The organism is Sporomusa intestinalis (assembly GCF_055383785.1).
Genome location: NZ_AP042390.1, coordinates 1,993,602 through 2,051,272 on the forward strand (window position 1 = coordinate 1,993,602; position 57,671 = coordinate 2,051,272).

At 50.7% G+C, this 57,671-nt stretch carries 58 protein-coding genes and 5 tRNA genes (2 of these 63 cut by a window edge); 53 read left to right on the forward strand and 10 right to left on the reverse strand.

Features of this window, described 5'->3' with window-relative positions:
* Together ACZ481_RS08975 and ACZ481_RS08980 are read left to right on the forward strand one after the other, a co-directional pair.
* Positions 1-464: the 3' portion of an outer membrane beta-barrel protein gene (locus ACZ481_RS08975; RefSeq protein ID WP_464769806.1), read on the forward strand. Its footprint begins 187 nt before the window's first position; 464 of the gene's 651 nt are visible here — the last part of the coding sequence; the start codon falls outside the window, past its left edge; it ends in the stop codon at positions 462-464.
* A gap of 134 nt (positions 465-598) precedes the next feature.
* Positions 599-778, forward strand: a complete 180-nt coding sequence (locus tag ACZ481_RS08980) for a hypothetical protein (RefSeq protein ID WP_464769807.1) — start codon at positions 599-601, stop codon at positions 776-778.
* A gap of 84 nt (positions 779-862) precedes the next feature.
* Here the strand turns inward: ACZ481_RS08980 and ACZ481_RS08985 are convergent, their stop codons facing one another.
* The gene (locus ACZ481_RS08985; RefSeq protein ID WP_464769808.1) at positions 863-1,066 is read right to left on the reverse strand and encodes a hypothetical protein; all 204 of its coding nucleotides are present in this window, start codon (positions 1,064-1,066) and stop codon (positions 863-865) included.
* 328 nt (positions 1,067-1,394) lie between these two features.
* Here ACZ481_RS08985 and ACZ481_RS08990 point away from each other — a divergent pair, with 328 nt between their 5' ends.
* The 4 genes from ACZ481_RS08990 to pap all read left to right on the forward strand — a co-directional run bounded on the left by ACZ481_RS08990 (position 1,395) and on the right by pap (position 4,406).
* Positions 1,395-1,796, forward strand: coding sequence for a hypothetical protein (locus tag ACZ481_RS08990; RefSeq protein ID WP_464769809.1), 402 nt, complete (start codon positions 1,395-1,397; stop codon positions 1,794-1,796).
* 54 nt (positions 1,797-1,850) lie between these two features.
* Positions 1,851-2,090, forward strand: coding sequence for a hypothetical protein (locus tag ACZ481_RS08995; protein WP_464769810.1), 240 nt, complete (start codon positions 1,851-1,853; stop codon positions 2,088-2,090).
* 126 nt (positions 2,091-2,216) lie between these two features.
* A complete protein-coding gene (locus tag ACZ481_RS09000; RefSeq protein ID WP_464769811.1) occupies positions 2,217-2,615 on the forward strand; it encodes a FlxA-like family protein in 399 nt (132 codons plus the stop codon).
* 291 nt (positions 2,616-2,906) lie between these two features.
* Positions 2,907-4,406 (forward strand): polyphosphate:AMP phosphotransferase, encoded by a 1,500-nt coding sequence (gene pap / locus ACZ481_RS09005; RefSeq protein ID WP_464769812.1) that lies wholly within the window; start codon positions 2,907-2,909, stop codon positions 4,404-4,406.
* A gap of 40 nt (positions 4,407-4,446) precedes the next feature.
* On the opposite strand, the gene ACZ481_RS09010 is transcribed toward pap, so the two are convergent.
* Both ACZ481_RS09010 and ACZ481_RS09015 read right to left on the reverse strand, forming a co-directional pair.
* Positions 4,447-4,893: a hypothetical protein gene (locus ACZ481_RS09010; protein ID WP_464769813.1), complete on the reverse strand. Its 447-nt coding sequence runs from the start codon at positions 4,891-4,893 to the stop codon at positions 4,447-4,449.
* 8 nt (positions 4,894-4,901) lie between these two features.
* Positions 4,902-5,180 carry a hypothetical protein gene (locus ACZ481_RS09015; RefSeq protein WP_464769814.1) on the reverse strand — a complete coding sequence of 93 codons (279 nt, stop codon included), beginning with the start codon at positions 5,178-5,180 and terminating at the stop codon, positions 4,902-4,904.
* A gap of 190 nt (positions 5,181-5,370) precedes the next feature.
* On the opposite strand from ACZ481_RS09015, the gene ACZ481_RS09020 reads away from it, so the two are divergent.
* The 19 genes from ACZ481_RS09020 to ACZ481_RS09110 all read left to right on the forward strand — a co-directional run bounded on the left by ACZ481_RS09020 (position 5,371) and on the right by ACZ481_RS09110 (position 24,306).
* Positions 5,371-5,589: a hypothetical protein gene (locus ACZ481_RS09020; protein WP_464769815.1), complete on the forward strand. Its 219-nt coding sequence runs from the start codon at positions 5,371-5,373 to the stop codon at positions 5,587-5,589.
* Positions 5,590-5,939: 350 nt separating this feature from the next.
* Positions 5,940-7,334 carry a citrate lyase holo-[acyl-carrier protein] synthase gene (gene citX / locus ACZ481_RS09025; RefSeq protein WP_464769816.1) on the forward strand — a complete coding sequence of 465 codons (1,395 nt, stop codon included), beginning with the start codon at positions 5,940-5,942 and terminating at the stop codon, positions 7,332-7,334.
* A gap of 19 nt (positions 7,335-7,353) precedes the next feature.
* Positions 7,354-8,700, forward strand: coding sequence for a pyruvate carboxylase subunit B (locus ACZ481_RS09030; protein WP_464769817.1), 1,347 nt, complete (start codon positions 7,354-7,356; stop codon positions 8,698-8,700).
* A 172-nt stretch (positions 8,701-8,872) separates the two neighbouring features.
* Positions 8,873-10,492 carry an ABC-F family ATP-binding cassette domain-containing protein gene (locus ACZ481_RS09035; RefSeq protein WP_464769818.1) on the forward strand — a complete coding sequence of 540 codons (1,620 nt, stop codon included), beginning with the start codon at positions 8,873-8,875 and terminating at the stop codon, positions 10,490-10,492.
* A gap of 343 nt (positions 10,493-10,835) precedes the next feature.
* Complete coding sequence (locus tag ACZ481_RS09040) at positions 10,836-11,888, forward strand: GNAT family N-acetyltransferase (protein WP_464769819.1); 1,053 nt, start codon at positions 10,836-10,838, stop codon at positions 11,886-11,888.
* A 14-nt stretch (positions 11,889-11,902) separates the two neighbouring features.
* Positions 11,903-12,721: a bifunctional DNA-formamidopyrimidine glycosylase/DNA-(apurinic or apyrimidinic site) lyase gene (mutM, locus tag ACZ481_RS09045; RefSeq protein ID WP_464769820.1), complete on the forward strand. Its 819-nt coding sequence runs from the start codon at positions 11,903-11,905 to the stop codon at positions 12,719-12,721.
* Positions 12,722-12,756: 35 nt separating this feature from the next.
* Positions 12,757-13,485: a class II aldolase/adducin family protein gene (locus ACZ481_RS09050; protein ID WP_464769821.1), complete on the forward strand. Its 729-nt coding sequence runs from the start codon at positions 12,757-12,759 to the stop codon at positions 13,483-13,485.
* A 408-nt stretch (positions 13,486-13,893) separates the two neighbouring features.
* A complete protein-coding gene (locus tag ACZ481_RS09055; protein WP_464769822.1) occupies positions 13,894-14,133 on the forward strand; it encodes an ACT domain-containing protein in 240 nt (79 codons plus the stop codon).
* 6 nt (positions 14,134-14,139) lie between these two features.
* Positions 14,140-15,804, forward strand: coding sequence for a biosynthetic-type acetolactate synthase large subunit (gene ilvB, locus ACZ481_RS09060; protein WP_464769823.1), 1,665 nt, complete (start codon positions 14,140-14,142; stop codon positions 15,802-15,804).
* A 29-nt stretch (positions 15,805-15,833) separates the two neighbouring features.
* Complete coding sequence (locus ACZ481_RS09065) at positions 15,834-17,105, forward strand: ATP-binding protein (protein WP_464769824.1); 1,272 nt, start codon at positions 15,834-15,836, stop codon at positions 17,103-17,105.
* A gap of 203 nt (positions 17,106-17,308) precedes the next feature.
* Entirely contained in the window at positions 17,309-18,295 is a 987-nt protein-coding gene (gene galE / locus ACZ481_RS09070; RefSeq protein ID WP_464769825.1) for a UDP-glucose 4-epimerase GalE, read from the forward strand.
* Positions 18,296-18,459: 164 nt separating this feature from the next.
* On the forward strand, positions 18,460-19,119 hold the full coding sequence (locus tag ACZ481_RS09075) for a hypothetical protein (RefSeq protein WP_464769826.1): 660 nt from the start codon (positions 18,460-18,462) through the stop codon (positions 19,117-19,119).
* A gap of 100 nt (positions 19,120-19,219) precedes the next feature.
* Positions 19,220-21,724: an ATP-dependent helicase HrpB gene (hrpB, locus tag ACZ481_RS09080; RefSeq protein WP_464769827.1), complete on the forward strand. Its 2,505-nt coding sequence runs from the start codon at positions 19,220-19,222 to the stop codon at positions 21,722-21,724.
* Between the two features lie 147 nt (positions 21,725-21,871).
* Positions 21,872-21,947, forward strand: a tRNA-His gene (locus ACZ481_RS09085).
* A 16-nt stretch (positions 21,948-21,963) separates the two neighbouring features.
* Positions 21,964-22,039 (forward strand) — tRNA-Gln (locus ACZ481_RS09090).
* Positions 22,040-22,165: 126 nt separating this feature from the next.
* Positions 22,166-22,241, forward strand: a tRNA-Lys gene (locus tag ACZ481_RS09095).
* A gap of 69 nt (positions 22,242-22,310) precedes the next feature.
* Positions 22,311-22,395: transfer RNA gene (locus tag ACZ481_RS09100), tRNA-Leu, on the forward strand.
* Between the two features lie 818 nt (positions 22,396-23,213).
* Positions 23,214-23,642 carry a hypothetical protein gene (locus ACZ481_RS09105; protein WP_464769828.1) on the forward strand — a complete coding sequence of 143 codons (429 nt, stop codon included), beginning with the start codon at positions 23,214-23,216 and terminating at the stop codon, positions 23,640-23,642.
* A 118-nt stretch (positions 23,643-23,760) separates the two neighbouring features.
* On the forward strand, positions 23,761-24,306 hold the full coding sequence (locus ACZ481_RS09110; protein ID WP_464769829.1) for a CDP-alcohol phosphatidyltransferase family protein: 546 nt from the start codon (positions 23,761-23,763) through the stop codon (positions 24,304-24,306).
* A 202-nt stretch (positions 24,307-24,508) separates the two neighbouring features.
* Here the strand turns inward: ACZ481_RS09110 and ACZ481_RS09115 are convergent, their stop codons facing one another.
* The 4 genes from ACZ481_RS09115 to ACZ481_RS09130 all read right to left on the reverse strand — a co-directional run bounded on the left by ACZ481_RS09115 (position 24,509) and on the right by ACZ481_RS09130 (position 30,012).
* On the reverse strand, positions 24,509-24,952 hold the full coding sequence (locus ACZ481_RS09115; RefSeq protein ID WP_464769830.1) for a universal stress protein: 444 nt from the start codon (positions 24,950-24,952) through the stop codon (positions 24,509-24,511).
* Positions 24,953-25,022: 70 nt separating this feature from the next.
* The gene (locus ACZ481_RS09120) at positions 25,023-28,124 is read right to left on the reverse strand and encodes an efflux RND transporter permease subunit (RefSeq protein ID WP_464769831.1); all 3,102 of its coding nucleotides are present in this window, start codon (positions 28,122-28,124) and stop codon (positions 25,023-25,025) included.
* Entirely contained in the window at positions 28,121-29,242 is a 1,122-nt protein-coding gene (locus ACZ481_RS09125; protein ID WP_464769832.1) for an efflux RND transporter periplasmic adaptor subunit, read from the reverse strand. Before ACZ481_RS09125 ends, ACZ481_RS09120 begins: the two co-directional genes overlap by 4 nt.
* A gap of 143 nt (positions 29,243-29,385) precedes the next feature.
* On the reverse strand, positions 29,386-30,012 hold the full coding sequence (locus ACZ481_RS09130; protein ID WP_464769833.1) for a TetR/AcrR family transcriptional regulator: 627 nt from the start codon (positions 30,010-30,012) through the stop codon (positions 29,386-29,388).
* A gap of 247 nt (positions 30,013-30,259) precedes the next feature.
* On the opposite strand from ACZ481_RS09130, the gene ACZ481_RS09135 reads away from it, so the two are divergent.
* On the forward strand, positions 30,260-30,406 hold the full coding sequence (locus ACZ481_RS09135; RefSeq protein WP_464769834.1) for a hypothetical protein: 147 nt from the start codon (positions 30,260-30,262) through the stop codon (positions 30,404-30,406).
* A 46-nt stretch (positions 30,407-30,452) separates the two neighbouring features.
* Here the strand turns inward: ACZ481_RS09135 and ACZ481_RS09140 are convergent, their stop codons facing one another.
* On the reverse strand, positions 30,453-30,743 hold the full coding sequence (locus tag ACZ481_RS09140; protein WP_464769835.1) for a hypothetical protein: 291 nt from the start codon (positions 30,741-30,743) through the stop codon (positions 30,453-30,455).
* Between ACZ481_RS09140 and ACZ481_RS09145 the strand changes: the two genes are divergently transcribed.
* Entirely contained in the window at positions 30,732-31,316 is a 585-nt protein-coding gene (locus ACZ481_RS09145) for a DUF2238 domain-containing protein (RefSeq protein WP_464769836.1), read from the forward strand. The genes ACZ481_RS09140 and ACZ481_RS09145 overlap by 12 nt on opposite strands.
* A 65-nt stretch (positions 31,317-31,381) precedes the next feature.
* Here ACZ481_RS09145 and ACZ481_RS09150 read toward each other — a convergent pair whose 3' ends face one another.
* Together ACZ481_RS09150 and ACZ481_RS09155 are read right to left on the reverse strand one after the other, a co-directional pair.
* On the reverse strand, positions 31,382-31,783 hold the full coding sequence (locus tag ACZ481_RS09150) for a hypothetical protein (protein WP_464769837.1): 402 nt from the start codon (positions 31,781-31,783) through the stop codon (positions 31,382-31,384).
* Positions 31,783-33,021, reverse strand: a complete 1,239-nt coding sequence (locus ACZ481_RS09155; protein ID WP_464769838.1) for a radical SAM protein — start codon at positions 33,019-33,021, stop codon at positions 31,783-31,785. Before ACZ481_RS09155 ends, ACZ481_RS09150 begins: the two co-directional genes overlap by 1 nt.
* A gap of 160 nt (positions 33,022-33,181) precedes the next feature.
* Between ACZ481_RS09155 and ACZ481_RS09160 the strand changes: the two genes are divergently transcribed.
* The 26 genes from ACZ481_RS09160 to ACZ481_RS09285 form a co-directional block, all read left to right on the forward strand.
* Positions 33,182-33,256: transfer RNA gene (locus ACZ481_RS09160), tRNA-Gly, on the forward strand.
* A 247-nt stretch (positions 33,257-33,503) separates the two neighbouring features.
* The gene (gene tig / locus ACZ481_RS09165; protein ID WP_464769839.1) at positions 33,504-34,793 is read left to right on the forward strand and encodes a trigger factor; all 1,290 of its coding nucleotides are present in this window, start codon (positions 33,504-33,506) and stop codon (positions 34,791-34,793) included.
* A 37-nt stretch (positions 34,794-34,830) separates the two neighbouring features.
* Positions 34,831-35,436: an ATP-dependent Clp endopeptidase proteolytic subunit ClpP gene (clpP, locus tag ACZ481_RS09170; RefSeq protein WP_464769840.1), complete on the forward strand. Its 606-nt coding sequence runs from the start codon at positions 34,831-34,833 to the stop codon at positions 35,434-35,436.
* A 12-nt stretch (positions 35,437-35,448) separates the two neighbouring features.
* Complete coding sequence (clpX, locus tag ACZ481_RS09175) at positions 35,449-36,711, forward strand: ATP-dependent Clp protease ATP-binding subunit ClpX (protein WP_464769841.1); 1,263 nt, start codon at positions 35,449-35,451, stop codon at positions 36,709-36,711.
* A 145-nt stretch (positions 36,712-36,856) separates the two neighbouring features.
* On the forward strand, positions 36,857-38,551 hold the full coding sequence (gene lonB, locus ACZ481_RS09180; protein ID WP_464769842.1) for an ATP-dependent protease LonB: 1,695 nt from the start codon (positions 36,857-36,859) through the stop codon (positions 38,549-38,551).
* A 146-nt stretch (positions 38,552-38,697) separates the two neighbouring features.
* Positions 38,698-41,016 carry an endopeptidase La gene (lon, locus tag ACZ481_RS09185; protein ID WP_464769843.1) on the forward strand — a complete coding sequence of 773 codons (2,319 nt, stop codon included), beginning with the start codon at positions 38,698-38,700 and terminating at the stop codon, positions 41,014-41,016.
* Positions 41,013-41,651, forward strand: coding sequence for a ribosome biogenesis GTP-binding protein YihA/YsxC (yihA, locus tag ACZ481_RS09190; RefSeq protein ID WP_464769844.1), 639 nt, complete (start codon positions 41,013-41,015; stop codon positions 41,649-41,651). The genes lon and yihA overlap by 4 nt, the downstream gene beginning before the upstream one ends.
* A 170-nt stretch (positions 41,652-41,821) precedes the next feature.
* A complete protein-coding gene (gene ahbA / locus ACZ481_RS09195) occupies positions 41,822-42,271 on the forward strand; it encodes a siroheme decarboxylase subunit alpha (RefSeq protein WP_464769845.1) in 450 nt (149 codons plus the stop codon).
* 55 nt (positions 42,272-42,326) lie between these two features.
* Positions 42,327-42,824, forward strand: a complete 498-nt coding sequence (gene ahbB / locus ACZ481_RS09200; RefSeq protein WP_464769846.1) for a siroheme decarboxylase subunit beta — start codon at positions 42,327-42,329, stop codon at positions 42,822-42,824.
* Positions 42,817-43,725, forward strand: a complete 909-nt coding sequence (locus tag ACZ481_RS09205; RefSeq protein WP_464769847.1) for a phosphate butyryltransferase — start codon at positions 42,817-42,819, stop codon at positions 43,723-43,725. The genes ahbB and ACZ481_RS09205 overlap by 8 nt, the downstream gene beginning before the upstream one ends.
* Before the next feature lie 343 nt (positions 43,726-44,068).
* The gene (locus ACZ481_RS09210; protein ID WP_464769848.1) at positions 44,069-45,697 is read left to right on the forward strand and encodes an L-lactate permease; all 1,629 of its coding nucleotides are present in this window, start codon (positions 44,069-44,071) and stop codon (positions 45,695-45,697) included.
* A gap of 280 nt (positions 45,698-45,977) precedes the next feature.
* Complete coding sequence (locus ACZ481_RS09215) at positions 45,978-47,054, forward strand: ferredoxin oxidoreductase (protein WP_464769849.1); 1,077 nt, start codon at positions 45,978-45,980, stop codon at positions 47,052-47,054.
* 19 nt (positions 47,055-47,073) lie between these two features.
* The gene (locus ACZ481_RS09220; RefSeq protein ID WP_464769850.1) at positions 47,074-47,844 is read left to right on the forward strand and encodes a thiamine pyrophosphate-dependent enzyme; all 771 of its coding nucleotides are present in this window, start codon (positions 47,074-47,076) and stop codon (positions 47,842-47,844) included.
* A gap of 4 nt (positions 47,845-47,848) precedes the next feature.
* A complete protein-coding gene (locus tag ACZ481_RS09225) occupies positions 47,849-48,565 on the forward strand; it encodes a 2-oxoacid:acceptor oxidoreductase family protein (RefSeq protein WP_464769851.1) in 717 nt (238 codons plus the stop codon).
* 12 nt (positions 48,566-48,577) lie between these two features.
* Positions 48,578-48,826, forward strand: coding sequence for a 4Fe-4S binding protein (locus tag ACZ481_RS09230; protein WP_464769852.1), 249 nt, complete (start codon positions 48,578-48,580; stop codon positions 48,824-48,826).
* Between the two features lie 99 nt (positions 48,827-48,925).
* Positions 48,926-49,879 (forward strand): polyprenyl synthetase family protein, encoded by a 954-nt coding sequence (locus tag ACZ481_RS09235; RefSeq protein ID WP_464770603.1) that lies wholly within the window; start codon positions 48,926-48,928, stop codon positions 49,877-49,879.
* A gap of 22 nt (positions 49,880-49,901) precedes the next feature.
* A complete protein-coding gene (locus ACZ481_RS09240) occupies positions 49,902-50,684 on the forward strand; it encodes a FadR/GntR family transcriptional regulator (protein ID WP_464769853.1) in 783 nt (260 codons plus the stop codon).
* Between the two features lie 122 nt (positions 50,685-50,806).
* Positions 50,807-51,022, forward strand: coding sequence for a twin-arginine translocase TatA/TatE family subunit (locus ACZ481_RS09245; RefSeq protein ID WP_464769854.1), 216 nt, complete (start codon positions 50,807-50,809; stop codon positions 51,020-51,022).
* Entirely contained in the window at positions 51,022-51,855 is an 834-nt protein-coding gene (gene tatC / locus ACZ481_RS09250; protein WP_464769855.1) for a twin-arginine translocase subunit TatC, read from the forward strand. Before ACZ481_RS09245 ends, tatC begins: the two co-directional genes overlap by 1 nt.
* A 30-nt stretch (positions 51,856-51,885) precedes the next feature.
* Positions 51,886-53,346, forward strand: a complete 1,461-nt coding sequence (locus ACZ481_RS09255) for a menaquinone biosynthesis decarboxylase (RefSeq protein ID WP_464769856.1) — start codon at positions 51,886-51,888, stop codon at positions 53,344-53,346.
* Positions 53,339-54,190, forward strand: coding sequence for a UbiA-like polyprenyltransferase (locus ACZ481_RS09260; protein WP_464769857.1), 852 nt, complete (start codon positions 53,339-53,341; stop codon positions 54,188-54,190). Before ACZ481_RS09255 ends, ACZ481_RS09260 begins: the two co-directional genes overlap by 8 nt.
* A gap of 296 nt (positions 54,191-54,486) precedes the next feature.
* Positions 54,487-55,119 carry a cyclodeaminase/cyclohydrolase family protein gene (locus tag ACZ481_RS09265; RefSeq protein ID WP_464769858.1) on the forward strand — a complete coding sequence of 211 codons (633 nt, stop codon included), beginning with the start codon at positions 54,487-54,489 and terminating at the stop codon, positions 55,117-55,119.
* A 17-nt stretch (positions 55,120-55,136) separates the two neighbouring features.
* Complete coding sequence (locus ACZ481_RS09270) at positions 55,137-56,000, forward strand: bifunctional 5,10-methylenetetrahydrofolate dehydrogenase/5,10-methenyltetrahydrofolate cyclohydrolase (RefSeq protein WP_464769859.1); 864 nt, start codon at positions 55,137-55,139, stop codon at positions 55,998-56,000.
* A gap of 49 nt (positions 56,001-56,049) precedes the next feature.
* Entirely contained in the window at positions 56,050-56,697 is a 648-nt protein-coding gene (locus tag ACZ481_RS09275) for a DUF3786 domain-containing protein (protein ID WP_464769860.1), read from the forward strand.
* 102 nt (positions 56,698-56,799) lie between these two features.
* Entirely contained in the window at positions 56,800-57,564 is a 765-nt protein-coding gene (locus tag ACZ481_RS09280; protein WP_464769861.1) for an ATP-binding protein, read from the forward strand.
* A 79-nt stretch (positions 57,565-57,643) separates the two neighbouring features.
* A protein-coding gene (locus tag ACZ481_RS09285) for a formate--tetrahydrofolate ligase (RefSeq protein ID WP_464769862.1) crosses the window boundary here: on the forward strand, positions 57,644-57,671 show its 5' portion. It continues 1,646 nt past the right edge of the window; 28 of the gene's 1,674 nt are visible here — the first part of the coding sequence; the start codon lies at positions 57,644-57,646; its stop codon lies beyond the right edge, outside the window.

Sequence of the window (57,671 nt, forward strand, 5' to 3'; positions counted from 1 at the left end):
AGTATAAGTATGCGGATAATAAAAACAACAACTATTTAAAATTGCCGCCGCCAAGTAATGCTCATGCTCAGCTTAGCGCCTATGAAATGAATGTTTTGTATCAAATAAGACCGAATGTATCTGCCTATGCCGGTTGGGCAAGAGAAGCTGCAAAAATTAATTTAATGTATTATGCAGGTCCGGACTTAGGCAATATCATTTATCGTGAAAGAGAATCTCAAAGCAGCTTTCATCTAGGGCTAACCGGACAAACCAAAATTACTGAGAATCTGACAGGCTGGGCCTCGGCCGGTGCCGGCAGCAATATAATCGGCTATGAAGTCGGGTTAGGCTATCAGATCGCCAAAAATGCAGAATGCAATGTAATTTATCGTTATAATAAATATCAGGGCTTTGCTTTTAGCGGCGGCGATATTGACGTCAAAATCGAGGGTGTTGGTGCCGGCATTACTCTTACCTTCTAATAGTATCGATCTCCCGGCGGCTGGGGCGGCCGGGTTATGATTTTTCCGTCAGCCGAAAAAAGTTTATCTTGGTTTTCAGGATAAGAAGTGATATAATAATTTACATATTATGGAAAAGAGAGGCGGAAAAAGCTATGATGTTTGAGGAATTGGTGCTGCATATCAAAAATCAGTTAACTGCCAACGGGATTCGTTATGCCGTTCAAGACGGCGAAATCCGGTTTATGAATGCCGGTGATAAGGCCAGGGGCGAAGAAATTATGTTTGAATGCCTTCGCCATCTGCTTGACGAAAAAGCGACAATCTGTAACTAATAGCTTGAGTGGGCAGAAAAATACCGCTAAGGGGCGGCAGGCTATAAAAGCAGCAAGGGGTCACTTACCTGAACTGATTACAAGCTACACTTTAAAATCGACATGATCGCCAACCCCTGTCACCGGGGCTGTTTGCTGCTGCTTTGGTTCAGCGTGCTTTCGTTTTTTAACGCGGAACTTTTTCGGGGGTTTGGACTGGTCCTCGGCCTGGAAATCAAAGTAGTTAGCAACTACTTTGCGGACAGGCACAGTTCTTTTTATCGCTTGTACTGGTTCAACACGGTCCACAATACCACCTCCGCTTTACATTCTTTAGCCGTTGCCTGTTTCATTGGCCTTTTAAAGATATTATAACATTCGGCGTAGTATGCCCCAAGACTTTGCTGTCAGCAAGCTTGGTTTTTTTTTGTTTTGCCGGCAGCAAAACAGAGGAACCGCTTACTGCATTTTTGTGCAGAGACGGGGGTGATTGTACGTTGCGCTGTACCCTGCGGGCCGTTCCATAGGCGGTTTTTCTCTTCGCTGCTGTGCCGGCGATTGCCTCACCAAAGCCACTTGGTTTGCATATAATGAGATTATAGTAATTGCGTGATGCGAACAGTGAGGAGCGACATACATGCTGGCCTATGAAAAGTTTTCGCAGATTAAGCAGGCGATCGCCGCTGCCACAACCGGCACAACAATCACCTTAAGCAATGTGCTGAAAGCGGCAAAAAGCCTGGAACAATTTAAGATCGAGGCATTTCCGGCCGCTAGTATCGGCGGCGATATCGCCGGCGGGGTACCAAACAAGGCCATTGTGGATAAGTTTTTTGCATCAGGCCAACGCCTGCAACTGATATTTATTGAGAGACTGGGTATCGGCACCTATCACAAACAAAGAACAATTGCCTTACTGGATTTGACTGTCGAGCAGATAGATTCTGCTGAAATATACCTGATACCGGAATTGGCGATTGCTATCAGTGAATGGCGATATGAGGCTAAGGGGCAATGGTTTGTTGAGCGGCCCCTGTGACAATTTATCAGCGTTGACATAGTATATAATAAAGCAGGTAAAGGGGGGATTGTTATGGATCGTTGCCCAACTTGTGGGACTAGACTGTCACGCCAACTGATTATCGGTGTGGGAAAAGCCAGCTGGGGTGGCAATAAGTGGGGTACTTGGCATAAGCCTGGCTGGGGCGGCAACTGGGGTTGGCCTGGCTGGAACTGGAATAAATATGGCTGGGGTTATCCCGGCTGGGGCAAACCCTGGTACTGGCTACATGGCTGGAGATCTAACGAGTCTTATGAGCCGGACGATGATTAGTGTTTTTTTCAGGCTGTTGATCCCTAAGGGGTTGGCAGCTTATCTTTATGCCCGGTAATTTGCTTTGCTAAACATGGCAATACAACGGAGGGGGCCGCTTGTACCTTGCGGGGAGAGGGAAAGTATTTGTTTTTTCAAAGAGATTTCCAAGACTGTCCACCGATAATGAAAGCAGGAACAGTAATTTTAGGGGAAAAGGAGCAAATTAATATGGCGATAACATCTGTTGGACAGACCGGCAGCGGGCAAGTAAGTCAAAGCAGCAGCTACGATGAGGCGAAAAGCCTGGAACAAAAGAAGCAGGCCCTGCAAAAAGAAATTAATACAATCAATCAGGACCAAAAGACCACTGAAACCGATAAGCAAAAGAAGACCCAGGTAATTGAGGCCCAAATTCAAACAATTGAGGCCCAAATCCAGCAACTGAAGCAGAAAAAGACGGAAGCTCAAACCTCTGATTCGGGACAAAGCAGTACTGCTAGTAAACAGGAGCTTGTTCGTCAGCGCGTAGATATAGAGATATAATAGCATCTCTGAAAACATCCGGATTGTACATATAACCAATCCGGATGTTTTTCTGAGTTTATCCGGATGTACAATTACAAAATATGACTACAGATAAGCAAATTTTTTTTTTGCGGGCACAGGTGAATTTGGCCTGCACTAAAGGACTTGGCCTACGCCAAGTTTTCTAACAAGGAGGAGCCGGCGCCGGTATCCAAAAAAATCTGTGACTAGCCGCACAAATTTTGTTAAAATGAGAATAGTTGGTAATAAAGAAACAGGAGCCGGAGCAATGAACAGGAGGTCGCCGGTATGCTGGAAAAGGTGGATTTGCGGAAGAAGATTGCCAAGGCCGAATACAAGGAAATGATTGACCGGTTATGTGAGCGGCTGGGCGAATTGCAGCGCCAGGCCCGGGATTTGGGGGTTCCGGTTTTAATTCTGTTTGAAGGCTGGGACGCAGCCGGCAAAGGAACCCTGATTAATGAACTGATCTTATCGCTTGATCCCCGGGGCTTTAATGTCTATTCGATTGGCGAGCCCAATGAAGATGCTGCCAAGAGGCCTTATTTCTGGCGGTTCTGGAATAAAATCCCCCAGCGGGGGCGGTTTGTCATACTGGACAGAAGCTGGTATGCGCAAATTCTGGCTGACAGGGTGGCTAAAGGTTCTGCTGATTATGACGTGCAAGAGGCCTATCATGACAGCCAGGCTTTTGAACGGCAGCTGGCCGATGACGGGACATTAATTATTAAGCTGTTTTTGCATATTAGCGAACGGGAACAGCATAAGCGCCTGGTGCGGCTGGAACAAGACCCGGCTACTGCCTGGCGGGTTACCGCGACTGACTGGGAGCATCACCGGCAGTATCATGATTTTTTGCTGGCGACGGAAGAAATGATCCAGCGGACTGATGCGGACTGTGCCGCCTGGACAATTGTTGAAGCCCATGACCGGCGGTATGCAACCTTAAAGATTATTGGCACTGTCAGCGGGGCTTTGGAAAAACGGCTGGCAATGCTGGCAGCGGCGGCGACTGAACAGAAGGACAGACCACCGGGGCTGCCGCATTCTGCTTTGGTTTTGCCCAAAATATTTACCTCATCTATTCTTGACGGGGTTGATCTGACTAAAACCCTGAAGGACGGGGAATATGAAAGCTCTATGAAATTGTACCAAAGCCGGGTGCGGGAACTGGAACATATTATCTACAGCAAACGCCGGCCGGTGATTATTGTCTTTGAAGGCTGGGATGCTGCCGGCAAAGGCGGCGCTATCCGCCGCCTTACCCAAAATATGGATCCCCGCGGTTATACGGTTATTCCCACCAGTGCGCCAACGGCTGAAGAAAAAGCGCATCATTATTTGTGGCGCTTCTGGCGCAATGTTCCTAAAGCCGGCCATATTGCGATTTTTGACCGCAGTTGGTATGGGCGGGTTCTGGTTGAGCGGGTGGAAGGCTACTGCCTGGATAAAGAATGGCGGCGGGCTTACCGGGAGATTAATGAAATGGAGGCGCAATGGGTCGGTTTTGGTGCCGTCATGATAAAATTCTGGCTGCATATTGACAAAGACGAACAGCAGCGCCGCTTTGAAGACCGCCTGGCCAATCCGGGCAAGCAATGGAAAATCACCGGCGAGGACTGGCGCAACCGGGAAAAGTGGGAGCTATACGAGCAGGCTGTTGACGAAATGTTTTTCCGTACAAGTACTACCTATGCCCCCTGGACGCTGGTAGAAGCCAACTCCAAAGAATATGCCCGGAAAAAGGTTATGCAGACAGTAATAGAGGCTATTGAGAGCAAGCTCTAAGAAAAAGAAGACCGGGATGCAATCTGCATCCCGGCTACTGTCAGCGGCGCTGTTTATTATCACGGTTCTTGAACTTGTCCCATAAAAAGCGTCCGGCCATAAATACTGCGGCTAACAGGATAACGTTGAAAACCATCCCCATAAGGGCGGCAAACATGCCTGATTCACCAAAGCCAAACATGCCGCCCAGCATGCTGCCTAAGAGCATACCGCCGCCAAAAAGACCGGCGCTGCGGAGGAAGCCGCCGCCGGCTTGTTGTTGGGCCGACTGCGTATTGGGTTTGGCTGCTGCCGCCGGTGCTTTATCGCCATAACTCTGAGCCGGAGCCGAGGGCTTGTAGCCGCTGTTCGTATCAGTGGCCGGCGCCGCCTGCTTAGTTGCCGGTCTGGGGGCCGGTGCCGACCTTTTAGAGCCGCCGATGGCGGCAAAACTTACAGTAGTGAAAGCAAACATAAATAAAATGGTTAAGGCTAATAATTTTTTCATATTCAGTATTATTCCTCCCTATGGGTTTTAATATCTTCCGGAAAAGTGAAGATTTCAGCTAAGTTAGGCAGTTCACCGGCTAGATACCGGTCAATGTCATGGACATCAATATAAAATGTACAGGCTACTTCCAGATAGCCTTGTTCTCTGGCTTGGCTGAGGTCTCTGATGGCAATCAGACGTTCACGGAGCGCTGTGCAGTCCTGGGCTGACGCTGTTACGTTCAGGGTTGCCACGGGGATGCCGTACTCCCGGAGAACATCTTGCAAGCTCATTCTTTCTGACATTAATTAATCACGCACCTTGTTATATTTTGTCTTTGGAAGAGAGGGCTCGACACAATCAATGTAATATGAAACTGGAAAAAAGTCAAGATAAATCAAACTTTTTTCGCTCATAATTGCAGGATGACGGGCCGCAATAATCCTTGTATAATAAAGAAAAAAACTTAATTTTAGAGTTAGTGAGGTAAAGAATTTGCGTAAATTTGTTAAGGTTAATGAAACGGTCATCACCCCCCTTGAACAGCGGCGGGTCGATATACTGGGCAGCGAATGCCTGATTGATGTCCGCTTTATTGAGAATCATAGCGGCACAGGCCGCTGGCTTTATGAATATGAGGTAAGCGGTGAAGTCGGTAAAGTTGAGCGGTTCCTCAGCCGCTTAAGAGAGCTGGAAAGAAAACAGGATGAATAAAGGATCAGCAGTCTGTAGGCCGCGTTTACACGCAAAGGAGAAATACGGCAAACCCGGACGCACAGGCTTTGGTGCAGTTTAAAGACAAGGCATGTATAGTATTGTTTGATTTTTCGCTATTTATGAGGAAAACGAGGAAAACGGTAAAACTGCCACGGCTGCTTCCTGTTACCGCCGGCCTGGTCTGGCGAGGCCATAATGCTGTAGATCGTTTCTTATATACCGGATAAAACTGAACTTGCAATTGCTGTTGCGGACAAACCATTATAGAATAGACATAGGCAATTTCTATTTTGGGAAAAGTATGCTAAAATTGGGGAGAGAATCTCAGAGGAGGATGGGAGCAGGCCTTGAATCAAGTAACTTTAGAGGCTGTTCTGGCTGCTAAAGAACAACTGGCTTTCCTTCAGACAGAACTACGTTGCCGCTATCAAAGCCCGGTGGTAAGTGTTACCCTTAATATACCAGGAGCTGCCAAAACCACAGCGACGCTGGAAGAACTGCTGCGGACGGCGGTTGGCCGTTTCCGGGAGCTTGCCCGGGCCGGTGATTTTTCTATTGCGGAAGAGCGTTTTATTTATCCCCTGACCGGGCCGGCGGCTGTTCTGGCTGTCGGCGGGGCAGCAGATAAGATTAAACAGGCCTGTGTCGCCATTGAGGAAGCCGGTTTTCACGCAAGGCTATTGGATATGGATGTGTTTGACGCCGCCGGGGGGCTGATTACCCGCCGCAGTCTGGGCTACGGGGAACGCACTTGTTTTTTGTGCAATCAGCCAGCTGCGTTATGCCGGCGGTCAGGGCGGCATACCAGCCGGGAAATCGGTGAGCATGTTGCCCGGCGCTTACTGGCATTTACCGCTGCTGCTACCGATCCCTGGCCGGCAATTGTCTGGAACAGCGGGCGCTGGGCGGTGGAAGCCATGCTGATGGAAGCCGCCTGCACACCGGCTCCGGGGCTGGTGGACCGTGATAACGCCGGTGCTCACCGGGACATGGATTTTTTTAGTTTCCTCATGAGCAGCAGCGCGTTGGCCGGCAGTATGTTCCGGTGCGCAGCAGCCGGCTACCGGCACCGGGGAACGGCGGCAGAATTATTGCCTGTGCTGCGGCTGATCGGCCAGGAGGGCGAGCGGCAAATGCTGCAGGCCACCGGTGGGGTCAATACGCAAAAAGGACTGCTGTTTTTGCTTGGTATCCTTACGGCTGCCACTGCTTATCGCTCGCGGCAGTCCGCTGTTACTGCCGCTGAGCAGATTTTGGACACGGCAGCCGCGATAACGAGCGGGATTGTGGCCCGCGAACTGGTACCGCTGAAAACCGGACGAGCAGGGGCCAGCCTCACGGCCGGTGAAAAACTATATGTTACCTACGGCGTTACCGGCATTCGCGGGGAAATGGAAGCAGGCATGCCCAGTATCAGAACACAGGGCCTGCCGGTATTAAAGGCGGCATTAGGCCAGGGACTGTCAGTGAATGATGCTTTGGTACATACCCTGTTGAGTTTAATGTCAGTTGTCGAGGACACCACTATTTTACACCGCCATGACCCGGCGGTGTTAGGCGAGGTACAGCAGCAGGCCAGGTTGATTATCAAGAATGGCGGTATGCTGACAGCGCGCGGCCGAGCACAGACTGCCGCCCTTGATATGACATTTATTGAACGGAACGTCAGCCCCGGCGGTGGGGCCGATCTGCTGGCGGCTACCTATTTTCTGTATTTGGTTGAGAGCAATGTGGATAGATAGAGGGAAGGGAGCTAAAAAAATGAATAATAAGCCTGTAAAAATCGTGGAGACTGTACTGCGGGACGGCCATCAATCCCTGGCAGCCACCCGTATGCGGATTACCGACATGATTCCTATGCTGGAGCAGCTTGACGAGGCGGGTTTTCATGCGCTGGAGGCCTGGGGCGGGGCAACTTTTGACAGCTGTTTGCGTTTCCTGGGGGAAGACCCGTGGGAACGGCTCCGCACCCTGCGGCAATACCTGAAAAAGACGCCCATTCAAATGCTGCTGCGCGGGCAAAATGTTCTCGGCTATAACCATTATGCCGACGATGTTGTGCGGGAATTTGTCAATCGCGCCGTGGATAATGGCGTGCGGATTATCCGGAACTTCGACGCATTAAATGACGTTCGTAATCTGGAAGTGGCTATGCAGGCCTCTAAGGCCGCCGGTGCCCATGTGCAGGGCGCTTTTGTGTATACGATCAGCCCCTATCACAATCAGGAAAGCTTCATAAAAGTGGCGAAAGACCTGGTTGAGCTTGGCGCCGACTCTATCTGTATTAAAGATATGTCAGGCCTGCTGGCGCCCTATGCGGCCTATGAGCTGGTGAAAGCGCTTAAAGCCGAGATCACCATTCCCATACAACTGCATACCCACTATACCAGCGGTATGGCCTCCATGACCTATCTGAAGGCGATTGAGGCCGGGGTTGATATTATTGACTGTGCCTTGTCTCCCTTTGCCCTGGGCACTTCGCAGCCGGCTACGGAGGCGATTGTTGCCGCCTTGGAAGGTACTGCGCGCGATACGGGCATTAAGAAGGAAAACCTCTATCCCATTGCCGACCATTTCCGGGCTGTAAAAAAGGCGTTGTCCGGGGATTTTAATCTGAATACGGCTATAGATATCGATACCAAGGTGTTATCCTTCCAGATACCCGGCGGTATGCTGTCCAATCTTCTGAATCAGATGAAAGAACAGGGCATGGCTGATAAATATCCGGCATTGCTGGAAGAGATGCCCAAAGTACGGGCCGAGCTTGGCTACCCGCCGCTGGTTACGCCGACCAGCCAGATTACAGGCTCGATGTCGGCCTTCAATGTAATGCTGGGGCGTTATAAGGTCATTCCCAGGGAGGTTAAGGACCTTGTCCGGGGCAAGTACGGACGTACGCCGGCGCCGATAGACCCTGAATTCAGAAAAATGATCGTTGGCGATGAGCCTGTTATTACTTACCGCCCGGCTGATGACATTGCGCCGCAGATGGATGCCCTCCGGCAGGAACTGGCAGCGAAAGGGTACCCGAACGCAGCGACGGAAGATGTATTGTCTTACGCCCTGTTCCCGGAAGTCGCGCTGGATTATTTCAGCAAGCACCGGTAAAATCATAAGCGCAAGCCCGATAGGCAAATAGGGTTTAGCCGACTGATGCCGGGCTATACATGGATATTGAGGACTAAGCTTACCCTCTGGCGGGCTTAGTCTTTCTTTTTGGGCAATAATATGGTACAATTACACTTCGTAAGTAATATTTAGGAAAGATAGGTAATTAACGATGATTAGTACGAATAAGCTGACACTGCAATTTGGCAAGCGCGTTCTGTTTAAGGATGTCAATATAAAGTTTACCCCCGGCAACTGCTATGGTCTTATCGGCGCCAACGGCACCGGTAAATCGACTTTGCTCAAGGTATTGTCCGGTGAAATTGAGCCGACCACCGGCGAGGTCGCTATTACCCCGGGCGAACGGCTGGCAGTGCTTAAACAAAATCACTATGAATTTGATGAGTTCGAGGTTTTAAAAACCGTTATTATGGGGCATGGCCGTCTGTATGCCATTATGGAAGAAAAGGACAGCCTGTATGCCAAACCGGACTTTTCCGATGCAGACGGCATCCGGGTATCGGAACTGGAGTGCGAGTTCGCTGAATTGAACGGCTGGGATGCGGAAACCGAAGCCGCCAAGCTGTTAAACGGCCTGGGGATTACCGAAGACCTCCATCAGCTAAAAATGGGGGAAATCAGCGGCAACGAAAAAGTCAGGGTGCTGTTAGCGCAGGCGCTGTTTGGCAATCCTGACATTTTGCTGCTGGACGAACCGACAAACCACCTGGACATTGAGTCGATTGCCTGGCTGGAGGATTTTCTGGCTGATTTCCCGAACACTGTCATTGTTGTATCCCATGACCGGCATTTTTTAAACCAGGTATGCACCCATATTGCCGATATTGATTTCCAGAACATTCAACTCTATGTGGGCAATTATGATTTCTGGCTGGAATCCAGTCAGCTGGCCCTGCAGCTGGCCAAGGAAGCCAATAAGAAAAAAGAGGAAAAGATTAAAGACCTGCAAAATTTTATCCAGCGTTTCAGTGCTAATGCGTCTAAATCCAAACAGGCGACTTCCCGTAAAAAACTGCTGGAAAAAATTACGCTTGATGATATCAGGCCTTCCTCCCGCAAATATCCGTATGTGGCTTTTAAGCCTGACCGCGAGGCCGGGGCGCAATTGCTGACTGTCGAAAACATCAGCAAAAAAGTGGAAGGTGAACAGGTATTACATGATATCAGTTTCCTCGTAAACAAAGGGGATAAAATTGCCTTTGTCGGTCCGGCCGGGGCGGCTAAGACCTTGCTGTTCAAAATTTTAATGGGAGAAGTGGAGGCTGACAGCGGTTCTTTTAAATGGGGTGTCACAACAAGCCAGGCCTATTTCCCCAAGGACAACTCCCAGTATTTTGACGGTGTTGATCTGAATCTTGTCGACTGGCTGCGCCAGTTTTCCCGTGACCAGGAAGAATCCTTTATCCGGGGTTTTTTGGGGAGAATGCTGTTTTCCGGCGAGGAAAGCCAGAAAGAAGCCAGCGTCCTGTCCGGCGGGGAAAGAGTCCGGTGCATGTTGGCCAGAATGATGTTAAGCGGCGCTAATGTCTTGCTGCTGGATGAGCCGACAAATCACCTGGATTTAGAGTCAATCACCTCATTGAACAACGGGCTGACAAACTATGAGGGCACGCTGTTGTTTGTATCCCATGACCATCAGTTCATTCAGACCATTGCCAACCGTATCATTGAAATTACGCCTAACGGTATAGTTGACCGCACGATGACTTATGATGAGTATCTGGCAAATGCCGAGGTCAAGAAACTCCTGGCGGCCTTGTATGGCAAGTAACAGGCAGCGGCTGCCGGCATAATTGCGCCTCAGCCCCGGAATGAGGCGGTGTGGGAAAAAGAGGAAGGGGCTGTTGCGGCGATTCAGGAAGTCCCCGACGTATGGGGCGGCAAGGTTAAGAACAAGGCGATACATTAATAGTGGAAAAAGAGATTGTCCTACTATGGCTTGTGATGCGGAGTCAATGCTCATCCAAGCGGCAGTAAGCAGTCTCTTTTTTTTGCAGTCTTTTTTTTCCAGGCTCAGAACAGGATTTGCGGCCCGCGGGCTAGAATGCTGTAATAATAATAGAATCCTTAGAGGATACTATATAGTTGAATAAACTAATACAGGAGAATAGGACATGTCTGCTAACACCTTCGAGCATATGACAATTGAAAAGGTACAGCGACCGGATTTGGAGCAACTGGAACAATTATTTGCCAGTGCTTTTGGCGATGAGATTGATACCGGGCAGATTAGACGCCGCATTCACCGTACCAGGCAGTTTTACTATATTCTGCACCCCTTGAGCAAATTCTCAACCTGGATTAAAAATCATTTTAATATCTATGTGATAAAAACAGCAGGCCAGGTTATCGGGTTTATTCAGCTTTCCAGCCTTAACCCCACCCAGTTGCATGTCGACTATATCGCCTTCAGCAAACAGTACCGGGGGCTGGGGCTGGGCACCTGGGTGCTTACCAAGCTGCTGAAAGATGTGGCTGATGTCAATGATTACGATGTTGTGCTTGAAGTCCGGGTTGATAACCCAGCTTACCGCTTTTACCGGCGGCTGGGGTTTAACCAAATCACGCAAATTCTGCATTATGAAAAAGCATTGCGTCCCGACGGCCCTGAGCTGGAGGCTATCAGCGGTTTGCGCGAACTCCGGGCCAGGGACAGGGCCAAACTCTACCGTTTATATCTGGAATCAGTTCCCTTGACACTGCGGCGGGTGATTAAACGGACTTATGGTGAATTCAATCCAAGTTTGATGGTTAGAAACCTGGAATGGGTTAAGAATAAGCTGATGCGCAAGCGGCAAAAAGACTATGTGGTGGAGCAGCAGGGTAACATTGTGGCCCTGCTGACAATTAACAGTTATTTTAAAGCCGACAGCCATGTTTTCAGCCTTATCCTTCATCCGGCGCATGAACAGCTGCGGCGGGGCATCATCGAGAAAGCCGGCAGTATTCTCATCGCCGATGGCTGCCGGGGGGTTATCAGCACCACTATCTACAATGATGATCCGGCAAAACAGGTCGCCTTGGCGGATCTGGGGTTTACCAGTGATCTGGCGTATTATTTGATGTTCCGGCCTTCGGCGCTAAGGCAAAAGGATCTAAGCCGGGTCTTAATCCCGGCCGGTCAGCCGACGTTGACCGGCCGCAACCCGGCGGGAAACCAAAATTAGGGAAGGGATATTTTATGCCTGAAATTCCTGAGATTGAAACTGTCAGGGCTCATCTTGAACATAAGGTACAGGGGCAGGCCATTGAAAAAGTGATTGTCAACCGGGAAAAAGCTCTTAATGTGCCTGGTGCGGAATTTATTGCCCTAATAACCGGCCAACAGATCACCGCTATCGGCAGGCGGGCGAAGCAGATCATCATTAGCCTGGCGAACGGGCACTCCCTGCTTGTGCACTTTATGTTGGAAGGTTTTGTGCAGTTGTTTTATCCTGGCGAAGAGCCGGCCGGGAAGCCAAGCGTGATGCTGGAGCTAAATTCAGGCCAGCGTTTAGCTTTTTTTAAGCTTAATCTGGGCTATCTGCATCTGGTGCCTACCGTAAATCCAGCAGCTATGCCGGAACTGGCCGGGCTGGGGCCGGAACCGCTGGCGGCGGATTTTACCCTGGAGAAGTTTCTGGAATTGCTCGCACCGCGCAAGGGGATGATCAAGCCGCTGCTGCTTGATCAGGAGTTTATTGCCGGCATTGGCAACGTATATTCCAATGAGGCGCTGTTTTGCAGCCGGATTAGGCCGGAACGCAAGGCCTCACAGCTGACCGCCGCCGAACGGCGGCAGCTATACCACTGCATCCGGGACATTTTAGCCAGGGCGATAGCCTTAGGCGGGGTGTATGAGGAGAAGTTTGCTTCCGACGACAATGTTACCGGCGGCTTCGAACCGTACCTCCAGGTCGCTTACCGGACAGGCCAGCCCTGCTTAGTCTGCAGCCAGCCGATTGAGACAAAACGAGTGGGCGGCAGAAACGCTTTTTATTGCCCTGTCTGTCAGAAATAATTTCTTCAGTATGGGATTAACGGGAGAGTGAGGCTTTGGACGAGCAGGCAATTAAACAGCAAATATGCCTGATTGGCAAGCGCATGTATGACAGTGGCTTTGTTGCCGCCAATGATGGCAATATTACAGTAAAATTGAACGAGCGTGAGCTTATTACCACGCCGACCGGAGTGAGCAAGGGGTTTATGACGCCGGCCATGATGATCAAGGTTGATCTGGCAGGCAATGTGACTATGGCCCACGCTGACTGGCAGCCTTCCTCCGAACTGAAAATGCATCTGCAGGTTTATAAAGACCGGCCGGATGTGCGGGCTGTTGTGCATGCTCATCCGCCGTATGCCACTACGTTCGCTATTGCCCGTATGCCGCTCAATCAGCCGTTGGTTGCCGAGGCCATTGTTGCGCTGGGCTGTGTGCCGGTAGCCGGGTACGGGACCCCCTCTACCAATGAAATACCGGCGGCTGTGGCCCCTTACCTGAAAAATTTTGACGCCGTGCTGTTGGCGAATCATGGGGCATTGGCCTGGGGCGCTGATTTGATTACGGCCTATCATAAACTGGAATCGGTGGAGTTTTATGCCAAGCTTACTTTTTTATCCAGGCAATTAGGCTGCGCACAGGAATTGACCGCCGGTCAGATCGAAAAACTGTATGCACTGAAAAAGCAGCCGGCTCCGTCCGGCTGTCGGCCGGCAAATCTTTGCGGCGTACAGTGCCCATTACAGTGCAGCCGGAATAATATAAAAAAACAGGAGAAAATGTAACAAAAGGCTCTTGACATTACGCTCTGACTCTGGGATAATGTATACAAAGTTTAGTTGAAATGCAATCATGTATTTGAAGTGAGGACAAAATAAATAGTGTACTCAGAACAGTGATGACTGGGAGCGGAATACCCGCAAAGTCCGTTACAGAGAGCCGGTGGTTGGTGCGAACCGGTGCGGCGCGGCTATTCTAAATCACCCATGAACTCCCCGCCCAACGTGATCCGCAGCTCAGTTGCGGAGCATTCTAAGCCGGGGCGCAGGCTCTACGTTAACAGAGCAGCCGGTGATAGCCGGTGGATGAGTGTAAAAAACAGGGTGGTACCGCGGATATTTCCGCCCCTGTTGTATAGGTTTATACCTATACAACAGGGGCGGTTTTACATTTGAAAGGGGCGTTGGCGTATTATGAAACAGGGGATTTCAATTATACTGAAAAGGCAGGGAGATTCACTTGTGCGGCTGACAGGGCTTTTATACCGGCGCGGTTATGTCATTGAAAGTCTTTCGGTGGAACCTGACAGCTGTCAGGGGCAGGTTCAGGTTACGGCGGTGGTTACTAGCCAGGCAGCGCCCCGGCAATTATTGAGTCATGTTGCCAAGCTGGTTGATGTGGTCAAGGTTGAGGATCGCTGTATGGGAGGCTAACTAGTAATGAAACTTACAGGCAGCAGGATAATTGTTGATAGTTTGCTCCGTCTGGGGGTTGATACGGTGTTCGGCTATCCCGGCGGGGCGATCATGCCCTTATATGATGCGTTGTATGATGCGCCGCTACGGCATATTCTGCCGGTACATGAGCAGGGGGCAGCCCATGCTGCTGACGGCTATGCCCGGGCTACAGGCCGCGTGGGCGTCTGTATTGCCACATCCGGCCCGGGGGCGACTAATTTGGTTACAGGTCTGGCCACCGCATTTATGGATTCTTCGCCGGTGGTGGCCATTACCGGGCAGGTAGCCACTTCTTTGCTGGGCAGAGACGCTTTTCAGGAGATTGATATTACCGGGATTACAATGCCGGTCACTAAACATAACTTTCTTGTCAGGGATATCAATAGGCTGGCAGAGACGCTCCAGCAGGCATTTGCTATTGCCGCCGGCGGGCGTCCCGGTCCGGTGCTTGTCGATGTTCCCCGCGATATTCTGTTAGGCTCAACTGATTATTGCCCGGAAATAGCTGCTGACCACTGGCAGGCACCGGCGGCGGTCAGCCCGCCGGCGGAACAGGTGCAGGCCGCCGGCAGGGTTTTGGCGGCGGCCCGGCAGCCGGTCCTGATTATCGGCGGCGGTGTTAAAGCCGCTCAGGCTGAGCAGCAGGTCCTGCAGCTTGCGGCCTGCAGCGGTATGCCGGTAGTCAGCACGCTGATGGGCCTGGGGGTTATTCCCCCCGCCCATCCCCAGCTGCTGGGGCTGACAGGGATGCACGGGCATAAAACCGCTAACCTGGCCGTAACCCATGCTGATGTTATTGTGGCGGTGGGGACCCGCTTTAGTGACCGGGTAACCGGTGATCCCAAGCAGTATGCGACAGGCAAGACTGTCATTCATTTTGATATTGATATGGCCGAGTTTGATAAGAATATAACGGCTGATATTACGATTGCCGGCGACCTGGGGCCGGCGCTGGCACAACTGGCTGCTTGCCTGCCAACGAACAAGCAGCACCTGCTTCCCTGGCAGGAGCAGATTGCTCACTGGCAGCAGCAGTTTCCGCCCTTTGCTGGCGGCCAGGAGCTGACCCCGCCTTGGATTATGCGCCATATGTCGGCAGCAACAGCCGAGCTGCCGGTTGCCTGGGTTACTGATGTCGGCCAGAATCAGATGTGGGCGGCCCAGCACCTTACCATCCAGGGCGCGCGCAACTGGATAACCTCCGGCGGCCTGGGGACGATGGGGTTTGGTTTGCCGGCGGCAATGGGGGCCCAGGCCGGCTGTCCTGATAAAAAAATAGTGGTGATTGCCGGTGACGGTGCTTTTAAGATGACAGGGATGGAGCTGCATACTGTCGTCAATCAACAGCTGCCGTTAACCTGTGTGCTGCTGAATAACCGCTCTCTGGGGATGGTACGGCAATGGCAGCAATTGTTTTTTGATAAGCGTTATTCCTCCACCCTCCTGCCGGAATTTGATTTCGCCGGGTTTGTCAGGGCCTGCGGGGCAGTGGCTTTGTCAGCGTCTACACAGGCGCAATTTACAGCCGCTTTTCGTCAAGCGCTGGCGTCGGCAGTGCCAACTGTAATTATTGTTGATATTGAAACAGACCTGATTGTTAAACCGATGGTTTATCCCGGCCAGCCGATTGACCGGTTTATCGAGTAAGATACTTTGCCATTACGGGAGGCGTTATTGTGACAGAAGGCGGCGGCAAACTGGAGAATCTGCTGATTTACCGGAACATACTGAATGATACTATTGTAAAGGGGCTTTGGTCGCCCGGCAGCCAGGGGCCAGCCGGCAGCCAGTATGCCATTGGTGCCCGTTTAATTGAATGGGCGGAAATAAACCAGGTGGCAGGCAATATCCCGGAAAACTATCTGTTAGCATTAATCGGGGCTGATGAGAATATCTTCAGCCGCGTTGCCGGCAAGGACGGGGTCCGGGCCGGGACCAGCCTGGCGCAGGCTGCTGCCCATGATGTTGTTATTTTCAAAGAGGCCTTTAAGGCCGGCATGGCCAGGGGGTTAGGGGCTGAAGTCGATGCCGTTGTTGCCGACTACCGGCCTGTAAGCGGGGTACAGGGCAGCAGGCCGGCGGGACTTCCGCATCTTAATTTGCTCAGGACGATATTTCTGGACGTTGCGGCAAGCCAGACACCGGCGGCTGTCGTTAAGGCCCTCAGCGAGTATTACAACCGTTACGGCTGCGGCCGGTTAGCCGGCTATCATGCCTTTAAATGGGATGGGGAACAACGGGCGCTTGCCGGTATCGGTCATACCGATCCTGTCCGGTTAAGCGATATCATTGGCTATGAATATCAAAAGGCCGAACTTGTCCGCAATACGGAGGCTTTTATAAACGGTAAGCCGGCTAATAATGTGCTGCTGGTCGGCGCCCGGGGGACCGGCAAGTCGTCTTCGGTAAAAGCAGTGGTCAACCGTTATGCCAGTCAGGGGCTCAGGATTATTGAAATAGCCAAAGCTGATTTTAAACAAATCCCCGAGATTATGAAAATTTTGCGGCAGTGGGGCAAAAAATTCATCGTTTTTATTGATGATTTATCCTTTGAAGAGCATGAGGCTGAATATAAGGTGTTAAAATCCCTTATTGACGGCGGGGTCGAGGTGAGGCCGGATAATGTCTTGATTTATGCGACTTCTAACAGGCGGAATCTGATTAAAGAGACCTGGGACGACCGGGAAGGCAGTGAGCTGCACCGGCAGGATACGGTTAATGAAAAAATTTCGCTTGCCGACCGTTTTGGCATCACCCTGTTTTATACATTGCCTAATCAGGAACAGTATTTCAGCATGGTGGAAGAGATTGCCAGGAGGAACCGGATTGAACTGCCCCGTGAGGAGCTGCGGTCAGCGGCCTTGCGCTGGGAAATGTCGCACTCCGGGCGTTCGGGCCGGCTTGCCAAGCAATTTATTGACTATCTGGCAGGCACTAGTGCCGATTAATTAACTGACATGCTATATAAATTGGGGCTTGGTTTGAACCAAGTCCTTTTTGCTGTTGCAATTTCAGGTAAAAAGGACTTTTAGCAGTGATGCTGAATACTATACAGGCGACTAAATAAAATATATCTAATAAAGTTCTTTGTAGTGAGTGGAAGGCGAAGTAGGGCGGAGCTCTTCACTATTTTTGATTTGGGGGCATTAGCATGCGTGTTTTGGTAACCGGCGGCGCCGGCTATATTGGTTCACATACCGTACGGCTGCTGGAAAAGGCCGGCAGTGAGGTTGTCGTATATGATAATCTGGTTACAGGCCACCGGGATGCAGTAAAAAACAGTATCTTTGTCGAAGGCGACATTTTTGACAGCAGCCTGCTTGCCGCTACCATTAAGCAGTATGGAATCAGCTCGGTTGTCCACTTTGCGGCCTATAGCCTTGTCGGTGTTTCCCTGCTCCGGCCACGGGACTATTATCATAATAATGTTGCCGGCACGTTAAACCTGCTGGATGTTATGCTGGCAACCGGCGTAAATAAACTGGTATTCTCATCGACCGCGGCCGTGTATGGCGAGCCGGAAACCTCACCTATCACGGAAACCGCCGGCAAAAATCCCACAAATGTCTATGGCCGGACAAAGCTAATCATGGAAAACGCGATGGCTGATTATTCCCGGGCGTATGGTCTCAACTATATTGCCCTGCGCTACTTTAATGCCTGCGGGGCCGACGAGGCCGGCGACATTGGCGAAGACCACCAGCCGGAGACCCATTTGGTGCCGCTGGTGCTCCGGGCCTGCCTGGACCGCCAAGACAAGCTTAAGATTTTTGGTGATGATTATCCCACTAAAGACGGTACGTGCGTGCGGGATTATATTCATGTAAACGATTTGGGGCAGGCGCATGTCCTGGCCCTCAAAGCCCTCCATAACGGGCATGCATCGGATATATACAATCTTGGCAATGGCAATGGCTTCACTGTCAAGGAGATCATCGAGAACGCAGAGGCGGTAACAGGCTGTGAAATACCTACGGCGGTGGCCGGCCGCCGCACCGGTGATCCGGCGGTGTTGGTCGCCAGCGCGGAGAAAATTCGCCAGGCTTTGGGATGGCAGCCCGGGTATACGGATATCCGCAAGATCATTGCCACCGCCTGGCAGTGGCATAAGGGCAGGCCTGCCGGCTTTGCCCGGTAGAGCAGTTATGCCTGCGGTGAAGTAAGGGAACGCATTTCTCCAAATCAGGCGCTGACTGTGTAGTCTCCGATTTACATCTGGCTTTTTTGTGGTATCATATAGGAGTGGGTATAAGAACCAGCTAATATATCCAGCTTTTAAAAGTCAGAGGGGGAAGAATGTTCTTGAAAAAAATCATAGCAGCAACAGTGGGCCTCATTTTCGCAGGCACAGCGGCATTGGCATCGCCGTCGGTTGATTATACTCCGGGGGCACTAACCGTTGAGTTTGGCAGCACATTAAACTCAACTTTTAATGGCAAAGGGGCAATCGACGATTCGGTTGATGGCAAATCCGGCTTTAAGTACGGGGTTGCTGCCGGTTTGGGCGACAATTTTGCGCTGCAGTACAAAGGCGGGCATTTTGTATCAGAAGACTTTTCGGCGCTCGGCCGCACGCTTCACGGCGTTTCGGATTTACAGGAAGTTAACCTGCTGTACAGGCTGAGTCCCGAACTCTCCCTTGTTACCGGCTGGGTGCAGAATAAGGTATCTTATAATAGCCTGATCAGTGATGCCAAAGTCTCAGGTCTGCATTTTGGCTTAACAGGGTCCAAGCAGCTTGACGATAAGTACTCCCTGTTTGCCGCCTACATTGCCGGCAGCGACACGTTATTCTGGGAAGCCGGGGTCAGCCGCAAGCTGGGAAACGCTACCTATTTGAATGTTTCCTATGCTGTGCGGGAGTTCAGGGAGGTTGATCTGTATGTGCCGGCTATTAATCAGGGGAGCAAAGAGGATTATACGCTCAAAGGTATCAGTTGTGTAGTTGCGACTAAACTTTAATCAGCGAGTAAACCGTGCAGCCGCAAAAGTGGTTTGTACGGTTTCATTTTTCCGCTATAATAATAAATAACAGTACTTGTTCCTATTTATGAGGTGACAAATGAACCGGCTTCCTATTGATGATATAATGCCTGATCTTAAATCAGCCCTTACTGTCCGGGCCAACGCTGTGCTGGTGGCGCCGCCGGGCTCAGGCAAGACGACCCGCATTCCCCTGGCCCTTAGGAACGAAGCCTGGCTTAGGGGCCAGCGCATCCTGATGCTTGAGCCGCGGCGGCTGGCAGCGCGGGCGGCTGCCCGCTATATGGCGCAAATGCTGGACGAGCAAGTGGGGGAAACGGTGGGGTACCGGGTCCGGCTGGACAGCTGCGCCGGACCGGCTACGCGCATTGAGGTGATTACGGAAGGGATACTTACCCGCATGCTCCAGGCTGACCAAGCCTTGGCCGGGGTAGGATTAATTATATTTGATGAATTTCATGAGCGCAGCCTGCAGGCTGATCTGGGGCTGGCGCTGGCACTGGAGGCCCAAGCGGTTTTGCGGGAGGACCTGCGGTTGCTGATCATGTCGGCAACCCTGGGGACTGAAGCGGAGGCCGTGGCCGCGCTGCTGGGCGGCGCCCCGGTAATCTGCGGCAGCGGCCAGGCTCATCCGGTTGCGACTCATTACTGGGAGCGCCGGCCGGAAGACCGGCTTGAAGCTGCGGTGGTGAAGGCCGTAGGCAGCGCTCTTGCTGCCGGTCCGGGCGATGTATTGGTATTTTTGCCCGGTGCCGGGGAAATCCGGCGTGTTCAGGCCGGACTGCTGCAGGCGGGACTTGGCAACCATGTGCAGCTTGCCCCCCTGTATGGCGGTTTATCGCTGGCTGCCCAGGATTTGGCTATCCTACCGAGTGCGCAGGGGGAGCGTAAGATTGTTCTGGCCACCTCTATTGCCGAAACAAGCCTTACCGTAGAAGGGGTCCGTATTGTTATCGACAGCGGTTTAATGCGTGTGCCGCGTTTTTCAGCCCGTACCGGCTTGACGCGCCTGGAAACCGTGCGGGTATCGCGGTCATCTGCCGACCAGCGGCGCGGCCGGGCCGGACGGCTGGGACCGGGTATCTGTTTCCGGCTCTGGACCCGGCAGGAAGATTTATATTTAGAGCCGGCCGCTACGCCGGAGATTCTGGCCGCCGATCTGACCGCGCTGGCGCTGGAACTGGCAGCCTGGGGCGTTACTGATCCCGGGCAGCTGCAATGGCTGGATGCACCGCCGGCCGCCGCCTTTGCCAAGGCCTGCGAACTGCTTGTCCGCTTGGGCGCAATGGCCAATGGCACTATCACCGGCCATGGGCGTCAAATCGTCCGCAGTGGGTTGCAGCCGCGCCTGGCGCATATGATTCTTAGGGCCGCAGCGCTTGGTTTTGGCGGCCTGGCCTGTGAGCTGGCGGCAATTCTCAGTGAACGGGATTTTTTCAGTGGGGCTGATATCGATTTGCGCCTGCGGGTCGATGCGCTCCGTAAGCTGGAAACCAATAAAAACAACCCGGCCTGGCCGGACAGGCAAGCTGTCGATGCCGCTTTGGGCCGGCGGATTATCCAGGCAAGCAGGCTGCTTAAGCAGCAATTCGGGCTTGCTGCCAACGACCGCGAGGATATTGAGGCCTGCGGCCTGGTCACGGCTTTGGCCTATCCGGACAGAATCGGGCAGCAGCGGGGCACTGGCAAATTTCTGTTGGAGAACGGGCGTGGCGCCATGTTAGCGGCGACGCAGCCGCTGGCCCACAATGCCTATATCGTGGCTGCCGATCTTGACGGACAAGGCAGCGACAGCCGGATTTTTCTGGCCGCGCCTGTCACTTTGGAACAACTGCGGGGGGGCCTGGCTCAGCAAATTGTCAGTGGAACAACCGTGGTTTGGGATGAAGCGGTGCAGGCAGTGCGGGCCAGGGCCTGGGAGCGGTTGGGGACGCTGATTCTAAAAGAAAATCCTGATCCCGCTCCTGATCAGGCCGCTGTTTTAGCCGCCCTGTTAGGCGGGATCGCCGGCGAGGGCCTGACTATCCTGCCCTGGTCCAAGGAGGCGCGGCAACTGCGGCAGCGACTGCTGTTTATTCACCGGCACGAACCGGGCTGGCCGGATGTTTCCGACGAGAGGCTGCTGGCCGAGCTCGCAAACTGGCTGGGGCCATACGTGTATGGCCTGACCAGTCGGGCGCAGCTGGCGCAGTTAAACCTTGCGTCTATAGTAGCAGCCCTGCTTACCCGGGAGCAGCTGCGGCGGCTTAATGCCTGCGCGCCGGCGCAGCTGACCGTGCCCAGCGGGCAAAGAATTGCTATAGATTACAGCAATCCCGCTCAGCCGGTGCTGGCGGTTAAGATTCAGGAACTGTTCGGACTTGGCGAAACACCGCGCATTGCCGGCGGCAAGGTCTGCTTAACCCTGCATTTGCTGTCACCGGCCCGGCGGATTGTGCAGGTGACGCAGGATTTGGCTAATTTCTGGTCTAAAACCTATTATGAGGTAAAACGGGATTTGATGGGAAGGTACCCGAAACATCCCTGGCCTGATGACCCAATGCAGGCTGCCCCGACAAGCCGGGCCAAGTCTAAACAGCGTTAAAAGCACAGGGCGGTTGACCGGCGTAAACACAGGGGCCGGGGCAGTTAACTATTGCCCAGACCGGGGCTTGTTTTTTATCGCCAGGGTGCTTGACATAATGATTTTGGCATGATAGAATAAGTTCTGTCGCTAAGCGATGTTTACATGGTGGCTATGGTGAAGTGGTTAACACGGCGGATTGTGGCTCCGTTATTCGAGGGTTCGAACCCCTCTAGTCACCCCAAGTTTTTCTTACCTGTAGGGGCGTCGCCAAGTCGGTAAGGCAACGGACTTTGACTCCGTCATGCGTTGGTTCGAGTCCAGCCGCCCCTGCCAATGAACTCTATTTATAAGGCAGCTGCGAGCGTGGCTTGGCATTTTCTCCTGTTGCCGCTGGATTCAATGGGAGGATGCCTCCCTCTTGTAGAGTTGCACTATGCCGCTTGCCGGCATGTATACGTCGACCCACTAGCTCAGTCGGTAGAGCACCTGACTTTTAATCAGGGTGTCCCGCGTTCGAGTCGCGGGTGGGTCACCAATGATATCAACATAGCAGTATTGCTGCTAGATTGATATAAACTTTTTGCGGCAAAGCTGCAAAGCCAATGCGGGAGTGGCGGAACTGGCAGACGCACTAGACTTAGGATCTAGCGCCGTGAGGCGTGCAGGTTCAATTCCTGTCTCCCGCACCAAATTAACAAAAACAAAGGCTTGCAGGATTGGTCCTGCAGGCCTTTGTTTTGTTATTTCTGCAACGGCACAATAATAAAGATTACTTTAAAATGGTTTTCTATTTGTGAACAAAGACCGGGGCACAGCCGATGTAAGAAACCGCAGTGTGAGCTTCGATGCTGGCTTTGCCCCCATATGCCAGTAAATAAACCCCTGTGGTCAACAACAGGGGTTTATTTACAGAAGGTTAAAGCAGTCAGCTGCGCTGAAACGCGTTAGTCGGGATTTTTGACTTGCCGTGGAAGGCAGACAATAAAATATCTTACCTGTCAAGCGCTCCCGCCAGTTCATCTGTACTTGCATTTTACCGCAAACAGGCTATAATTAGAAATAGGTGGAAATTAAAAAGTCGCCGTGACCTGAAAGTGTTAGCGCACTTTCAGGCCCGCGCAAGGTGAACAGGCACCTACACGTAACAGCCAAGCTGTCCACGACGACATTTCTATTATACACCGCCCTTCTACTGCGGCACAAGCGGGGGAGCGCGGGGTTAATAGCCGTTGCCGCCGGCGACGCCGGGCTGGGAGTGCGACTGGACGCAGCAAATGATTCTAGCCTCAGCCGCTGCTGAGCAGCACCAGGGCCAGCCGAACCCTGCGGTTCGTGGCTGCGCCTTATTGTTCAGGCCGGGTATGCCGGCTTATTGGCGCTGAGTATGTAACAGACATCGAACCAGGACGCATGTGTAGGGTAAACCCTTTGCATGCGTCTTTTTAATTTCCCCTATAAAAAAGCTGACGGCCCTACCGGCCGCAGTCTGAATATAGGGGGTATATACATGTCTGAAATAACGGGTTCCGGTTCAGCCGCTTGTCCCCGGCCGACATCCGCCCTGCCGGCAGCGCCGGCGCGGGAACTGCCGCCGCCCGGGGCGGAGCAGGCGGACCGGCTGATGCTGCAAAGCATCTTACACGAGACCTTTAATCAGTATCTCTTTACCAGGGTGGACAAGATCCTCAAACTGGCCGAAACCAACGATGCCGGCTACAGCAAGACGGTCCATGAGGTCAACGTCCACCTGAACCGGCTGCTGAAACTGGCCGGGAAACTGAAGGACCAGTACCCGGAATTGCTTGACCTGGTCATGGCCCTGGAGTCGTTCACCGCCCTGGAGTCGGGCCAGTCGGCGGAAATCGCCTACAAGCAGGGCTTGCGGGACAGCGGCTATATTCACCAGGAATTTATGGCCTTCCTGCAGCAGCGATAGGCCCCATATATCCGGAACAACCCTGTAACTGTGAGCTATGCCCGCCTGCGCTGCAGCGAATAAAACCCGGTGGGAGCAGTATGCTATAATTAAAGGCTGTTAGGGCGAGGTTTTTATTATGGAACGATTACCTAACCTGCTATCCGGTTTGCGCATTGTCTTGGCTTTAGTGCTGCCGCCGCTTGCAGAATCACCTGGTTTATTTGCCGCAACTTATGTTTTGTGCGGCATTACCGACATTGCCGATGGCTATATAGCGCGCAAGTACAACGCCGCAACAACGTTAGGTGCTAAGCTGGACAGCCTGGCGGATGTGATTTTTTGGGCTATTGTTCTGGCCATTCTTTTCTTGCGCACCGGTATTCTTTCCGATAGGCTGGTCCTGACAGGTGCCCTGGTTGTAATCCTAGTGCGGGCAGCCAATTTCTTGATAACAAAAATTAAGTTTAAGCAATGGGGCATGCTGCATTCTTATGGGAACAAGGCGTCAGGGTTGGCTCTCTATCTTGCTTTGCCTGGTTGTGTATTCTTGGGCTACATGCCGCTGTATCTTGTGATCCCCGTATTTACTATGGCCCTGTTATCCGCCCTGGAAGAAACGGCGATATTAGTTACTGCCAATAAATACAACCCTAATAAAAAGAGTCTTGCGACTAAAGACTGAACCGGATAGTACCACTAAAAATAGCTGACGCAGTCTTCGCGCAGCTATTTTTAGTTTGTGATCGCCGGAGTTCGGTGCAGTGGCTGCCGGGCTCAGCGAGGGCTGCCAGCCGGCGTCTACGGGCACAGGCGATTGCCCAGGGGGTGTCCGGCAGCCTGGCAAGGTTATTAGGCCGCGGCCGCCGGCTGCGGGTGAACGCAAACTATTTAACAACCAAAACCGGGCAAGTGGAATGATGGAGAACGTAAGTGCTGACGCTTCCCAGGAGCAAGCCGGAAATTGCGCCTAAGCCCCGCTTGCCGATGACGATAATATCATAGCCGTTGTGCGCGGCGAAGTCGGTAATGGCAGTACGTGGTTCGCCCAGCTCGTTGTAAGTTTCCACGAAAACGCCTTCCGGGACTTGCTTGACCGCTTCGAGCAGGATTGTTTTGGCAAAGTCTGCAGGATCGGTAGATGGGTTGGGCGGGATTTTGGCTCCCTTGACCTGGTCGTACAAAGGGACTTGCTGCGCTAGAACCGATACGTAAAGAATGGTGATTTCCGCAGTCCAGGCCCGGGCCAGCGCCGCTGCATGCGACAATGCCCTGAGCGAATGGCTGGAACCGTCCACCGGAACTAAAATTTTCTTATACGGGACGCCCATGATGAATCAACTCCTTGTACAATGTAATATATGGGTATTTAACCCCAAAGCTTCCTTACCATCGGATAAATCAAACAGACTGGTTGGTTGTGCTGGTATTGGCAGAACTTTGCCGGGCGGTGGCGGGCTGGGCTTTATACCAGGCGGCATACATGACCGGCAGTACCAGTAATGTTAAGACCGTAGCGCCAGCCAGGCCAAAGGCAATTGCCACAGCCATAGATCCCCAGATAACACTGGAAATCAACGGGATCATAGCTAGAATCGCTGCGGCGGCAGTCAGCATAATCGGCCGGAACCGCATTACCGTAGCATGGATAATGGCATCCCAGAGAGAGTCGCCGGCTTCAAGCTGCTGATCGATTTGATCCATCAGGATAACGCTGTTGCGCATAATGATTCCCGCCAAGGCCAATATGCCTAACTGGACGACAAAGCCCATTGGCCTGCCTGTCAAAAGCAGGCCGACCGCAACGCCAATGAGTCCAAGCGGCGCGGTAAGCAAAGTTAATATCATTTTCGGTATGCTTTGCAACTGTATCATCAGCAGGATCATGATGACAATGAGCATGGCCGGCACCGGCTCCATAAGGAATTTAGTACCTTTTAGACTCTCTTCCATAGGACCGTCGAATTCGATCGTATAACCGAAAGGCAGACTGTCGCGAACGGGCTTCAGATCATGATACACCTGTTGCACGACATCGTTGCCGGTGAAGCCTGGCTTAATTTCCGCCTGTACTAAAATTTCCGGTTTTAGGCCATAACGGTAAACCAACCCATTTTCCGCACTATAGCTAATATTAGCAATTTGCTCTAAGGGTACATAACTGCCACTGGCAGTACGTATGTTTAAATTTTTGATCAGCGATGGATCCGTGCGTTCCCGGTCTTCAAAGCGGAGCAGCATAGTAACTGTTTTGTCGCCTTCGCGGAACTGGGTAACCGGCTGGCCGGACAGCTGGGTTTGTAGAGCGGAAGCCAGGTCCTGGCTGGTGACACCTAAGGTACGCGCTTTGTCCTGATCGATTGCCAGGTGAATGACTTTACTCTTTTCATCCCAGCTGAGCACAACCTTGCTTACTGCCGGATGAGCCTGCATGACCTTATCCATTTGGGCGGCAATCTCATGGACCTTATCATAGTCGTAACCTCTGACCCGCAGCATAACCGGGTATTCAGACGGGGGACCGTTAGCGAGGACTTTCGTATGGACTCTGGCTCCGCCAAGCTTTTCATTGGCCAGCTGATTCACCTTAACGCCCAGCCTGTCGCGGGCCTCCCGGTCTTTGGCCACAATGACGAATTCGGCAAAGTTCGTTTTGTAAAATACCGGCTCATAAGCCAGTACAAACCGGGGCGCGCCTTCACCGACATGATAGGTGAAGAAATCAATATCGGAATCGCCGTCAAGCAGGGCGGCCAGCTTATTGGCAGCTTCTTCGGTGCTTTTTAAAGAGGCCCCCTCCTGTAAATGAATCTGGGCGATCAGTTCCGGCCGTTTCGTGGCAGCAAAGAATTCTTGCTGGACCAGGCCAAAGAGCATAATTGCGCCGGCAAAGCAGGCGGCAGTGCCCGCTAATACCTGCTTGCGGTGGGTCAGGAACCAGATCAGGACCTGCTTAAATAGGCGATAAAATTTCGTATCATAGAGCGCGTGGATATCCTGCGTTTCTTCGCCTTCCTGTTTCACCTTGATAAATTGGGCGCCAAGCAGCGGTGTTACCGCCCCGGCTACTATCCAGGAAATTATCAGCGCTGCCGTGATGACTTCAAAAATTGAGCCGACTGCCTCGGAGGCACTGCCCCGGGAGAAGCCGATAGGGATAAAACCGGCGCAGGTGATCAGGGCGCCGGTCAGCCGGGGATAGGCAGTGGATGTGTAGGCAAAGCAGGCAGCGTTGAACCGGCTCCAGCCCTGCTCCAGCTTGACAGACATCATCTCGATGGTGATGATGGCATCATCAACCAGCAAACCCAAAGCGATGATAAGGGCCCCCAGCGAAATATTTTGCAGGGCAATCCCATACATATACATAAAAGTAAATACGGCGGCAATTACCAGCGGAATGCACAGCGCGACGATGATCCCCGAGTGCATGCCCAGACTGAAAAAACTGACAATCAGAACAATAATGACGGCTTCCGCCAGCGAGCGGACAAATTCGTTAATGGAGGTTTCCACAACCTTGGGCTGATTGACAACCTGGTTTAGCTCCAGTCCTGCCGGCAGTTCTTTTTTTACCTGGACAATGGTTTTTTCCAAATCCGCTCCCAGGGTTAGGATATTTCCGCCAGGCTCCATTGCCAGCGCTATCCCCAGCGCCGGTTGTCCGTTATAGTACATCTTTGGATCCATTGGCTCAGAATAGCTGCGCGCGACTTTGGCTATGTCCCCCAAACGGAAGCTGCGGCTATTCGCTATGATGGGGGTATCGCGAATGGCCTCGACGTTTTCAAACATACCGGTGACTCGCAAATAGAGATTGTCGGAATTCGTTTCAACCATACCGGACGATGTCGTGGCATTCTGGGCCTGCAGGGTCTGGCTGATGGTATTGGGGTCGATCCCTAATTGGGCCAGTTTGCTGTTGTCCAGTTCAATATAAATTTTTTCTGTTTGTATGCCTATCAGCTTAACTTTGCGCACGCTGGGCACATCAAGCAGCAGGCGGCGGATTCTTTCCGCTTTCTCCCGCATTTCCTCATAGGTATAGCCATCACTTGTCAGGGTATACATGACCCCGTACACCTCATCAAACCGGTCATTAAAAGTGGGTTCTTGCACGCCATTGGGCAGAGTACTTTTCATATCCTGGACTAAATTACGGGTTTCCAGCCATAATGGCCGGATTTCATTTTTGGGGACGGTATCTTTTACATGGACGTGGATGACTGACTGGCCCGGCAGAGAATAGCTTTCCAAATAGTCAAGCCCGGGTAAGTCCTGAATTTTTTTTTCAATTTTGTCGGTAACCTGTTCTTCTATTTCCCGCGCTGTGGCGCCCGGCCAACTGACGCCGATGATCATTTCCTTGATGGTGAAGTCAGGATCTTCCATACGGCCGAGGTTATTATAAGAAAATGTACCGGCAGCAAAAAAGAGCACTATAAAGAAATAAATAAACTGTTTATGATGCAGTGCCCATTCGGTGAGATTAAAACTTTTCATAAGGATTCACCACCAACTTGAACCTGCTGGCCTTCCTTCAATCTATGTACACCTTTGGCAACATATTGGTCGCCCTTTTTCAAGCCTTCAAGAACCTCCACCAGTTCATTGCCGAATTTACCCAGCTTAACCGGGCGCAGGGTGACAATATTGTCTGATATTACCCAAACTGCCGGTGTATCTCCGGTTTGATAAACCGCCGTAGTGGGAATATATACGGTTTGTTGCGGGGAGCTGCTGGCCACGGATACGGTGGCAGTCATGCCCAGTTTCATTTCGGGCGGTGGGTCGCTTAAGCTAATGCGTACTTTAAAAGTCCGCGTAACCGGATCCGCCATGGGGGCAATTTCCCGCACTTGGCCGTTGGCCACGAGATTGGACAGCGCCCAAAAGGTTACCTTGAGATCTCTGGCTGAGCGTAGTTCTTCTATGCGGTTTTCCGGCACACTTATCTCCACTTCGCGTTCACCGTCCTGCACTACGGTGACGATGGTTTGTCCGGCACTGACCACCTGGCCTGTTTCGGCAGCAATGCTGGCTACAATCCCCGGTTTATCAGCTTTCAACAAGGTATAATCCAGCTGGTTGGCACTTTGCTCATATTGCGCGGCGGCTTGGCGAACCCCGGCAACGGCTACCTGATAAGCGTTGGCCTGCTGGTCATACTGGGACTGGCTGATAGCGCCGCCTGCCAGTAGTTCCCGGTACCGTTTGAGGTTGCTCTCCGCTAATTGCAGCTGCGACTCGGCCGAATATACCTGAGCGGAATAGCTGTTTACCGTTTGCACAACGTCCTTGGCGTCAATTTGCAGGAGTACGTCGCCGGCCTGGACCGTACTGCCCAATTGCACGTTTCTTCTGACGATTTTGCCGTTTACCTGGAAAGCGAGCTGGCTTTCGTAACGGCCGCGCACTTCGCCGGCGTACATATACCGCTGGGCAGCACCGGCGCTGCCGATAACGGCGGTGCGTACCACCGGCATGTCGCTGACAATTACCTGCGGAGACTGTTGTCCCTGCCAGAGCATACCGCCGAGCAGGCATAAGCCGGCGATGGCTGCTAACGCACAATACAATTTTTTTTTGGAAATATTGGTTGGCCAAGATGGTAATTGCATGATTTCACTCCCTTGTTTTTTTGGTATTGTATAAGGCCAATTATTTAAACGTATTTAAATAATTGGCCTGAAAAAACCGCTCCAGCCCAATCTCTTGGGAAAGCGGGAATTTCAGCTAATGCAACTATGGCTGTCTTGCAGGCTTACGGCGAGATATGGATATTTCCCTCCTGCAGGCCTACCGTTTTTTCGATGAGAGATTCCGCCATTCGCAGCCGCAAAACCAAGAGTTCTTCAGGTAGTTTTTCATAGAAGGAATTAATTAAAAAATCCATGACAAGCAGGATAAAGCTCAAGGCAGTCTGCGGGTGGGGGACGGTAAAGTCCTGACGGTTTCTGCCTTCTTCGATGATGTTCAGCCCCAAAGGCGTGAGCATGATCTTGACGCTGTGAATCAGTTTATTTTTAATATGCACATTCTCCTCATGATAGAGCGTGTTAAGCAGTTCCTCGCCATGGGCGCGAACATTTTTTATTACGATACTGATCATAAATCCCAGCTTTTCCGCCGGGGCGGCACCGGAACGAGTCATGTCGGCAATCTCGGACAGGAAACAAGCTACCTGGCGGTTAAGCAGCGCTTCCAGAATTTCCTCTTTGGACTTGAAATAGTAATAAAACATTCCCTGGGTAACGCCCATTTCTTTCGCAATGTCACTAACCGTTGTTCCGAAATAACCTTTAACTGTAAATAAATATTCCGCTGTATCTAAAATCTCGGTAATGCGGATTTGCGGATCTTGCGGCGGCCTGGCCATAATACACCTCATTCTTTAAATATATTTAAATTATAAATTCTGCTATAAATTTTTTCAAGAAGTATTTTCCATATGATATTGTAAAAGCCATATTTGTCAGTTTATTCATAATCTATTCCTTTGCTATGCTGGCGCGCGCGCCGGAGGGAGAATTTGGCGAAAGGTCTGTTTAAAGGCCGGAAAGCGGAACATGTTAGCTGACGATATTTAGTTGCTTCCAATAAATACAACGCTAAAAAAGCCTTGCCGCTAAACCTGAATGCCGGTAAAAAACCAAAATAGCGGCCGCAATGGTTGCGGCCGCTATTTTGGTTTTTACTTCAAGCTGATAATGCCCATACTGGCCGGCCAATTTTGGACTCTGGCCGGCAGGCTGCACCACTCGGCGGCGGTAAGAATCACCTGACCGGGTTCTAATACGTGAGCCGGTATCCGGAAGTTTTCCGCACTGCCTAAACCGGTGCCGGATAAATCACCGCCATAGGCCGAGATGGCGATACGGTCAATTTTTTTATGGGGAGAGTCTGACTTAGAAAAAAGTCTTTGCTGACAATTGCTCTCATAACACTGGCCTCGCGGGAAATGGGCTGTTCGTAGCTGTTACTATTTAATTTTATCATACCATATACTTCCCCGGCTGCGGAAGAGGCTGCCGGCATTAATCCTGTCAACAGAGCCTGCTGATTATAGTTCGCCAAACTGGATAATAATAAGATCAGGGAGGTGTCTTGTTGACAGACCACAAAAAGCTTCTTTATTTCCTCACAGGCCTGTTTCTCTTGGCCATGACTGCCATTATCGTTGCCCTGGCAGTAGAGGAACGGTATGAGTTTGCGCAAAACATAACGGTGAAAACCTGCTTGCTGACGGTGTTTACCTGGCTGGAGATGAAATATACTGTAAAAATTCCTCATACCATACGCACACTGGTGTTAATAACAGTTCTTAGTGATAGCTTCTTTGGGCTCTATATGAACTTATACACTACGTCAGCAGTTTTTGATAAGTTTCAGCATGTTTTCGGCAGCTATACATTTTCATTATTCTTTTATAATCTGATTTGTCAGCTTACCCGACCGGCAATAAGCCGTACATTTAGTTTTATTTTTGTTATATCACTGGGGTTAAGCATCGGTGTTTTCTATGAGCTTGGTGAATTTATCGGCGATTTGACCGTGAAGCCCAGTGTTCCCAGCCAACCCAGTTTAGTAGACACAAATCTTGATTTAGTTGCCGATCTCATCGGCGCGTTTATTGCTGCCGTACATATGATCATTGTTTTTCAGATCAATGATAAGCCGCCTGGCCAGAGGTAGCCGGAGATTGGAGAGCGGCCGGCGGCGGCTGTTGCCCCGCTACGGTCCCGCCAGGGCTGCCTTATTTACAGGGGATTGCAGGGACGATTTGTTTTGCATTTACGGGGCGAGCAAGAGCGTGGTGAACAGGAATTCGGCTGGCAGGGAGACCAGGAAGGCCGGCAGCCGACGGACTGATTCGGCTGGCAGGGAGACCAGGAGGGCCGGCAGCCGACGGACTGATTCGGCTGGCAGGGAGACCAGGAGGGCCGGCAGCCGACGGACTGATTCGGCTGGCAGGGAGACCAGGAGGGCCGGCAGCCGACGGACTGATTCGGCCGGCAGGGGGACCAGGAGGGCCGGCAGCCTATATTATTAACCCGCTCATCAAATTCGTCGTCATCGAATTCGCCCTCAGCAAAATCCTCACTCCACTCCTCGATATCAGGGACCTCCCATTTGGGCTTTTTGTATTTTTCATCAGACATTATTTATCGTCCTCCCATTTTCCGGTGTAAGGGTTATAAAGACAGTCGGCAGGTGCCGCCTGCCATGACTTTTGCGGATCCGAACCTTGCGCCAGCGGCCGGCAGTCATAACAGGCATAACGATACTCGCAGGCTTTGCATTTATCTATGCAATCTTTCGTTGTGCACCAGCACTCTGCCAGCAATTGCCCGTTAAGGATGTCAGCCAGCGAACTAGCCAATATATTCCCACAGACTTGAGTGCGGGCAAATATGCAGGGGATAACGTCGCCGTTGGCGGCAATGGCGGCCCGGCCGGCCAGGCAGCTGTGAAACTTCTGGACTTTGGCAAACGTTGCCGCATCAGCAAAAAACGGCGGTTTAATCATTGGTTTGCTGTAGGCAAGCGGCAGCAGGGCCTGATCATCGCCCCGCCCTGTGGGGCGAACTACATCCGGCAGGGCCGGTTCGAGCCCGAGCCGGGCGTATACATTCATAATATTTTCCACTTCATGCTCATTGGCTTTCATAATAATAGATGCAAGCCGCAAAGGTATACCGCTGGCCAGGATTTTTTGAATCGCCGCCATGGTTTTTTCAAAGCTGCCGGCATGAAGGGTCACGCGGTCATGTACCGCAGCATTGTCGGCATAGAGGGTCGTAGCAATGCTGACATTATGCTGTTTGAAAAAATCAATACAGTCATCAGTGATAAGCGTGGCATTCGTGAAAATTTCAATTAGTTCGTAGTTTTCCTGGCGGGCTTTAACCACCAGTTCCTGCCAGTTGGGATACAGCAAGGGTTCGCCGCCAATGAGCTGGATGCTGTCCGCCCCTAGCCGCCGGGCCTCGCTGATAAGGTCAAGCCAGCGGTTATGCGGCACCGAGCCCGCAGGCGTTTGCGGGCTGCTGGCTGAATAGCAGTGCAGGCAGCGATTGTTGCAGCTGGTAGTAAGCTCCAGCCAAATAAATTCCAGTTTGGGCTGATAAGCTGGCAGCTGCCGCTGCAGGTCGGGCGGAGAATCCGAGTAGCCGGCTCCTAATCCGAGCGCTGTCAGTTTATCAAGAAATGATAAGTAGATTTTGTTATCAGCTAAGGTAAGGTCCATTATGTCTTCCAGGGCTGCTTGCCGACAGGCCTGCAATAATTTTACGGCTCCCTGATTAATTGAATATACCCGGCCTGTGGTTAAGGCATAAATAGCTCCCCGGGCCTGGCCTTCTACTAGCACGCAGTTTTTGTTCAGCCGGTAATGCAACTGGCCAGCCTCCTTCAGGATATTGCTTTGTTGTCTATCCCTGATACATAATATGCAGGCTGGCAGGCAGGTGTTAGCTGCTGGTTTAAATTAGTATAAATTTAAAGTTGACAAATGATTGATTATGGTATATGATAAGTAATGTTCTTGACGAGGCTGCGCGGAAGTAGCTCAGTGGTAGAGCATCGCCTTGCCAAGGCGAGGGTCGCGAGTTCGAATCTCGTTTTCCGCTCCATAGTACCCATAACCCAGCACATATCTGCTGGGTTTTTTGCTCATATCTTGTCTTTGTTATTTACTTGTGTTATGATATTATTCATGACATTGCTACAAATTATGGACACTGGCCCGAAAAAAATATATTGGTTAATCCAGGATCCCCATAAAATTTATGTCAATAATGGGAATACTATTACGGGAGAACTATGTTGACAATTAATAAGCCGTGTCAGCAGTTAATTTAATAAGGAGGAAATACATAAATGAAGGTAACAGCGGAAAGAATAGACAATCATAAAACGGTGCTTAGTCTTGAGGTACCCCAGACTGAGGTGGTTAAGGCTGTTGAAAAAGCATATCGCAAGCTGGCTAATCAGGTCAACATACCCGGCTTCCGTAAAGGTAAAGCTCCCCGTAAAGTAGTGGAAATGCGTATTGGCAAAGAAGCGCTGCTCGACGAGGCTTTCGAGATTCTGGCTCCCCAGGCCTACGCCAAAGCGTTGGCGGAACAGTCGATCGATCCTGTGGGCCGTCCGGAAATTGAGGTTGTTACGTTGGCGGAAGACCAACCGTTAGTGTTTAAAGCGACTGTTGTTAAAAAACCTGAAGTTACTTTGGGTCAATATAAAGGTCTGGTAATAGAAAAGAAGGCTGCCGAGGTTACTGATGCCGACGTGGACAGTGAACTGGAAAAAAACCGCAGCCGCAACGCCAAAATGGTAGTAGTTGAGGACGCTGAGCTTAAACAGGGTGACCTGGCCATTATCGACTTTAAAGGCTTTGTGGACGGTGCTCCTTTTGATGGCGGCGAAGGTAAGAGTTATCCGCTCGAAATCGGCTCAGGCAGCTTTATTCCCGGCTTTGAAGAGCAGTTGATTGGCGCTAAGTCCGGGGATGAGCGGGAAGTAAGCGTTTCCTTCCCCGCGGATTATTTTGTAGCTGAATTGGCCGGTAAAGCGGCTACCTTTACGGTTAATATCCACGACATCAAACGCAAGGAAATGCCTGAACTTGATGATGAGTTTGCTAAAGAAACCGGGGAATTTGATACGCTGGCGGAATTAAAAAGCGATATTAAGAATAAGTTAGAACAGACTGCTGCCGATAAAGCCGAACGTGAGTTCCGGACCGCTGCTATCAAAGCTGTTGTTGACGGGGCTGAACTTGACGTGCCGGACGTAATGGTTGAGAATCAAATTGATAACATGATTCAGGACCTGGATGTAAATTTACAGCAGCGCGGCATGCAACTTGCAAAGTATCTTGAATATACTAAAATGGATATGGCGGCCCTGCGGGAAAACTACCGGGCAGCGGCTTTATATAATGTAAAAACCGACCTGGTGCTTGAAGCCATTGTTAAAGCAGAGGGCTTTACTGCTGCACCGGAAGACCTGCAGCGGGAGATTGAAACTATGGCGCAAAACTATCAGACAACAGTGGAAGAGATTGTGAAGGTAATTAAGGAAACCAATCGTTTCCAGGCGCTTAACGACTCAGTCCTGCGTAAGAAAGCTGCACAATTTGTAATTGATAATGTTGCAGCACAATAAATGCAGATAATAAAATTTAGATATTGAGGTGATTTTTATGCCCTATGTGCCAATTGTAGTAGAGCAGTCTAACCGTGGTGAGCGAGCTTATGATATTTACTCACGGCTATTAAAGGACCGTATTGTATTTATCGGCGGACCGATTGACGACAATGTGGCAAATTTGTTTATTGCTCAGTTGCTATTTTTGGAGTCGGAGGACCCGGAGAAAGATATTCATGTATATATTAACAGTCCGGGGGGAGTGGTAACGGCGGCGATGGCAATGTATGACACCATGCAGTATGTTAAGCCCGATGTGACCACTACCTGCATGGGGCAGGCCGCCAGTGCCGGTGCATTGCTGCTTGCCGCCGGCGCAAAAGGTAAACGCTATGCCCTGCCTAATTCACGCATTATGATTCATCAGCCTCTTGGCGGTACGCAAGGGCAAGCTACCGATATTGAAATTCATGCTCGGGAAATTCTCCGTATGCGGGAACATTTAAATGGCATCCTTGTCCATCATACCGGTCAGCCGTTAGAAAAAATTCAGCGTGACACGGAGCGTGATTTTTTCATGTCCAGTGAGCAGGCGAAGGAGTACGGCCTCATTGACGCAGTTGTGGCGCGGGGTGATAAACACAAGGAGACTCCCAAGTAGAGAGGTGGTAATATGTTGAAATTCGGTGATGACAGGGGTCAACTAAAGTGTTCGTTTTGCGGTAAACTGCAAGAGCAGGTAAAGAAGCTTGTTGCCGGACCAGGAGTTTATATTTGTGATGAATGTATAGAACTTTGCAATGAGATTATTGAAGAAGAACTGAGCGAGGATATGGATGTTGAGCTCAGGGATGTTCCGAAACCCAAAGAGATCAAAGACATTCTTGACCAGTATGTCATTGGCCAGGAGGAAGCTAAGAAATCTCTGGCTGTAGCTGTGTACAATCATTACAAGCGAATTAATCTGGGTGCTAAAATGGATGATGTTGAGCTGCAAAAATCCAACATCATTATGCTTGGTCCGACTGGCAGTGGTAAAACGTTGTTAGCACAAACGCTGGCTAAAATTCTCAATGTTCCCTTTGCAGTAGCCGATGCCACCTCGTTAACTGAAGCCGGTTATGTAGGTGAGGATGTAGAGAATATTCTCTTAAAATTAATACAGGCTGCTGATTACGATGTGGAAAAAGCGGAAAAAGGTATTGTGTACATTGATGAAATTGATAAAATTGCCCGTAAGTCGGAAAACCCCTCAATCACCCGCGATGTCTCCGGTGAAGGCGTACAGCAGGCCTTGCTTAAGATACTGGAGGGTACGGTAGCCAGTGTGCCGCCGCAGGGTGGTCGTAAGCACCCCCACCAGGAGTTTATTCAAATTGATACCACAAATATTCTGTTTATCTGCGGCGGTGCTTTTGACGGCATTGACAAGCTGATCAGCGCCAGAACCGGCAAGAAATCCATGGGTTTTGGGGCTGAAGTCCGCAGTAAGGAGAAGAAGCTTCTGGGTGAGATTTTGAGAAATATTCTCCCTGAGGATTTGCTTAAATTTGGGCTGATTCCCGAGTTTGTCGGGCGTTTGCCTGTTATTGTCACCCTGGACGCACTGGATGAAGAGTCCCTGGTGCGGATTTTAATCGAACCCAAGAATGCTTTGGTAAAACAGTATCAAAAGTTCCTGGAAATCGACAATGTCCAGCTTGAATTCAAAGATGAGGCCTTGAAAGCGATTGCGGCTGAGGCCTTGAAGCGCAATACCGGTGCCCGGGGCCTGCGGGCGATTATCGAAGGCATCATGCGGAACGTAATGTATGATATCCCCTCAAGGACGGATGTCGCCAAATGCATTGTCACCAAAGAGGTTATTGCTAATAAAGAGGAACCGGTACTGGTGACTGCGGAACGCAAAACAAAGAAAAAAGAAGAATCCGCTTAAGCAAAAGGAGCCGTCCGGCTCCTTTATTTTTTGCCGTTCGCCTGCCGGGTTTTGCCAGGATAAAATCATGCTCATTGCCTATACTAGACACATGGTAAACAAAAACACGCAAATCTTTTGCCCGGGAAAGGAGGTTCATTGAATTTTGGATTATGCTGTAAATATCATCAGTGTGATTCAGTTGTTTTTTGCCGTGGTTATCGGGCTCTATTTCTGGAACCTGTTAAAGTCGCAGCAAGGCAACAAGATGGCGGTGGAGCGCGAATCCAGAAAAGAAATGGACAAACTGCAGAAAATGCGAGAGATATCCTTAACTGAACCGCTGGCTGAAAAGACAAGGCCCACCGACTTTTCCGAAATCGTCGGTCAGGAAGAAGGCCTTAAAGCGCTCCGGGCCGCTCTGTGCGGTCCCAACCCGCAGCATGTTCTTATTTACGGACCCCCCGGGGTAGGCAAAACTGCGGCAGCGCGCCTGGTACTTAATGAAGCCCGACGCAATGGCTACTCGCCTTTTCGGATTGCGGCCAAATTTATGGAATTGGATGCCACAACCGCCAGATTCGATGAGCGTGGCATCGCCGACCCGCTGATCGGCACGGTCCATGATCCTATTTATCAGGGGGCCGGCCAAATGGGGATGGCCGGTATTCCTCAGCCCAAACCGGGAGCTGTGACCAAAGCCCATGGCGGCGTGCTGTTTATTGATGAAATTGGGGAACTTCATCATATCCAGATGAATAAACTATTAAAGGTGCTGGAAGACCGGAAAGTGTTTTTGGACAGTTCCTATTATAATAGTGAAGATACCAACATTCCCCAGCATATTCACGACATATTTCAAAATGGCCTGCCGGCTGATTTCAGGCTTATTGGGGCGACTACGCGGATGCCTCAGGATATTCCCCCGGCCATCCGCTCCCGGTGTGTGGAAATATTTTTCCGGCCGCTGCTGGCAGACGAGATTGCCAAGGTAGCCCTCAACGCTGCCAAAAAAATCAACTATACCATTGATGACGGCGCGGTGGAGGTCATTAAGCGTTATGCAACAAACGGGCGGGAGGCTGTGAACATCATCCAGATTGCGGCCGGCATTGCCCAAAGCAGCTGTAAAAATGACAATCTCCTTACCCAGGCTGATGTCGAGTGGGTCATTAATTTTGGTCAGTATAGCCCCAGGCCCGAGAAAACGATACCGGCGAAACCCCAGATAGGTGTAGTAAACGGGCTGGCTGTGTATGGGGCCAATATCGGGATGCTGATGGAGCTGGAAGTAACGGCGGTGCCCAACGCATACGGTACAGGGAAAATGACGGTTACCGGGGTTGTTGATGAAGAGGAGATAGGCTCGCCGGGGCGTACCATGCGCCGCAAGAGTATGGCCAAAGGTTCGCTTGACAATGTACTTACCGTTTTGGCCAAAGAATTTGGTATTGAATATACCAAATATGACATACATGTTAACTTCCCTGGCGGCGTGCCTGTTGACGGACCGTCAGCCGGCGTGACGGTGGCAACGGCGATTTACTCGGCGATTTACAATCTGCCAATTGATAATACCGTGGCCATGACCGGTGAAATCTCGATTCGCGGCCTGGTAAAACCTGTTGGCGGTGTCAGTGCCAAGGTAACTGCCGCCAAGCAGGCCGGAGCACGCCGGGTCATTATCCCCCAAGAAAACTGGCAAGAGTTGTATGCGGGTATGGATATTGAGGTTATACCGGTGGAAACTCTGCAGGAAGTGTTGAAACATGCGATGGTTAAAAGCAGCGAGGTTTTGCGGAAGGATATACCGGTGGCCAGGCCGGAGGTGCTTGCTGCCGCCGGGATAGATAAAGGTTGATTGATTTTAGCCGGGTTTACTTAACCCGGCTGTTATTATTGGCAAATAAAAGGATTTTTTGCTAATCACTCAGAATATTTTACATAGCGGTGTTGAAACTATTAATAACTACTGATACCGCGGGTTACCGAAGGGAGGAAATAATTTTGGCGGAAAAACGGCGTACAATACCACTCTTGCCGCTCAGAGGCATATTAGTTTTCCCATATATGATTATTCATCTGGATGTTGGCCGGGAAAAGTCAATCAGCGCCTTAGAAGAAGCCATGGTTCAAGACCGGCTGATCATGCTGGCTACACAAAAAGATGCCCAAAATGACACACCTCAGCCTGAAGATATTTTTTCAGTGGGCACTGTCGCTGAAATTAAACAGTTATTGAAGCTGCCAGGCGGCACGATCCGGGTGCTGGTGGAAGGCCTGCACCGGGGGGAGATTGAAGAATTTATCAGTTTTGATCCCTATTATCAGGTGCAGATTCGCGAGTTTGCCGACGTGGAGCCAAAAACACCGGAAACGGAAGCGCTTACCCGGACGGCAATCAATCAGTTCGAACAATGGGTCAAACTAAGCAAGAAAATTCCTCCGGAAACCCTGGTTTCGGTGGTGGTAGTGGAAGAGCCCGGACGTTTGACCGATCTTATCGCCAGTCATCTATCCCTGAAAATTGAAGATAAACAGATATTGCTGGAGGCTGTCGGCGTTAATGAGCGGCTGGAACGGCTGTGTGAAATTTTAGGACGGGAAATGGAGATTCTTGAACTGGAGAAGAAGATTCACGTCCGGGTTCGCAAGCAGATGGAAAAAACACAAAAAGAATATTATCTGCGGGAACAGCTCAAAGCCATCCAAAAGGAATTAGGCGAGAAAGACGAGCGGACGGCTGAGGTAGAAGAATACCGCCAGCGGGTCAAAGAACAAAACCTGCCCAAGGACGTAGAGGAAAAAATTAATAAAGAAATTGACCGTTTGGAAAAAATGCCGCCCATGGTGGCTGAAAGCGGTGTAATCCGTACCTATCTGGACTGGCTGCTGACATTGCCGTGGACGGTGGAGACCGAAGACCGCCTGGATATTACTGTGGCCGAGGGGATATTGGATGAAGATCATTACGGACTGGAAAAAGTAAAGGAGCGTATTCTGGAATACCTCTCTATCCGTAAATTGACGGAAAAAATGAAAGGTCCGATTTTATGCCTTGTCGGTCCGCCCGGTGTTGGCAAAACCTCGCTGGCCCGTTCTATTGCCCGGGCTATGGAACGAAAATTTGTTCGTGTTTCCTTGGGAGGTGTCAGAGATGAAGCCGAAATCAGAGGCCACCGGCGGACGTATGTCGGCGCATTGCCAGGCCGGATTATCCAGGGGATGCGTACGGTTGGCTCCAAAAACCCCGTATTTCTCTTAGATGAAATCGATAAGATGAGTGCCGATTTTCGGGGTGATCCTTCGTCGGCCCTGCTGGAAGTGCTTGACCCTGAACAAAACAATTCTTTCAGTGATCATTATGTGGAATTGCCGTTTGACTTATCCCGGGTGCTGTGGGTGGTTACGGCCAATGTGATGCATAATATTCCCCGGCCGCTGCTGGATCGTATGGAAATTATCACAATTGCCGGTTATACCGAGGAGGAAAAGGTCGAAATTGCCAAGCGGTATCTTATCCCCAAGCAGACAACCGACCATGGTTTGTCTGCCAAGCAGATCTCTTTTTCTGAAGGCACAATCCAAAAAGTTATCCGCGAATATACCCGGGAAGCGGGCGTCAGAAATCTGGAGCGCAATATAGCCAATCTTTGCCGCAAGGCGGCCCGGAAAATCGTGCAAGACCAGGGGCCGGTAGTTAAAATTACGGCTCAGAATCTGCATACCTTTCTGGGGGCGAAAAAATACCGTCATGCCCAGGCCGAAGAAACCAGTCAGGTCGGGGTAGCTACCGGCCTGGCCTGGACTGAAGTGGGCGGCGATGTACTGGCTGTTGAGATTTCCACGATGAGAGGCAAAGGCAAATTAACCCTGACCGGACAATTGGGCGATGTTATGCAGGAATCGGCGCAGGCCGGGTTCAGCTACATCCGCTCCCGGGCTAAGGATCTGGGCATTGAAGAAGATTTTCATGAAAAACTGGATATTCACATTCATTTACCGGAGGGTGCCATCCCGAAGGACGGACCCTCTGCCGGCATTACCATGGCTACAGCCGTAGCCTCAGCCCTGACCGGCAAGCCGGTCAGAAGCGACATTGCCATGACGGGAGAGATCACTTTGCGTGGCCGGGTATTGCCGGTTGGCGGGATAAAAGAGAAAGTCCTGGCTGCTCACCGCGCCGGCATCCGCAAGGTTATGCTGCCCAAAGAGAACAAGCGCGACCTTGATGAAATACCGGCTAATGTTAAGCGCAGTCTGGAATTTGCGCTTGTCGAACATATGGATGAAGTGCTTAAAACCGCATTGGTGGCCACCGAATGACCACTGCTGCCGCATTTAATATTGTCAAAGCCAGTTATGTCGCTACGGCTGTGAATGCCGGGCAGTACCCGGAGAGCGATTTAGCCGAGATTGCTTTTATCGGCCGCTCTAATGTCGGCAAGTCTTCCCTGATTAACTCCCTGTGCCGCCGCCATGGGTTGGCCCGCACCAGCGGGACGCCGGGCAAGACGCAGACGATTAATTTTTTTAGTCTTACCGGTAAACTGCCTGATGAGTCGCGCTTGGATTTTATGCTTGTGGATCTTCCCGGTTACGGCTATGCTAAACGGGCCCAGACGGCGCGGGCAACCTGGTCTAATTTTATCGAGGAGTACTGGCTGAAATCAACCCGGCTGCAGCTGGTGTGCCAATTAATTGATATCCGCCATCCGCCGATGGAGAGTGATATCAATGTTTATCGATGGCTGGTGGAGCATGGCCTTACCGTGCAGGTAGTGGCTACTAAAGGCGACAAAATTCCCAAAGGCCGTATGCAGCAGCAGGTAAAGGCAATCAGCACAGGCATTAATATGCCGATGCTGGCTCCCGGCAGCCGCATCATTCCTTATTCAGCCGTTACCGGTGCCGGCCGGGATGAACTCCTTGACGTGATCAGGAATATTTTGCTAAAATGATAGTGCTACACTGAGGGGACAGTCGGCAGGCTGTCCCCTTGCTTGCCTGACCGGAAGGCAAGGCCAATTTTCGACGATAAGCAAGAACCACGACAGGCTTCTGCCGGCATCCTAAAGGACTTGGCACAAGCCAAGTCTTTTCTTAATTACCAATCAATTAGGAGGCATGCATGCTAAGTACCTTTGATAAAGAACTGCTTAATATAATCCAGACAAGACTGCCCCTTGAGCCGCGGCCTTTCGCCAAGGTGGCTGCCTGTCTGGCGGTTGATGAGGCTACGGTGCTACAGCGGCTGGCCTGGCTTAAAGAGCATAACTACGTACGGCGGATAGGTGCTTTTTTTGACTCAACTTATTTGGGGTATGTCAGCACCCTGGCGGCAGTTAAAGTGCGTGACGGCTACATAGAGGCCGTTGCCGAGGCCATTAACGCTTATCCTGGCGTTACCCATAATTATGAGCGGGAGGGCGAATATAATCTTTGGTTTACGCTCCTTACCGCCGGCCAGGACGAGCAGGAGAAAACACTGGCAGCTATAGCACGGTTAGCCGGGGTTGACAGCCTGATCAGCCTGCCGGCCACTGAAAAATACAAAGTCAGCGTCGAGTTTACCCTGTAAGGAAATATATAAGCTGCTTTCTAAAAACGATAATGAGCGGTTGGCGAGGTGTCTTATGTTAGATAGCCTGGATAAAAAAATAATCGCCGTCATGCAGGGCGAGTTTCCGCTGGTGGCGGAACCATATAAAGAGCTGGCGCAGCAGATCGGCATCGCCGAGGAGGAACTGCTGGCAAGGCTCAACAAATACCGGCTGTCGGGGCAGCTGCGCAAGATGGGAGCCGTATTACGGCACCGGGAGGTCGGCTATGCGGCCAATGCGCTATGCGCCTGGGTAGTTCCGGCAGCGCAGCTGGATACAGTCGGCCGGACAATGTCCGGCTGTATCGCGGTTACTCATTGTTATGCCCGGATTCCCCAGCCCGGCTGGCCTTATAATTTTTATACCATGCTGCATGCCCATACCCGGGAAGAATGCCGCCGGTTAGCCGCAGAACTGGCCAAGGCAGCAGGGCTTGAAACCTACACCCTGTTATTTAGCACCAGGGAGTGGAAAAAGACCAGCATGAGCTATTTTCCTGAATACGCGAAAGGAGAGGAACCTGTTGACTGACAAGCTGCTTACGAGTTTTGATGATGTGCTGACGGCGGTGCAGAATAAGCCCCCTAAGCGGGTAGCTGTGGCCGCCGCCCAGGATGATGCCGTGCTTGAGGCTGTGCAGGGGGCACAGGCCCAAAAACTGGCGGAGTTTATTCTGGTAGGTGATAGGGATAAGATTAAGGCTGTCGCCGGCAAAACTGGTGTTACGCTTGACGCTGTCACGATAATCAATGAACCTGACGACCGCAAAGCCGCCTACCGGGCGGTAGCGCTTGTTTCCGGCGGCGAAGCCGACGTGCTGATGAAAGGCATAATTAATACTGCCGATTTTCTTAGAGCCGTGCTGGATAAGGAAATCGGCTTACGGACAGGCAGGGTGCTCAGCCATACGGCAGTCTACGATCTCCCGGGCTTTAACCGGCTGCTTATGATTACCGACGGGGGGATGAACATTGCGCCGTCGGTACAGCAAAAGGCCGACATTATTCAAAATAGCGTGCAATTAGCTAACGTACTGGGAATCAGACCTGCCAAAATAGCCATTTTGGCGGCTGTGGAAGTGGTTAATCCCGATATGCCGGTGACAATGGAAGCGGCCGCCTTGGCCAAAATGGCGGACCGGGGCCAGATTAAAGGGGCTATTGTTGACGGTCCGCTGGCGCTTGACAATGCCATCAATCCGGAGGCGGCAAAACATAAGGGCATTATCAGCCCTGTGGCCGGTATGGCCGATATCCTGGTTACCCCTGATATCGAAGCCGGCAATATCCTTGGCAAATCCCTGGTCTATATTGCCAACGGTAAAATGGCCGGCCTGGTGCTAGGGGCCGCTAAGCCTGTTATAGTAACCTCGCGGGCCGATACTTATGAAGCAAAAATGATGTCAATCGCCTTGGGGGCATTGCTTGGTTAGCCAGAGGGGCAGCGTTTGGCAGGCTGCCTCTTTGGCTTTTTTTTCACATAATAGCAAGCTGCCAAAAAGATAAAAAGTTATAAATATTTGGATTTTACAAGCAGGAATTTGTTAGTACAAGTAGAATAACATCAGAGGTAAGATGGTCAGACCACCAGTCCTCTAGGGCGGCAGTTTTGCTTATATCTGCGGTGTCCGGGGCGGACAATTTAGGCAAAAGGTTTTACTCTTGTAATGTTACTTGAAAGCGGGGTGTGTGAGCAGCGTTTTAACTTGCAGACTATTCAAACAAATTAATTTAGAGAGAAAGCGTTAATGCTAAAAAAGAGGGGTGTAAAATTTCATGACGTGGACACAAATATATGACCCAATGGGAAATTTAGCTTTATCGGCATTTATGGCAGCAATTCCGATGATTATTATTTTTTATCTGCTTGCCATCCGCCGGACACCTGGCCAAATTGCCGGCGCAGCCGCTGTAACCTCGGCGGTGCTTGTGGCTATACTGGTATATAAGATGCCTGTTGCCACAGCGCTTACTGCCACCGGTATGGGGGCAATGTATGGTGTATTCCCCATCTTTTGGATCGTTATTACCGCAATTTTCATTTACAATATGACCGTTGAGACCGGTCAGTTCGAAATTATCAAAAACTCAATCGCTTCTATTACCGATGACCGCCGCCTGCAGGCGCTGCTGATTGCGTTCGCCTTCGGCGCCTTCCTGGAAGGCGCTGCCGGCTTTGGTACACCTGTTGCTATATCGGCAGGCATGCTGGTAGGCCTGGGCTTTAATCCACTTTATGCAGCCGGTCTTTGTCTGATCGCTAACACGGCGCCTGTTGCTTTCGGCGGGATTGGTATTCCCATTATCGTAGCTGGTCAGGTAACCGGTATAGAAACGATGAAGATCAGCCAAATGGTAGGGCGCCAACTGCCATTCCTCTCGGTAATTATTCCGATTTGGCTCGTTGTCCTGATGTCAGGCTGGAAGTCGGCAATGGAAGTGCTGCCTGCGTGCCTGGTAGCCGGTATATCCTTCGCTTCGATCCAGTATTTCTCATCTAACTTTATTGGCCCGGAACTGCCTGACATTCTTTCGGCCCTGGCCACGATTGTTGCCTTAACCATTTTCCTCAGGACGTGGCGGCCGGCTAAAATATGGCGGTTTGCGGATGAAAAGGCTGCGGCTACGGCCACAAAAATTCCCGTGTATTCATTCGGTACAATTGTTAAGGCCTGGTCACCCTTTATTGTTCTTACGGTTATGGTTATTCTGTGGGGTCTGAAGCCGGTCCAGGCTATAATTGACGCTGTGTCACTCAAGATACTGGTGCCTGGTCTGGACAAAGTGGTTATGCAGGTTGCGCCGATTGCGAAGCAGTCAACAGCAATGGCGGCCTTGTACAAGGTTAACTGGCTGAGTGCCGCCGGTACGGCCCTGTTTATTGCCAGCATGATTTCCGCCGTTATTTTAGGCATTGGCCCCAGCCGTTTCTGTAATATCTTTGCCCGGACTTTTAAACAGCTGACTAAGCCGCTAATCACGATTCCTTGTGTGCTGGGTCTTGCTTATGTTATGAATTATTCCGGCATGAGTTCCACGTTAGGCTTGTTCCTGGCAGGAACAGGCAGCTTTTTCCCCTTTTTCTCAGCCTTCCTGGGCTGGCTGGGGGTATTTCTGACCGGTTCGGATACTTCTGCCAACGCGTTGTTTGGCAATTTGCAGGCTGTTACTGCTCAGCAAGTGGGGATGGACCCGGTTCTGGCTGTTGCCGCGAACTCCTCCGGCGGTGTAACCGGTAAAATGATTTCACCGCAGAGTATTGCCGTGGCTACTGCTGCTACCGGCCTGGTCGGTAAAGAGGGGGATCTTTTTAACTTTACCGTATTGCATTCCCTCACCCTGGCGGTTATGGTCGGGCTTATGACCTATGCCCAGGCCTATATTCTGACCTGGATGATTCCTTAGTTTAATTGGCATTACTTGCCAGTAGGCGCCAGCTAAAGGCGCTGCATATAGAACTGTTAGCTGCTGGGTATGATATGAGGAGGGGAAATATCCCCGCCTCATATTATTATCTGTATATAGGCCAACCATTTTTTGAAAACTACTAAATATCTGATTAATCTATAGCTTGACCAGTGCCCGGGACGAATCCGCCGCAGGCTCTGGTCAGGCTATAGCCTGAGTAATGCCCGGCCGCAAGGCTGATCGTAAGCAAGGCTATATATTTTCAGGAGGTGCTCTTATGGCCGAAGTTTCACTGAAAGGTGAACAAAGAGTATTCATGACAGGCAACGAGGTGTGTGCCTGGGCCGCAGTGGCGGCTAAAGCCGACATTATGTACGGCTACCCGATCACACCGCAAAATGAGATTATGCACTATTGGACAAGGCTGGCGCCGAAATACGGAAAACGTTTTCTGCAGACAGAAGATGAGATTTCTGCCGGCTTTACCACTCTCGGCGGCGTAATTTCCGGCCGCAAGGCCTTCACGGCGACGGCCGGGCCCGGCAATGTTTTGATGCAGGAATCTGCCGGCATGGCCGAGATGATGAGACTGCCGATTGTGTACATCATTCAACAGCGGGGCGGCCCTTCGACAGCCACCGTTATCTATGCCCAGCAGGAAACGACCCTGACCACCTTCGGCGGCAACGGTGAGGGCCATCGCATCGTATATTCCACTGCCACTCACCAAGAATTATTTGATTATACGATTAAAGCCTTCAATTCTGCCTGGACTTACCGTTTCCCGGCTTTTGTGCTGGGCGACGGCTATCAGGCGAAAATGCGCGAACCGCTTACTGTTTATGACCCGGAAGAAAAAGGAATGAAACTGGTTAAGCCCGCACCGATCCTGGGGGATACGGAAAAACCGGACCGCCAGATTAAGCATATCCGCAATACCTACAATACGGAAGATGAATTATATGAAGTCGTGATGAGTCATCAGCGCGACTGGGACAAGATGGCGGCTGAGATCGTGGAATGGGACGCCAAGGGCTGTGAAGATGCCGAGGTGATTCTTGTTACCCATGGCATTGTGTCCCGTGCTGCTCTGACCGCTTACAACCAGCTGCGGGCTGACGGCCGAAAAGTGGGCTATTTCCGGCCCATAACCCTGCGCCCTTTCCCGGGCAGCCAGCTTATAGCCGCCAGCAAAGGCGCCAAGAAGCTGCTTGTGGCTGAATCGGCCTATGGCCAGCTGCTCAAACTTGTACAACAGGAGATCTTCGGCAGCACAATTGAAATTGTGCCCATGCTCCGTCCGGGGGGCGGGATTACGACCGAAGAAATTATTGAAGAATATAACAAACTGTAAAACAGGAGGGAGGACTAACATGCAGGATCTGAAACAAAACAATGTGTTGCAGCCGGCCATGCCTGCCAGCTGGAACCAGGATACCAAGGCGCATAAGTTCTGTCCGGGCTGCGGCCACGGCATTATCCTGAAATGTCTGGGTGAGGCGATTGATGAGCTTGGCATCAAAGACAAGATGGTGTTCGGCTGCGATATCGGCTGTTCGCTTTTAGCCTGGGATTTCTTTAACGTTGACACAGTGCAAACCCATCACGGCCGCACTACGCCGGTCATAACAGGCATGAAGCGGGCCAATACCGACATTATCGGCGTTGCCTACATGGGGGATGGCGGCGGTTATGCCATTGGTTCCCAGCATCTGTTCAATGCCGCTGTCCGGGGGGAAAAAATTACAATCTTCCTGTGCAATAACTGTAATTATGGTATGACAGGCGGACAGATGGCACCGACCACGCTGCCGGGAATGAAAACAGAAACCACCCCTTACGGGCGTGATGTGGAGCAGGCAGGATATCCCACAAAAGGACCGGAAATGGTTGCGGCAGTAGCCCCGGAAGGCGCGTATGTTGCCCGGGGTACTGTGGCTAATCCCCGGCAGTTGAAAGGATTTATTAAAAAAGCCCTGCAGAACCAAATCGACGGCAATGGTAGCTCCTTTGTGGAATGTCTGGCCGGCTGCCCGACCAACTGGCGTACCAACGCCAAACAAACCTGGCAGTTTATTGAAAAAGATATGGCTCAATACTTTAAAGTCGGCGAGCTCCGCACGCCGCAAGCGAAGGAGGGCTAAACCAGTGGCCAAAGTCATTAAAATAGCGATTGCCGGCGAAGGCGGTCAAGGCGTTCAGTCCATTGCCGAGATTTTAGCTGAAGCGGCTAACGAAGAAGGCAAAAATGCCTTGTATATTCCGAACTTCGGGGTCGAGCAGCGGGGCGGTGTGTCCATTGCTTTTGTTCAGGTTAGCGATGGTGCCATTGGGGCGCCGAAATTCCAGAAAGCCGACATTCTTATTCCCGTAAGCCCCCGCGCTGTTGACCGGACCCAGATGTATGCCGGGAAAGAGACTGTATACATATATGACAATTCGCTGATTCAGGAAGGGGAAGTTAACGACAGCATTATTGGCCTGCAGTACTTTGACGTAACCCCGCCCTGTCCGACCGCCGAGCATCCCAATGCCGACCTGCCGCAGGACCTGATTGCCGGTGAGCCCAAGACCTGCTCGTTTACTAAACCCGGACCGGGGGTAGACCCGGCAGCTATTCCTGAAGTTAAGAAAGTCGTAGCCATTCCGGCCAATGACATTGCGAAAAACGAGCTGCACCCGCGGGTGTTCAACATCATCATTTTGGGTGCCGTCATTGCCGCAACTGAGGTTTTGCCAATTGACAGCATAAAAAAGGCGCTGGAGACTAAGCTGGGCGACAAGTTTAAAGCAAATCCCGCACTCCGAGACATGAACTTTAAAGCTCTCGAACGCGGCTATCAACTCATTAAGAGTGCAATGTAAGGAGGGGCTGCAATGGCTAAAGTGAACTGGGAATCTGTAAAATATGACGGCGAAAAAGGCTTTTGGGCTGTTTTTCCTAATCTGTGCAAAGGCTGCGGCTTATGTATAGAAAAATGTCCGGTAAAGTGCATTACCTGGTCGGAGGACCTGGGTGTATATGGCACACCCCGCGTTGAGTCCGATATGGAAAAATGTATCGTGTGCGGTATTTGCCAGATGGTTTGTCCGGATTGTGCTGTCCGTGTGGAAAAAAATAAGTAAAGGCCTGCCAATATTGTAGACTACTGCCGGTATATGGTGTATTATAGAAACAGATTTTGTCTTGTAGGTGATTATTGAGTGAGCAAATTTCCAAACAACATTTTTGGCATAGTTCAAGATGATCTGGCTGCTGTGGAAAAAGAACTGTATTCTATTATACAATCTCCGGTTGATTTGGTTAACGATATTAGCGTACACCTGGTACAGGCGGGCGGTAAGCGTTTACGGCCCGCTTTGTATCTGCTATGCGCCCGGGGCGCTACGCCCAATCAGTCTGAACTTTTACCCCTGGCAGTAGCCATAGAATTAATCCATATGGCTACCCTGGTGCATGATGATGTAATCGATAATGCGGCAACCCGGCGCGGGCGCCCCACTGCGAATGCCCGCTGGGGGAATCATAGTTCGGTTTTGACGGGGGATTATTTGTTTGCCAAGGCGTTTTCCACAGTAACTGCCGCTGCTGATAAAAACATGCTGAAGATTTTGACTGATGTTATCAGCACCATGTGTGAAGGGGAAATCGTTCAATTGCAAGAAGCTTTTAACCCTGAGCAGAATGAAGCCGATTACCGGCTGCGGGTGGCGCAGAAGACAGCGGAATTTATCGCGGCAAGCTGTGAACTGGGGGCATTGTCCGGGCGGATGGAACACAGCGAGGTGGCGCAGTTGCGGGAGTACGGCTATTCGATCGGCATGGCTTTTCAGATCACTGACGATATTCTGGATTTTACAGCCTCGGCCGAACAGATTGGCAAACCGGTGGGAAATGATTTGCGGCAGGGTATCGTTACTTTGCCGGTTATCTATGCGCTAAAAAACAGCCCCGATCGTGCTGAACTCAGACGCATTATTGTTAACCAGGCGATGGCGGACGACGACGTTAAACGGGGCCTGGCAATAGTTCAGGCGACTGACGCCATAGAATACAGTTATGCTCAGGTCCATAAATACCTGCAACATGCTCGTAATAGTTTGCCAGCAACGCTTAACGGCCCTGTCAGACAAGCCTTATTGTCTGTGGCCGACTTCGTAGGTCTGCGTAAGTACTGACTGGCATTACTTGGGAGGTGCTATGTTTAAGCCGGTTAAAACGAAAAAAGTGTATGAAGAGATTATTGGACAAATAAAAAAACTCATTATTGACGGTAAGTTGCATCCCGGCGACAAGCTGCTGTCTGAGCGGGAGTTGGCCGACACCTTAAACGTCAGCCGCGCGTCGGTGCGGGAGGCGTTCAGTGCGCTTGAAATTATGGGGATTATCACCATTCGCCCGGGAGAGGGAAGTTTTGTCAGGCAGGTTTCTTATGAAGGCATGATGGAGCCCTTATCTTTTCTTTTACAGATCGAAATTGACGATATTGTGCAGTTGCTGGAAGTGAGAAAAATTTTGGAGATTGAAGCAGCCGCGCTTGCTGCCGCCCGTTCCAGTCCGGAGGATCTGGAGAATATAAAACACGCCCTTGTCAGCATGCTTGAGGAGGTAAACGCCGGCGGTATCGGGGAAATTGGCGATGCGGCTTTTCATTTTTCCATTGCCAAGGCAGCCCATAACCCCATACTGATCAAATTAATGAATGCCATTTCAGACCTGCTGACAAATACATTCCGTACATCCCGGCAAAAGCTGTTTTTAATCGATAATATGCCGACCTTATTACATCAATCCCATTATGAAATATATGAGGCGATAGCGGCCCGTAATCCGCGTTTGGCCAGACGGAAGATGCAGGAGCATCTCAACCTGGTGGAGGATGTGCTCATTAAGATTAAAGCAGGCAAAGTTCATACTCTGAATAAACGCAAAAGCAAAGAGCTACTGCAAATTCCCAACGAAGATTACGGCTTTCCTTCGTAGTGTGTCCTGGCAGGACATAACAGGGTCAGCCGTATTTTGCTATTCGTTTTGATGGATTGTAATTTGCCGGACAGGCAGGTATAATATAGCTGTATCAATATGCAGAAAAGGGGATGGTTTTGATGTTTAGTTTCAGCATGCCGGAATTGGTGTTAATATTAATTATTGCCCTTGTCGTTTTTGGTCCGGGCAAACTGCCGGAGGTTGGCAAGGCGATCGGCAAGGGGATTCAGGAGTTCCGCCGGGCAAGCAGCGATATTGCCAATAAGGATGAACCGTCAAAAGTTGAAGCCACACCCGATAACAAACAGAATGATGAGAAAAAGAAGGATATTTAATGCCAGATCGCACGCGCAATGAACCGAATCAGCCGGCAGTGACGCCAACAACGGAAAATAGTGTAATATACAGTGACAAAGTGGTCAGAGATGAGCCGTACCCGGCAGAGAACGACGCCGTTGCTGCTGAAGATCAGCCGCAGGGGGGGATGTCCTTAATCGGTCATCTGGAAGAGCTGCGCCGCAGAATCATTATTATGATTGTTGCCATTGCGGCCGGCAGCTTAATTTGCTATTTTTACGCCACCGAGATTACGGGCCTGATTACCGCCCCGGCGGGAAAGCTATATTATATGAATCCGGCTGAGGCCTTTTTTACCTATCTGAAAGTTTCTGTTTTTGCCGGCTTTTTGCTGGCACTGCCTGTTGTTATGTATCAGCTATGGGCGTTTGTTATGCCGGCATTGACCAATAATGAACGGACGGCAGGGGTCTTTTTGGTGCCTGCCTCAATTATTTTATTTTTTATTGGCCTGTTTTTTTCTTATTATCTGGTTTTGCCGGCCGGGATTAAGTTTTTTATGGGCTTCGCCAATGATAGCCTGCAGCCCATGTTTTCCATCAGTCAATACATCTCATTCGTAATTTCTTTTTTATTGCCCTTTGGCTTTATTTTCGAATTACCGCTGTTTATTCTGGTTATGGCCAGAGTAGGCCTGATTAGTTCGACTTTTTTGACAGCAAAACGAAAAATAGTTTTGGTTATGTCTTTTGTTATTGGCGCTCTCATTTCACCAACACCCGACGTTTTTTCCCAGACGATGGTGGCTGTGCCCATGATTTTGTTATATGAGGTCAGCCTCCTGATTGTAAAATATATATTGCGCAAATAGCGGTTTTTCTTTGGAAAGGAGCATTAAGCTTTGGCCTATAACGATCTGCGGGAATTTATTGCGGCGCTGGAGTCGCGGGGCTGGCTTAAGCGGATCAGCCAGCCTGTGGAATGCGAACTGGAAATTACTGAGATTACCGACCGGGTTTCAAAAATGCAAGGCGCCAAAAATGTTGCTTTGCTGTTTGAGAATGTTACAGGGTATGATATGCCTGTGCTGATGAATGCTTTTGGCAGCATGGACCGTATGGCCCTGGCCCTGGGGGTTGAACATATTGATGATATAGCCCGGGAAATAAGACAAATTCTGAAGCTTCCCTATATCTCACTGCAGAATAAGATGGATTTGGTCAGAATTATCCCCGCGGCCAAGCGGGCGATTAATTTTCCCAAATATGTAAAGCACGCCCCCTGCAAGGAGGTAATTATCAAGGACCAGCCGTCACTGGCGAAGTTCCCTGTTTTAAAATGCTGGCCCGGCGATGCGGGGCGGTTTATTACCCTGCCGCTGGTCTTTACCAAAAATCCGCTTACAGGCAAACGCAATGTCGGCATGTACCGCTTGCAGGTGTTTGACAACCAGACAACAGGCATGCACTGGCATATTCATAAAAACGGGGCCGAGAACTACCGTGCGCACCGGGAACTGGGCAAAGACAGAATTGAGGTTGCCGTTGCCATTGGCGGCGATCCGGCGATAACCTATGCGGCAACAGCCCCGCTGCCCCGTGATATTGATGAAATGGTTTTTGCCGGTTTTTTACGCAAGAAAGCAGTGGAAATGGTTAAATGCGAAACTGTTGACATTGAAGTTCCGGCCGGCGCGGAGATTGTGCTTGAGGGCTTTGTGAAAATGGATGAACTCCGGGTGGAGGGACCTTTTGGCGATCATACCGGTTATTATTCGTTAGCCGACAACTATCCTGTTTTTCATATCACCTGTATTACCCATCGCCGCAACCCTGTATACCCGGCAACCATTGTCGGCAAACCGCCAATGGAAGACTGTTATTTGGCCAAAGCCACGGAGCGGATTTTTTTGCCGGTATTACAGCTCCAGTTACCGGAGATTGTTGATATAAACCTGCCCCTGGAGGGGGTATTTCATAATTGTGCAGTGGTGGCAATCAAAAAAAGCTACCCCCAGCAGGCGAAGAAGGTAATGCATGCCATCTGGGGAATGGGGCAGATGATGTTTACAAAAATGATTATTGTTGTCGATGAGCATGTCAATGTCCAGGATATGAACGAGGTTTGGTGGCGGGTGTTTAATAACATTGATGCCCGGCGGGACATAACCATGGTCGATGGTCCGCTTGATGTCCTTGATCATTCCTCGCCCATGCCCAACTGGGGAACCAAAGTCGGCATTGATGCGACCAAGACCTGGCGGGAAGAAGGCCAGGTCCGGGAATGGCCTGATGAAATTATTATGTCGGCAGCTATAAAACAAATGGTTGATGCCAAATGGAAGGAATTAGGCCTTGAGTAAGCTGAAAGCCCATATGGATAATATTGCTCTGTCCCACTCCGTTTTTGCCTTGCCGTTCGCCTATATGGGGGCTTTTCTGGCGGCCGGCGGCCTTCCCCGCGGACATGACCTCCTGTGGATCACGGTCGCGATGGTCGGTGCCCGCAGTGCCGCGCTGGCGCTCAATAACCTTATTGATTTAAAGTATGACCGGCTGCATCCCCGTTTCACCCAGCGGCCAATGGTTACAGGTCTGGTTAAACCCTGGGAGGCGGCGGCTTTAATTGCCGGCAGCCTGTTGCTGTTTCTGCTGGCTGCCGCCCGGCTGCAGCCGCTGTGTTTGCAGCTGTGGCCGCTGGCGCTGGCGCCGCTGGTGGCATATCCGTATATGAAGCGTTTTTCCTGGACCTGCCACCTGGTCTTAGGGGTGGCGTTAGCAGCTGCGCCTGTCGGGGCCTGGATTGCTGTCCGGGGCGACATATCACCTGTTGTCCTGGTGCTGGGGCTGGCAGTAGCGGTATGGATTGCGGCCTTTGATATCATTTATGGCTGTCAGGATGTGGAATTTGATAAAGCCCATGGTTTGCATTCGATGCCTGTGCGGTTTGGCGTCGAGGGGGCGCTGCGGTTAGCCAGAGGTATGCATTTTGTTAGCATTGCCGGTTTTGTTATTGTCGGGATTTGTTTAAAATTGGCCGGCATTTATTACGTCGGTGTGGCCTTGGCAGCCGCTGTGCTCATATATCAGCACGCGATTGTAAGTCCGTCGGATTTGAGCAAGGTTACCCAGAAATATTTTATGCGCAATGGTCTCGTAGGGATGGCGATGCTCTTGTTTACTGCCTTCGCCCTGCTCTGCCGGTAAAGATATGTAGTCACGGTTGTTCGGTGTTTACTAGGCAAGGCCATTGATAATAACTAGCTTATGCTGTCTGCAAGAAGGGTAAGTTAGTTATTTTTATATATGCAATTCGACATTATAAGACAATAAAATTTTTTTTGAATAATTAAAAACTAGCAGGAATTTCGGAATAAAAAGCGAATTTTTTCCATTGGAATGTATGTGAAATAACAAACTAGTTTATGCACGAAGGCAAGGCGTGTTATTTTACAACTGAATGGTACAGCAAATAACGAAGCTGATGGGAGGAGAAAACAGTAATGAGTATGCTGGATAAGTCCTGTACGGATTTTCTGGATGTACTGGCCTCAAAGGCCCCGGTACCGGGCGGCGGCGGGGCCGCAGCTCTGGGCGGTGCGATTGGCATGGCTCTTTCCAACATGGTAGGTAATCTTACCGTTGGTAAAAAGAAATATGCTGAAGTTGAGGATGAGGTTAAAGAGCTGATTGTTAAAGGGGAAAAGGTGATTGCCGAATTAAAAGCTTTAGTGGATGAGGACGCTGCGGTTTTTGAACCCCTGTCCAAGGCTTATGGCCTGCCTAAAGATACGCCGGAACAGATTGCCTATAAAGCAGAAGTTATGGAAAAATGTTCGAAAGATGCCTGTGAAGGTCCTATGCAAATTATGCGTAAGTGCTATGAGGGTATCAAGATTCATGAGCGTATGGGCCAGATAGGAACAAATCTGGCTATTTCTGATGTCGGCTGCGGGGTCGTATTCCTGAAATCGGCGCTGATCAGCGGGATGCTTAATGTTGTCATTAATCTTAATACCATCAAAGATCAGGAATATGTCAGCAAAAACCGGGCGGAGATGGAACAGCTTCTGGCTGACGGTTCCCAGATTGCCGATGCGACTTTGGCATTGGTTTTAAATAAGATAAAAAAATAGAAGGGGAATGGTGGATAATGGCTGAAAGATTAGCTGGTAAAGCAGTTGCCGATGCCATGAAGGAGGAACTTTCCCAAAAGGTGGCAGCAATTAAAACCAAAGGCATTACGCCAAAATTAGGAATTATCCGGGTCGGCGCCCGGCCGGACGATCTGTTCTATGAGGGCGGCGCCAAGAAAACCTGTGATTCCATCGGTATGGCTTATCAGATTTTTGAATATCCGGCCGATATTGACCAGGCTGCTTTTGAACAGGCAGTGACGGCTGTTGGCGCCAATAAAGAAATAAACGGTATCTTGATGTTTGCCCCGCTCCCCAAGCAACTGGATGAGAAGAAGATTCGCAATCTGATTCCGGTGGAAAAGGATGTTGACTGTATGACCATTGGCAGCGCTGCCAAAGTATATACGGATGATCCCACCGGCTTCCCGCCCTGTACCCCTACGGCCTGTATGGATATACTCAAATTTTATAATATCCCGCTGAAAGGCAAAAAAGCAGTTGTGCTGGGCCGTTCCCAGGTGGTCGGCAAACCTGTTGCGATGTTGTTGCTCAGAGAACATGCCACCGTTACTATTTGTCATTCCCGTACAGATAATTTGCCGGCCGTGTGTGCTGAGGCGGATGTCCTGATTGCTGCCGTTGGCCGTGCTAAAATGGTCAAGGCCAATTATGTCAAACCAGGTCAGGTTGTCATTGATGTGGGTATCAATGAAGATCCCGCCAATCCCGGTAAATACTGCGGTGATGTGGATTATGCCGAGGTTGAGCCCATCGTCGGCAAAATTACACCAGTACCCGGCGGTGTCGGCTCTGTAACCACAGTGGTTCTCTGCAAGCAGACCATTCAGGCCTGTGAACTGCAAAACGGACTGGCGTAGTTTTCTGAATAATCATTAGTTTCACTTATCGCGCTAGGAGGCACACCTGATGCAAACTGGTAACATTATTCCGCAGCATCTGCAGAACGGCTATTTGTTAGCATATGAAAAAGCCTGTACAGACCTGTCTGCTCAAAATCCGGCAGAAATAGCCGCCAGCAGTGGTGCCGGATTTGATAGTGCCAACAAGCTTTTTACCCTTAAATATCTTAATGAAGTATATACTGTCGCTTATCCTGCAGGGACAGTAAGTTATGCCGGCCGCCAGGATCAGGTGCCGGTGGCGGCCAAGGTGGTAATCCTGCATTATTTGCTGACAGGCAGCGGTCAGCCGTTAAGCGGGCAATTGATATCCTTTAAAGAAATACCGGGCGGCATGATTTACCTGCAGCCTTTTAACGGCCGGGTCCTCGGCGGCTTTAAAGCCCTATTTGGCAAGAACGCCGCCCTCCTGGTTAAAGCCGGGGAAAAACTGGGCGGCCGGATTGTGAAGTATGGTGATGCTGCTGTTACTATGGATGTCCTGCCCCGGGTGCCTGTTACCTATGTAATCTGGGAAGGCGACGAAGAATTTCCGGCCAACGCCACGGCGCTGTTTGACGCTACGGCCGCTTGTTACCTGCCGACGGAGGATCTGGTTGTAGCCGCCGCCGCCGGTGCCAGCCTGCTGGGGAAGACGGCCCGTGCACTGGCCTGATCAGGAGCAAGCCTGCCTGAATTTGGCAGATAATTTAGTCAATATTAATTAATCAATAAATAATAATTATTTACCGGTTCATTTGGTAAAGGAGGTGAAATTTTGAAAATCGCAGTCTCCGGCAAAGGCGGCGTCGGTAAAACGTCTGTCTCTGCCAGTTTAGCCAAATTATTTGCCCGTGACGGCCGCCGCGTTTATGCAGTGGATGCTGACCCGGATGCCAGTTTAGGTCTTGCCCTGGGGATTCCTGATGATATCTTGGCTAAAGTAATTCCGTTAATCGACATGGAAGAAGTGATTAAGAAAAAAAGTGCCGGTGGCGGCCTGTTCTACTCGCTTAATCCGGATGTCGACGACATTTTAGACGAGTATTCCATTAGCGTGGGTAACATCAGATTTTTAAGAATGGGTGCTGTTAAACCCGGGGGTTCGGCCTGTTACTGCCGCGAAAATGCTTTTTTGTTTTCCGTTGTGGATTCCTTGATTCTTGATAAAGACGATGTTGTTATTCTTGACATGGGTGCCGGCATTGAGCACTTAACGCGGGGAACATCGAAAGGTGTAGACCTGATGATTGTGGTAACAGAACCAAGCAAAACCAGTGTGCAAACCGCAAGGGTGGTCATGCAGCTGGCAAAGGATTTGGGCATTGAAGTTGCAAAAGTCATTGCTAACAAAATACGTTCTCCAAAAGAAGAAGCATTTATCCAGGAACAGTTTGCTGCTCATGAACTGTTGGGCGTCATTCGTTTTGATGATGAACTGCTGGATGTTGCTCTCGGAAACGGAGGGGACATACTTACCGGAGCCTTCAAAACAACAATGGAGGAAATTTATGCGCGGCTGGCCGCCAACTCCAAACCCTAGTACCTTGACAAATTAAAACACCCGGCCAAGGCACCAGGTTTTAAAGGCAAAAGCTCAAAAATATTAGGAGGTAAGTCTAATGTCTTTTAAAAGTGACGTAGAAATCG

Coding starts and splice junctions, on each gene's coding strand:
- ACZ481_RS08980 (WP_464769807.1), top strand. CDS start 599: ATGATGTTTGAGGAATTGGTGCTGCATATCAAAAATCAGTTAACTGCC.
- ACZ481_RS08990 (WP_464769809.1), top strand. CDS start 1,395: ATGCTGGCCTATGAAAAGTTTTCGCAGATTAAGCAGGCGATCGCCGCT.
- ACZ481_RS08995 (WP_464769810.1), top strand. CDS start 1,851: ATGGATCGTTGCCCAACTTGTGGGACTAGACTGTCACGCCAACTGATT.
- pap (WP_464769812.1), top strand. CDS start 2,907: ATGCTGGAAAAGGTGGATTTGCGGAAGAAGATTGCCAAGGCCGAATAC.
- ACZ481_RS09010 (WP_464769813.1), bottom strand. CDS start 4,893: ATGAAAAAATTATTAGCCTTAACCATTTTATTTATGTTTGCTTTCACT.
- ACZ481_RS09015 (WP_464769814.1), bottom strand. CDS start 5,180: ATGTCAGAAAGAATGAGCTTGCAAGATGTTCTCCGGGAGTACGGCATC.
- ACZ481_RS09030 (WP_464769817.1), top strand. CDS start 7,354: ATGAATAATAAGCCTGTAAAAATCGTGGAGACTGTACTGCGGGACGGC.
- ACZ481_RS09035 (WP_464769818.1), top strand. CDS start 8,873: ATGATTAGTACGAATAAGCTGACACTGCAATTTGGCAAGCGCGTTCTG.
- ACZ481_RS09040 (WP_464769819.1), top strand. CDS start 10,836: ATGTCTGCTAACACCTTCGAGCATATGACAATTGAAAAGGTACAGCGA.
- mutM (WP_464769820.1), top strand. CDS start 11,903: ATGCCTGAAATTCCTGAGATTGAAACTGTCAGGGCTCATCTTGAACAT.
- ACZ481_RS09055 (WP_464769822.1), top strand. CDS start 13,894: ATGAAACAGGGGATTTCAATTATACTGAAAAGGCAGGGAGATTCACTT.
- ilvB (WP_464769823.1), top strand. CDS start 14,140: ATGAAACTTACAGGCAGCAGGATAATTGTTGATAGTTTGCTCCGTCTG.
- galE (WP_464769825.1), top strand. CDS start 17,309: ATGCGTGTTTTGGTAACCGGCGGCGCCGGCTATATTGGTTCACATACC.
- hrpB (WP_464769827.1), top strand. CDS start 19,220: ATGAACCGGCTTCCTATTGATGATATAATGCCTGATCTTAAATCAGCC.
- ACZ481_RS09105 (WP_464769828.1), top strand. CDS start 23,214: ATGTCTGAAATAACGGGTTCCGGTTCAGCCGCTTGTCCCCGGCCGACA.
- ACZ481_RS09110 (WP_464769829.1), top strand. CDS start 23,761: ATGGAACGATTACCTAACCTGCTATCCGGTTTGCGCATTGTCTTGGCT.
- ACZ481_RS09115 (WP_464769830.1), bottom strand. CDS start 24,952: ATGGGCGTCCCGTATAAGAAAATTTTAGTTCCGGTGGACGGTTCCAGC.
- ACZ481_RS09120 (WP_464769831.1), bottom strand. CDS start 28,124: ATGAAAAGTTTTAATCTCACCGAATGGGCACTGCATCATAAACAGTTT.
- ACZ481_RS09125 (WP_464769832.1), bottom strand. CDS start 29,242: ATGCAATTACCATCTTGGCCAACCAATATTTCCAAAAAAAAATTGTAT.
- ACZ481_RS09130 (WP_464769833.1), bottom strand. CDS start 30,012: ATGAGGTGTATTATGGCCAGGCCGCCGCAAGATCCGCAAATCCGCATT.
- ACZ481_RS09135 (WP_464769834.1), top strand. CDS start 30,260: ATGCCGGTAAAAAACCAAAATAGCGGCCGCAATGGTTGCGGCCGCTAT.
- ACZ481_RS09150 (WP_464769837.1), bottom strand. CDS start 31,783: ATGTCTGATGAAAAATACAAAAAGCCCAAATGGGAGGTCCCTGATATC.
- tig (WP_464769839.1), top strand. CDS start 33,504: ATGAAGGTAACAGCGGAAAGAATAGACAATCATAAAACGGTGCTTAGT.
- clpP (WP_464769840.1), top strand. CDS start 34,831: ATGCCCTATGTGCCAATTGTAGTAGAGCAGTCTAACCGTGGTGAGCGA.
- clpX (WP_464769841.1), top strand. CDS start 35,449: ATGTTGAAATTCGGTGATGACAGGGGTCAACTAAAGTGTTCGTTTTGC.
- yihA (WP_464769844.1), top strand. CDS start 41,013: ATGACCACTGCTGCCGCATTTAATATTGTCAAAGCCAGTTATGTCGCT.
- ahbA (WP_464769845.1), top strand. CDS start 41,822: ATGCTAAGTACCTTTGATAAAGAACTGCTTAATATAATCCAGACAAGA.
- ahbB (WP_464769846.1), top strand. CDS start 42,327: ATGTTAGATAGCCTGGATAAAAAAATAATCGCCGTCATGCAGGGCGAG.
- ACZ481_RS09210 (WP_464769848.1), top strand. CDS start 44,069: ATGACGTGGACACAAATATATGACCCAATGGGAAATTTAGCTTTATCG.
- ACZ481_RS09215 (WP_464769849.1), top strand. CDS start 45,978: ATGGCCGAAGTTTCACTGAAAGGTGAACAAAGAGTATTCATGACAGGC.
- ACZ481_RS09220 (WP_464769850.1), top strand. CDS start 47,074: ATGCAGGATCTGAAACAAAACAATGTGTTGCAGCCGGCCATGCCTGCC.
- ACZ481_RS09230 (WP_464769852.1), top strand. CDS start 48,578: ATGGCTAAAGTGAACTGGGAATCTGTAAAATATGACGGCGAAAAAGGC.
- ACZ481_RS09240 (WP_464769853.1), top strand. CDS start 49,902: ATGTTTAAGCCGGTTAAAACGAAAAAAGTGTATGAAGAGATTATTGGA.
- ACZ481_RS09245 (WP_464769854.1), top strand. CDS start 50,807: ATGTTTAGTTTCAGCATGCCGGAATTGGTGTTAATATTAATTATTGCC.
- tatC (WP_464769855.1), top strand. CDS start 51,022: ATGCCAGATCGCACGCGCAATGAACCGAATCAGCCGGCAGTGACGCCA.
- ACZ481_RS09265 (WP_464769858.1), top strand. CDS start 54,487: ATGAGTATGCTGGATAAGTCCTGTACGGATTTTCTGGATGTACTGGCC.
- ACZ481_RS09270 (WP_464769859.1), top strand. CDS start 55,137: ATGGCTGAAAGATTAGCTGGTAAAGCAGTTGCCGATGCCATGAAGGAG.
- ACZ481_RS09275 (WP_464769860.1), top strand. CDS start 56,050: ATGCAAACTGGTAACATTATTCCGCAGCATCTGCAGAACGGCTATTTG.